Source organism: Streptomyces sp. NPDC038707, from assembly GCF_040636485.1.
GTDB lineage: Bacteria > Actinomycetota > Actinomycetes > Streptomycetales > Streptomycetaceae > Streptomyces.
This window is the reverse complement of record NZ_JBEZUP010000023.1, coordinates 54436-111894: the sequence shown is the minus strand read 5'-3', so window position 1 is coordinate 111894 and position 57459 is coordinate 54436. Positions and strand designations below refer to the sequence as shown.

The following is a 57459-nucleotide window of genomic DNA, read 5'->3' as shown; positions in this document are numbered from 1 at the left end:
CACGCTGCTCGCCGGGGTCGTCATCGCCGGGAGCGCGCACCTCGTGAACCTGCTCGACGTACGGCCGGGGCGGGCCGCCGGCGCCGCGCTGGGGGGCGCCCGGGCTGCCGCGCAAGGGACCCGGGGCGCGGCCGGCCGCCGGGGCGATGGGGGCCGCCGCGGCCGTGCTGCCCGACGACGCGGGGAGCGGGTGATGCTCGGGGACACGGGGACACGGGGACACGGGGACACGGGGACACGGGGGCGCACGCGCTCGGCGCCGCGTTGGGGGCGGCCGTGGTGGCGGGAAACCGGCGCGCGGGACTGCTCGCGCACGCCGTCGCGCTGGTCGCCGCCGCCCGGTACGGGGACCGGGTGAGTACCCTGGCCCGTGCCGGGCGCGGCTGACCTCGCCGTATGCCTGCGCGTACCGGTCGTCCAGAGCCGACGTTTCTTCACCCATGTGGGTGATGTGCTCCGGCGCATTGCCCCGGCCCGCCGCACGATGCGCCCTCCCGCGTGTTCCCTGAACGGCCGTATGCCCTGGCATGCTTGGCAGGGAAGGCGGGGCGGACAGCGGATCCGGACACCCCGCGGGGGAGGCGCGCGGGGTACGTCCTTCCGCCCCCGTGAGCCCCCGACCTTCTGTACGTTTTCCCGTGACCGCCCCACGCGCCTTCCCGGCACCGCCCCACGACCCAGGAGCCCCGGCCCCGTGACCCCGCTGAGCAGCAACGCACCGCACGGCCGGCCGCCGCTGCGCACCGTGCAGGTGCTCGGCGGAGGCAACGCCGCCAGCAGCGCGCACGTGCGCTCCCTGGCCGAGGGACTGGTCGCACGGGGCGTACGGGTCACCGTGTGCGCCCCCACCGAGGCCGACCGGGCCTATGACTTCGGCGGCACCGGCGCCGGCCACATCCACGTACCGCGCAGCAGCGACCCCGTCTCCGTGGCCGCCCTGCGCACCGCCTGCGCCCACGCCGACCTGGTGCACGCCCACGGGCTGCACGCCTCCTTCCGGTCCGTGCTCGCGCTCGGCGGGCGCACCACCCCGCTGGTGGTCACCTGGCACGACCGCGCCCACGCGGAGGGCCCGCGGGCCCATCTGCTGCGGATGCTGGAGCGGCGGGTGATGCGCACCGCGGCCGTCGTCCTCGGCACCAGCCCCGACCTCGTCGACCGGGCCCGCCGGAGCGGCGCGCGGGACGCCCGGCTGGCCCCGGTCGCCCTGCCCGGCCGGCGCCGTCCCGGCGGTCACGGCGACGCCGCGGACCGCGACGACCCCGACCGGCAGCGGTCCAAGGTCCGCGCCGAACTCGGCGCCATCGGACGCCCGTTGCTCCTCGCGGTCGGCTCCCTGGACCGCCACCGCGGCTACGACGTGCTGCTCGACGCGGCACGCCGGTGGCGGGAGCCGGACCCGGTGCCGCTGGTGGTCATCGCGGGGGAGGGGCCGCTGCGGCCGGTGCTCCAACAGCGGATCGAGGACGAGGAGTTGCCGGTGCGGCTCGTCGGGCGCCGCGACGACGTCGCCGACCTGCTCGCCGCCGCCGACCTCGCGCTGCTGACCAGCAGGTGGGAATCGCGGTCCGTGCTCGCCCAGGAGGCGCTGCACGCGCGCGTACCGCTCGTCGCCACCCGGGTCGGCGGCATCCCCGACCTCGTCGGCGACGCGGCCGAACTCGTCCCGTACGGCGATCCGGTGGCCCTCGCGGAGACGGTCCTGCGGCTGCTCGCCGACCCCGGGCGGCGCGCCCGGCTGCGCGAGCGCGCGGCCCGGCAGGCCGCGACCTGGCCCACCGAGGACGAGACCGTCGCCCAGGTCCTCAGCGTCTACGACGAACTGACCCAGCCCAGACCGCTGGCCTAGGGCCGGTCCGACGATTCCCGGCTGCGCGGACGCCTACGGCACGTGCCGGCGGGCCCGCAGGGCCAGGCTCAACGCCAGGACCGTCTGCGGGTCGTCCAGGTCGGTGCCCAGCAACTCGCCGATGCGGGCCAGGCGGTTGTAGAGCGTCTGGCGGTTGAGATGCAGCTCGCGGGCCGTCTCCGCCTTGCGGCCCGCGTGCGCCAGATAGGTCTCCAGCGTCGGCAGCAGCGGCGGCCGGGAGCGGCCGTCGTGCTCGCGCAGCGGGCCGATCGCCCGGTCCACGAACGCCGCCAGGTCCGGGTGGTCGCGCAGCCGCCACAGCAGCAGGTCGATGTCCAGGCGCCGGGCGTCGTACCAGGGCCGGTCGGTCAGGCCCTGGGCCGCCGTCGCCGTCTCCGCCGCGTGCCGCAGCCCCGCCGAGGCCGCCGCCCAGCCGCCGGCCACCCCGACCACCACCACCGGCGGCGGCGAGCCCGGCCGCCGCATCCCGGCCCGCTCCACCCCGGCCCGCAGCGCCGCCGCGACCCGGTCCGCGACCGCCGTCCGCTCCGACTCCGAGCGCAGCCCCAGCAGCACCAGGACCCGGCCCTCCACCGGCCGCACGCCCAGCAGCACCGGCACCCCCACCGCGGCCAGCTCCTCGGAGACCGCCCGGGCCAGCACCGCCCAGCCCCCGCCGGGCGTGAGGGTGTCGCCGATCCGCATCACCACCGGCAGCAGCGGGCTGTCACCCGGCTTGAAGCCGAGCACCCGGGCCTGCGCCGGGGCGTCGTCCGTCGCGATCCGGCCCTCGGCGAGATCGGTGAGGAAGTCCCCGCGCCCGCGCGCCGCCAGCTCCTCCTCCTGCCGGGCCTGCATCAGCACCACGGCCAGGATGCCCGCGGCCCGTTCGGCGGCGATCCGGTGCACCGGCGCCGGCGTCGCGCGGACCGGCAGCAGCACCAGCCGGGCGCGCACCGAGCCCGCCGTGCCGGGGCCGCCGCCGGGCACGTCCACCAGCACCGAGCCGGCCGGCGGCGGGGCCTCCTTGTGCGGGCCGCGCAGCCCCTCCCACACCTGAAGCGGATCGGCGCCCTCCGGCCCGGCCCCGGCGGCGTACAGCAGCCGCCCGTCGGCCGTCTCCAGGAACACCGGGTTGCCGCTGAAGTCGGCCAGGATGCACAGCACCTGCGGCACCCCGCCACCGCCCAGCAGCGCCTCGGTGCAGCGCCGGTGCACCTCCTCGGCGCGCTGGAGCAGCGCGTAGTGGCCGTTGACGATCTCGGTGTGGATCTCCTCGGTCACCGTCACGAACGGCACCTCGCGGTGCAGCTGGACCAGCGGCAGGCCGGCCGTCCGCGCCGTGTCCACCAGCGCCGCCGGCAGCCGGCCGAAGCGCGGGCCCAGCTCCACCACCAGGGCGGCGATGCCCCGCTCGGCCAGGGTCCGCACGAACGCCCGCTGCTCGGCCGGCCGGGTCCCGAGGCCGTAGCCCGTGGTGAGCAGCAGTTCGCCGCCCTTGAGCAGCGAGGCGATGTTGGGGACCTCGCCCGCGTGCACCCAGCGCACGGTGCGGCCGAGCCGGTCGGCGCCCGCCAGGATCTCCGGCAGTCCGCTGCGCAGTCCGGGCAGCTCCAGTGCCCGCTGCACGGTGATGCCGGCGCCCTGGGTGTCGAGTCGGTGGTCCGTACGGCTGTCCATGCAGCGGACGCTACCTGCGGGAACGTTCCGGTGACATCTCCGGCCCATTACGGCGGCGCTCATCGGGCCCGCGCGGGCGACACTGCGTCGCCCCCGGCGCGGAATTACCCGACCGCCTGCCTGTTGTGGTGTACGTCACTGTCCCGGGACACTGTCGCAACCGTACAGGAACCGCCGTTTGACCTTCGGATTTCGTTGCGCAGGCACCATATGAGGGGCGGGAATGACAGAGAAACCCACGCGAGAGGTACAGCGCCTCAAGGCGGACTCCGTAGGACTGGTGGGCGTGGTGTTCATGGCGGTGGCCACCGCCGCGCCGATCACCGCGATGACCGGCAACCTGCCGATCGCCGTCGGCTTCGGCAACGGCACCGGGGCGCCGGCCGGTTATCTCTTCGCGACGCTGGTGCTGGCGGTCTTCTCCGTCGGCTATGTCGCCATGGCCCGCCGCATCACCGCGGCCGGCGCCTTCTACGGCTACATCTCGCACGGCCTGGGGCGCATCGCGGGAATGGCCTCCGGCATGCTCGCCGTGCTCGCGTACGTCGTCTTCGAGGCTTCCATCGTCGGCGTCTTCTCCTACTTCGCGCAGACCACGGTCCGCGACCAGCTCGGCGCCGACCTGCCGTGGGCCGTCTACGCCGCCGCGATGCTGCTGGTGACGGCCGTGCTGTCGTACTTCGACATCAACCTGACGGCCAAGGCGCTCGGCGTGCTGCTCGTCGCCGAGATCGCGGTCCTGTTCGCGGTCGCCACCGCCGTACTGCTGCGCGGCGGCGGCCCGGACGGCATCCCGGCCGGGCCGGTCAACCCCGAGAACGCCTTCGCCGGCCCCTCCGCGGGGCTCGGGCTGTTCTTCGCCTTCTGGTCCTGGGTCGGCTTCGAATCGACGGCGATGTACGGCGAGGAGTCCCGTGACCCCAAGCGCGTCATCCCGCGCGCGACGCTGATCTCGGTCATCGGCGTCGGCCTGTTCTACATCTACGTCTCCTGGATGACCATCGCCGGCAACGGCCTCGACGGCGCGGTGCGGGTCTCCGCCGGGTCCAGCCCCCTCGACCTGTTCTTCGACCCGGCGCGCGGCTTCATCGGCGCGTGGGCCGTGGACGCCTTCCAGTGGCTGCTGATCACCGGCTCGTTCGCCTGCGGCATGGCCTTCCACCAGTGCGCGGCCCGCTATCTGTACGCCATCGGCCGCGAGGGCTTCCTGCACCCCGCGCTGGGCCGCACCCACCCGCGGCACGGCTCGCCCTACCTCGCCTCCTTCACCCAGTCCGTGATCGCCGTCGTCATCGTCGGCGCGTTCTGGGCGACCGGACAGGACCCGTACACCCACCTGTACACGCTGCTGGCGATCCTCGGCACGATGGCGATCCTCATCGTGCAGACCCTGTGCTCCTTCGCCGTCATCGGCTACTTCCGCCGCAACCACCCCGAGGACCGGCACTGGTTCCGCACCCTGACCGCGCCGCTGCTCGGCGGCCTCGGCATGACCGCGGTCGTGGTGCTGCTGGTGGTCAACATGGACACCGCGGCCGGTACGGCGGCCGGTTCGCTCTTCTTCGAGGCCATCCCGTGGATCGTCGGGCTGGTCTTCTTCGGCGGCCTCGGGCTCGGCCTGTACCTGCGGGCCCGCCGGCCGCAACGGTACGAGGTCATCGGCCGGATCGTCCTGGAGGACGCGGCCGAGCGCACGGACGACGACGTCGAGCAAGCCCCCGCCAACGCCTGAGGAGGCACCGTGTCCCGTACACGGCTCATGCACGTCCTTCGCACGCTCACCGCCGACCACGCCGCCGCAGAGCGGCTCGGTCTGCCGGTCGCCGAGGCACGCGCCGTGCGCCGGCGCACCGTCCTCAAGGGCGCAGCCGTCGGCACAGCCGCCCTGACGGCCGCCGCGACCGCCCCGACGACGCCGGCCGCCGCCGCGTCCGCGCCCCGCGTCGCCGTCGTCGGGGCGGGGATCGCCGGGCTGACCGCGGCCCTCACCCTGTACGACGCCGGGTACGCCTGCACGCTCTACGAGGCGCACCCCGACCGCGTCGGCGGCCGGATGTACACCCAGCGCGACCACTGGGCCTGGGGGCAGACCTCGGAGCTGGGCGGCGAGCTGATCGACACCGGCCACAAGAAGATGCTCCAGCTGTGCCGCCGCTTCTCCCTGCCCGTCGAGGACTTCCTCGGCGGCGGTCCCCGGGGCGCGGAGGAGGTCCTCTGGTTCGACGGCGCCTACTACCCGCGCGAGCGGGCCGACGAGGACTTCAAGGCCGTCTACCAGGCCCTGCGCGCGGATCTCCAGGCCGCAGGCGAGGTCAGGTGGGACCGGACCACCCCGGCCGGCACCGCCCTGGACAACCTGTCCCTGTACGACTGGATCGAGACCCGGGTGCCGGGCGGCCACGCCTCCCCGCTGGGCCGCTTCCTCGACGTCGCCTACACCGTCGAGTACGGCGCCGACACCACCGAGCAGTCCTCGCTCGCCCTCGTCCTGCTCATGGGCTACCAGACCAATCCGGGCCACTTCAACGTCTGGGGCCTGTCCGACGAGCGGTACCACATCACCGGCGGCAACGACCGGCTCCCGCACGCCATCGCCCGCGCCCTGCCCGACGGGACCCTCCGTCACGGCTGGTCCCTCCAGGCGGTGCGGGCCGGTGCCGACGGCACCCAGACCCTCACCTTCACCGAGGCGGGCAGCACCCGCACGGTCACCGCCGACCACACCGTCCTGTGCGTGCCCCTGCCGGTCCTGCAACGGCTGGACCTGAGCGGAGCCGGGTTCGACCCCCGTATGACCGCCCTGCTGCGCGATGCCCGCATGGGCTACTGCACCAAGCTCAACCTGCAGTTCTCCACCCGCCCCTGGCGCGGCACCGGCCCCTGGCCCGGGGTGTCCGCGGGCGACTGCTTCACCGACCTCGGGGTGCAGCAGACCTGGGACACCACCAAGGTCCAGCCGGGCACCGGCGGCATCCTCCTCCAGTACGGCGGCGGCAGCCGGGCCAGGTCGCTGACACCGGCGGGGCCGTTCCCGTACGCGAGCGACCCCTACGTCAAGGACCTCGCCACCCGGTACCTGAAGGACATCGACGCCTTCTTCCCCGGCACGTCGGCCGCCTGGACCGGCCGCGCCCAGCTGTCGGCCTGGCACCTCAACCCGTACGCCCTGGGCGCCTACTCGTACTGGCCGGTGGGCTATCTGCACCGGTACGCCGGTTACGAGGGCACGGCCCAGGGCAACGTCCACCTCGCCGGCGAGCACTGCTCCTACGACTTCCAGGGCTTCATGGAGGGCGGCGCGCGGGAGGGCGAGCGGGCGGCGCGGGAGGTGATCGCCGCCCTCGGCTGACCGTCCGGCCTCACACGGGCCGGATGTTGTGGTTGCGGCGGAAGACGTTGTCGGGGTCGTAGCGCCGCTTCACCTTCTCCAGCCGCAGCATGTTCCCGGCGCCCAGCCCCGCCCGGATCCGCTCCGGGCCCTCGTCGCCGATCAGGTTCAGGCAGCCGGCCCCGGTGCTCCACGGCTCCAGGGCGGCGCACGCGTCCCGTACCCAGCGGACCGCCCGCTCGTCGTCCGCCGGGTCCGTCCAGACCGCCCACGGGTGCGCGGCCCACGGGGCGTCCCGCCAGGCCACCGGATAGCCGGCCGGACCGGCGGCGACCGCACCGCCCTGCGGGAACAGCAGCTGGCGGGAGCGGGTCGCCGCCGGCAGGCCCTGACCGCCCGCGCAGAAGGCGGCGGCCGCCTCCTCGGGCAGGGCGGTCAGACACCGCGCCGACCCGTGGTGGCGCAGCCCGGGCGGGAGGTCGAGCAGGGACTGCGCCGCGGGGTACGGCACCTCGCCGGTCGGTCCCGCCTCGTGCGGCAGCGCGCGCAGCGGCCCGGCGAGGTCCCGCAGCCGGTCCGCGCGGCCGGCGTACGTCAGCACGGCCGCGCACCGCGGGCCGCCCGCCGGCGCGGACGGCCCGGCCAGGTACAGCACCGCGCCGCCCAGCTCGTCCGGTCCGGTGCGGAAGGTCTCCCGGAAGGCGCGGACCACCTCCGGCCCCAGCCCCGGCGGATACCGCAGCACGGCGAGGGAGAACTCCGGCAGCTCGCGCAGCCGCAGGGTGAGCGCGGTGACGACGCCGAAGTTGCCGCCCCCGCCGTGCAGCGCCCAGAACAGCTCGGGACGCTCGTCGGCGCTCGCGCGCACCCGCTCGGCGCCGGCGGTCACCAGCTCCACGCCGAGGAGGTTGTCGACCGCCGGTCCGCACAGGCGGTCCAGCCAGCCCGTGCCACCGCCGAGGACATGGCCGGCCACACCGGTGCCGCGGGCCCGCGCGCCGGTGGTCGCCAGCCCGTACGGCAGGGCCGCCCGGTCCAGGTCACGCGTCGTGGCCCCGCCCTCGACACGGGCCGCCCCGGCCACCGGGTCGACGGTCACCCGGCGCATCCGGCCCAGGTCCACCACCAGCGCGCCGTCGGCCGCCGCCGCACCGGCCGTGCCGTGGCCGCCGCCGCGCACCGCGATGCGCAGGTCCAGCTCCCGCCCGAAGCGGACGGCCCGCACCACGTCGGCCGTGCCCGCGCACCGGGCGATCACGGCCGGCCGCGGGTCGGCCCGCGCGTCGAAGAGCACGCGGGCCGCGTCGTAGCCGGGGTCCCACGGGGCGAACACCTCGCCCGCCAGATCCTCCCGGAGGGCGGCGAGCGCCGAGTGCGCCGTGGAGAAAGCCACGCTCTCAGCCTAGGCGTGCGCGCCGCGAAGGGCCGCGGGGAACCGTGCGACCGGCCACGACGCCCCCGCGGACGACCGGCGGCCGGTCACCCCCCGTAGGCGCCGGACGCGGTCAGCCGCAGGGCCGTGTCGATCAGCGGCACATGGCTGAACGCCTGCGGGAAGTTGCCCACCTGCCGCTTCAGCCGCGGGTCCCACTCCTCGGCGAGCAGCCCGAGGTCGTTGCGCAGGGCGAGGAGCTTCTCGAACAGCTTGCGGGCCTCGTCCACCCGGCCGATCATCGCGAGGTCGTCCGCCATCCAGAACGAGCAGGCCAGGAAGGCGCCCTCGTCACCGGGCAGGCCGTCGACGCCCGCGTCCGCGCCCTCCGTCGGGTAGCGCAGGATGAACCCGTCCGGGGTGGACAGCTCCCGCTGGATCGCCTCGATGGTGCCGATCACCCGCTTGTCGTCCGGCGGCAGGAAGCCCATCTGCGGGATCAGCAGCAGCGAGGCGTCCAGCTCCTTGGAGCCGTAGGACTGGGTGAAGGTGTTGCGCTCCTTGTCGTAGCCCTTCTCGCACACGTCCCGGTGGATGTCGTCGCGCAGTTCGCGCCAGCGCTCCAGCGGGCCGTCCGCGTCCCCGGACTCGATCAGCTTGATGGTGCGGTCCACCGCGACCCAGGCCATCACTTTGGAGTGCACGAAGTGCCGGCGCGGTCCGCGCACCTCCCAGATGCCCTCGTCCGGCTCCTGCCAGTGGTCCTCCAGGTAGCGGATCAGCTTCAGCTGGAGCAGGGAGGCGTAGTCGTTGCGGGCCAGACCGGTCATGTGGCCCAAATGCAGGGCCTCGGTGACCTCGCCGTACACGTCCAGCTGGAGCTGGTGCGCGGCGCCGTTGCCGACCCGGACCGGGGCGGACTTCTCGTAGCCCGGCAGCCAGTCCAGCTCGGCCTCGCCCAGCTCCCGCTCGCCCGCGATGCCGTACATGATCTGGAGGTTCTCCGGGTCGCCGGCGACCGCCCGCAGCAGCCACTCGCGCCAGGCGCGGGCCTCCTCGCGGTAGCCCGTGCGCAGCAGCGAGGACAGGGTGATCGCCGCGTCCCGCAGCCAGGTGTAGCGGTAGTCCCAGTTGCGCACGCCCCCGATGTCCTCGGGCAGGGAGGTCGTCGGGGCGGCGACGATGCCGCCGGTGGGGGCGTAGGTCAGCGCCTTCAGGGTGATCAGCGAGCGGATCACCGCCTCGCGGTACGGCCCGTGGTACGTACAGTGCTCGACCCACTCGCGCCAGAAGTCCTCCGTGGCCTCCAGCGACGCCTCCGGCTCCGGCAGTGGCGGCGGCTCCTTGTGCGAGGGCTGCCAGGAGATGGTGAAGGCGATGCGGTCGCCCGGGGCGACGGTGAAGTCGGCGTAGGTCGTCAGCGCCTTGCCGTAGGTCTCGGTCTCGGTGTCGAACCACACCGAGTCGGGGCCTGCGACGGCCACCGTGCGGCCCTCGTGCTTGTGCACCCACGGCACCACCCGGCCGTAGGAGAACCGCATCCGCAGGGCGGAGCGCATCGGCACCCGGCCGGTGACGCCCTCCACGATCCGGATCAGCTGCGGGGCACCGTCACGCGGGGGCATGAAATCGGTCACGCGTACGGTGCCGCGCGGGGTGTCCCACTCGGTCTCCAGGATCAGCGAGTCACCGCGGTAGCCGCGCCGGGCGGCCGTGGGCGGCTTGGCATCGGCCGCGTGCGCCGGGCCGAGCCGCCAGAAGCCGTGCTCCTCGGTGCCCAGCAGGCCGGCGAAGATGGCATGCGAGTCGAAGCGGGGCAGGCACAGCCAGTCCACCGTGCCGTCCCGGCAGACCAGTGCGGCGGTCTGCATGTCTCCGATGAGTGCGTAGTCTTCGATGCGCCCGGCCACGTGCAACTCCAGTCGAACGGCCACGTCACACCCCCGCGCAGGGGGCTGTCGCTAGTGCGGTCAAGGGTCGTTTTTGTGTGTCGTTGAGCGGTGAAGCAAAGCAGCCCGCCGAGCCCTGAGGCAACACGACAGTCCTTGCTCAACGAACTGCCGCGCTCTCGTTGTTCCGGATGGGTGCAGGCGGGGGTGTGCCGTTGTTACCGGCCGGGCTCGGCAGCTGAGTGTCCGAGCAGGATACGACGCATGCAGATGATCCGGGGGCCGCTCCGGACAACCTGCATGGGCCGAACGAGTGAGCGCCGGGTGATGACCGTGTGCCCGGACCGTTGCGGAAGTTGCATCCGTGACACCGGTGTACTCCCGCTGTGCCCGCACGGGCGCGGAGCGTGGCCGGAAGCCATCCCGCTCAGGCGCTGATACGCTGGTAGCCCGTGGACCGGTGGGAGAAAAACCCCCGAACCGCAGCGACGGCGCCTCCGGAACCCCCCGGAACGGCAGCCGCACCGCATCACCGCCAGCGACCACGGGAGCCCCCTCTTGGCCATGCCGCCCAAATCCACGACGACCAAGCACATCTTCGTCACCGGGGGTGTCGCCTCCTCGCTCGGCAAGGGTCTGACCGCCTCCAGCCTGGGCATGCTGCTCAAGGCCCGAGGCCTGCGTGTCGTGATGCAGAAGCTCGACCCGTACCTGAACGTCGACCCGGGCACGATGAACCCCTTCCAGCACGGTGAGGTGTTCGTCACCAACGACGGCGCCGAGACCGACCTGGACATCGGTCACTACGAGCGCTTCCTCGACCGCGACCTGGACGGCTCGGCCAACGTCACCACCGGCCAGGTGTACTCCACCGTGATCGCCAAGGAGCGGCGCGGCGAGTACCTGGGCGACACCGTGCAGGTCATCCCGCACATCACCAACGAGATCAAGCACCGCATCCGGCGCATGGCCACCGACGAGGTCGACGTGGTCATCACCGAGGTCGGCGGCACGGTCGGCGACATCGAGTCGCTGCCGTTCCTGGAGACCGTCCGCCAGGTCCGCCACGAGGTCGGCCGCGACAACGTCTTCGTGGTGCACATCTCGCTGCTGCCCTACATCGGCCCCTCCGGCGAGCTGAAGACCAAGCCCACCCAGCACTCGGTGGCCGCGCTGCGCAACATCGGCATCCAGCCCGACGCGATCGTGCTGCGCTGCGACCGGGAGGTCCCCACCGCGATCAAGCGGAAGATCTCCCTGATGTGCGACGTGGACGAGGCCGCCGTGGTGGCCTGCCCCGACGCCCGCTCGATCTACGACATCCCCAAGGTCGTGCACACCGAGGGCCTGGACGCCTACGTCGTGCGCAAGCTCGACCTGCCGTTCCGCGACGTCGACTGGACGACCTGGGACGACCTGCTCGACCGCGTCCACAACCCCGACCACGAGATCACCCTCGCCCTGGTCGGCAAGTACATCGACCTGCCCGACGCCTATCTGTCGGTCACCGAGGCGCTGCGCGCGGGCGGCTTCGCCAACCGCGCCCGGGTGAAGATCAAGTGGGTCACCTCGGACGACTGCAAGACCCCGGCCGGCGCCAAGGCCCAGCTCGCGGGCGTGGACGGCATCTGCATCCCCGGCGGCTTCGGCGACCGCGGTGTGCTGGGCAAGGTCGGCGCGATCCGCTACGCCCGGGAGAACAGGATCCCGCTGCTCGGCCTGTGCCTGGGCCTGCAGTGCATCGTGATCGAGGCCGCCCGCAACCTGGCCGGCATCCCCGACGCCAACTCCACCGAGTTCGACCCGGCCACCGCCCACCCGGTGATCTCCACGATGGCCGAGCAGATGGACATCGTCGCCGGCGAGGGCGACATGGGCGGCACGATGCGGCTCGGCATGTACCCGGCCAAGCTCGCCGAAGGCTCCATCGTGCGCGAGGTCTACGACGGCAAGGAGTACGTCGAGGAGCGCCACCGCCACCGCTACGAGGTCAACAACGCCTACCGCGCGGAACTGGAGAAGAAGGCCGGCATCCTCTTCTCCGGCACCTCCCCCGACGGCAAGCTCGTGGAGTACGTGGAGTACCCCCGGGACGTGCACCCCTACCTGGTCGCCACCCAGGCCCACCCGGAGCTGCGCTCCCGGCCGACCCGGCCGCACCCGCTGTTCGCCGGCCTGGTGAAGGCGGCCGTCGAGCGGAAGAACTCCAAGTAACACGCCGGTTGTACGGTGGCCGGGGTGCGTACCTTCGAAGGAGGTGGGCACCCCGGTTCCACTGTGCGTACGGAAGGACAGGGCATGACGATCAAGGACACCCGCGAGGAGTGGGAGATCCGGGCCACGGAGACCCCCTTCACGGGCAACAAGACCTCCGTCCGCACGGACGACGTGGTCATGCCCGACGGCTCGGTGGTCCGCCGGGACTACCAGGTCCATCCCGGCTCGGTCGCCGTCCTCGCCCTGGACGAGGAGGACCGGGTCCTGCTGATCAACCAGTACCGCCACCCGGTGCGGCACAAGCTGTGGGAGATCCCGGCCGGCCTGCTGGACGTGCCCGGCGAGAACCCGCTGCACGCCGCACAGCGGGAGCTGTACGAGGAGGCGCACGTCAAGGCCGAGGACTGGCGGGTGCTGACCGACGTCTACACCACCCCCGGCGGCTGCGACGAGGCCGTGCGGATCTTCCTCGCCCGCGAGCTGTCCGAGGCCGAGGGGGAGCGCTTCGCGGCGGAGCACGAGGAGACCGACATGGAGCACGCGCGCGTGCCGGTCGCGGAACTCGTGCGCCGGATCCTGGCCGGGGACGTGCACAACAACTGCCTCGTGGTCGGTGTGCTCTCCCTGGTCGCCGCCCGCGGCGGGGACGGGCTGGACGCGCTGCGCCCGGCCGACGCGCCCTGGCCCGCGCGCCCCTTCGAGAGCTGACCGGACCCGTCCGGCCCACTGGTGTGACCATCGCCTGATCCGATCGGGCGATGCGTTCGCCGCGCTCCTCCGGGTACGTCGCAGAGCGTGAACTAGGCTCTGCAAACGCCCGTACCGGAAGACACCGGCGGGCTTGCGCGTGCGGTGGGACGGGAGTGTGGCCCGTGACGGATCAGGCGGTGGACCCAGACGGTGCGGAGCTGTCCGCGCCCCCGGCCCCGAAGGACCGTTTCCTGGGCCGGGTACGGGAGTTGAAGGAACTGCGCGCCGACATCGAGCGGGCCGGCCTGGACACCCTCTCGGGCCGCAAGGCGCCCCGCGCGCGCGTCCTGCTCATCGCCGGCCGCCCCGGCTCCGGCCGCACCAGCCTCGCCGAGGAACTCGTCCGCCGGGTCGCCGGCCGTTACCCCGGCGGGGTGCTGCGGACCCGGCTCAGCGAGCCCGACGGCACCCCGGTGCCCGTCGAGCGGGCGGCCCGAGCCCTGCTGGACGCGCTGGAGCTGCCCGCCCCCGCCGGGGCCGCCGAGGACGACCTCGCCGCCGCCGTGCGGGCGGCCCTGGCCGGCCGGCGGGCGGTGCTGCTGCTGGACGACGCGGCCGGCGCCGACCAGGTCGACGCGCTGCTCCCCGAGGCCCCGGACTGCCTGGTCGTCGCCGTCTCCCGGGGCCCGCTCACCGGCATCGCCGACGTCCGCCCCTGCACGCTCGGCGGCCTCGACACCAAGTCCGCGGTGGACCTGCTCACCGGCTACGCCGGCGCCGTCCGCGTCACCGTCGACCCGCGCGCCGCGGAGAGCCTGGTGGAGGCCTGCCAGGGCCACCCGGGCGCGCTGGTGCTGGCCGGCGGCTGGCTCGCCGCCCGCCCCAAGACGGCCGTCTCCGACCTGGCCAAGCGGCTGCACGCGGCCGGCGAGGACGGCGCGGAAGGTGCCGAGCCGACCCCGCTGTCCCGCGTCTTCCGGCTCGTCTACGACCAGCTGCCCGGGCCGGCCGCCCGGCTGCTGCGGCTGCTCAGCCTCGCCCCGGCCGGGCTCGCCGACCCGCACACCGCCTCCGCCCTGGCCGGCTGCTCGGTCGACGCCGCCCGCACCACCCTGGACGACCTCGCCGTCCTCGGCCTGCTGCGCGCGGTGGACTCCCCGCTGCCCCAGTACGAGGTCCCCGGCCGGCTGCACCCGCTGCTGCGCGCCCTGGCCGAGGCCCAGGAGCGGCCCGCCGAGCTCCAGCTGGCCCGGGCCCGGATGCTGGAGCGGACGGTACGGCTGCTCCAGTCCTGCCGGGCGATCACCGAGACGGACAGCCCGCAGGCCCGGGAGAAGCTGAACGCGATGCCGCCCGCGCTGCGCTTCCCGAACCCGCGGGCCGCCGCCGACTGGCTGCGCATCCGGCGGCCCGCGCTGCTGGCCTCGGCGCGCCTCGCGGTGGCCGACGGCGAGCTGGACACCCTCGCCCGCCGGCTGATGTCCCAGCTGGTGCGGGCCATGGCGGCGCACGTCGGCACCCAGGCCGCCGCCCCCGACCTGTACGGCGTGCACGGCCTCGTGCTGGACGTCGCCGAGCGGCGCGGGCTGCCCCGGGAGAAGGCCGCGGCCCTGCTGAACCTGGGCGATCTGGACGCGCAGACCGGCCGCACCCGGGAGGCGCTGGCCCGCTACCGGGCCGCGCTGGACGCCGGACGCGAGGCGAACGACCCGTACGCGACCGGCCGCGCGATGGAATCCGTAGGCGGCGCCCACCAGGAGCTGGGCGATCACGACCGGGCCGCCGACTGGTTCGGCCGGGCGCTGGCCGAGCGGCTGGCCCGCGGCGAGGTCCCGGAGGCCGCCCGACTGTACGGCAGGATCGCCACCGCCCACACCTACGCCGGCCGCTACGGCGAGGCGCTCAGGAACTGGCGGGCCGCCCTGGCCGGCTACCGCAGGAGCGGCGATGTCGCCGCCAGCGCGCGGGCGTTGAGCGAGATCGCCCGGGTGCAGGAGTACGCGGGACGGCCCGAGGAATCGCTGCGCACCTGCCAGGAGGCGGTGGAGTGGGCCCGGCGGGCGAAGGACGCCCGGCTCCAGGCCGCAGTGCAGCTGCGGCTGGCCGACACCCTGGACCGCCTCGGCGACCCGGCGGCGGCCCGGCTGCACCGGGCGGCGGCGGAGCGCATGCTGGCCGAGGAGCGGTCCGAGGACGACGCAAGGCCGGAACACGACGCTAACGCCTGCGAAATCCGCACCGCATCCAGCGAAGATTGATGCAATGAAAGGCTAGACAGCCAGAACACCTTCATTAGACTGGCTCTGCCGCACTCTCCCGCGGCGTCTCCCGGTATGCCCCCGCATGTCTGGGTACGTCTTTATTGCACCCCCATACCCTCTGAGCCAAGGACCGTGATCGACGTGAAGGTCGGCATCCCCCGCGAGGTCAAGAACAACGAGTTCCGGGTGGCCATCACCCCCGCCGGTGTGCACGAGCTGGTGCGCAACGGCCACCAGGTCGTCATCGAGCGGGGCGCCGGCCTCGGCTCCTCGATCACGGACGAGGAGTACGTCTCCGCCGGTGCGGCCGTCCTGGACACCGCGGACGAGGTCTGGGCCGCTGCCGACCTGCTGCTGAAGGTCAAGGAGCCCATCGCGGAGGAGTACCACCGCCTCCGCAAGGACCAGACCCTCTTCACCTACCTGCACCTGGCCGCGTCCAAGGAGTGCACCGACGCGCTGCTGGCCTCCGGCACCACGGCCATCGCCTACGAGACCGTCGAGCTGCCGAACCGCGCGCTGCCGCTGCTCGCCCCGATGTCCGAGGTCGCGGGCCGGCTGGCCCCGCAGGTCGGCGCCTACCACCTGATGCGCGCGGCCGGCGGCCGCGGCGTGCTGCCGGGCGGCGTCCCGGGTGTGACCCCGGCGAAGGCCGTCGTCATCGGCGGCGGCGTCTCCGGCTGGAACGCGGCGCAGATCGCCATCGGCATGGGCTTCGACGTGACCCTGCTCGACCGCGACATCAACAAGCTGCGCGAGGCCGACAAGATCTTCGGTACGAAGGTCAAGGCCGTCATGTCCAACGCCTTCGAGCTGGAGAAGGCCGTCCTCGACGCCGATCTGGTCATCGGCGCGGTCCTCATCCCGGGTGCCAAGGCCCCGAAGCTGGTCACCAACGAGATGGTGTCCCGGATGAAGCCGGGAAGTGTCCTTGTCGACATCGCGATCGACCAGGGCGGCTGCTTCGAGGACTCCCGTCCCACCACGCACGCCGAGCCGACCTTCAAGGTGCACAACTCGGTCTTCTACTGCGTCGCCAACATGCCGGGCGGTGTGCCCAACACCTCCACCAACGCGCTCACCAACGCGACGCTGCCGTACATCGTCTCGCTCGCCAACAACGGCTGGGTGGAGGCGCTGCGCCGCGACGCCGCGCTCGCCAAGGGTCTCAACACCCATGACGGCAAGGTCGTTTACAAGGAGGTCGCCGAGGCGCACGGCCTGCCCCACGTCGAGCTGGACTCGCTGCTCGGCTGACCTGCGCGAGCAGGTCGCGACCGGGTGAGCCGTCAAGTCACCACCCGCCAAAAGGCGATTCGTCAACACGACTCGTCAATCACACACACCCGGCCGGACCTTGCCCGACAAGGTCCGGCCGGGTGTGTGTATGGTCACTTTGCGGCTCTCGGTCAACTCGCCTCGAACGTAACGCTTCGACCGATTCGTACACCCGGGAAACCTGCTGTGCGACGGCCGTACGCCCTTGACAGCGACATGTTTCATTGCCGACACATCCTGCCGGGTCCGGCGGATTGTGTTGCTGCGGACCGCCGACACGCCATAGAGTCGCCAACCGTCGGCATGGTGCCACGCTGACCTTGTCTAGAAGTTTCCTGGTCACCAAGGAGGTAAGACGACTTGTGAATGAGTCGACATTTTCTCCCGGGGGTGGTCAACCAGGAATGCCGGTCCGGGGCCAGGGCCCCGCGGGATTCGAGGCTGTCGGCTCCGTAGCTGTGCGCACCTTCGCAGCCCACCAGAGTTCCGGTCCGCACACGACCGGGACAGCACACCAGAGCATGGATGGCCATCACGTGAACGCCATGGCCGGCGACGGAAGTGGCGCGCCCCACAACCACTTCGCCGACTACGACGAACTGCCCGAGGGGCACTTCTACGACCCCGACGCCGAGTACGAGCCGGATCCGGAGTACGCGGCCACGCTCGCGCCCGACGCGGCCCGTCAGCGCCGTGAGCGCATCGGCCCGACCGGACGCCCGCTGCCCTACTTCCCGATCCCGGGCCCGCTGACCGACCACGGCCCCGCGAAGATCATCGCGATGTGCAACCAGAAGGGCGGCGTCGGCAAGACGACGTCGACCATCAACCTGGGCGCCGCGCTCGCGGAGTACGGCCGGCGCGTGCTGCTCGTGGACTTCGACCCGCAGGGCGCGCTGTCGGTGGGGCTCGGGGTCAACCCCATGGAGCTGGACCTCACCGTCTACAACCTGCTCATGGAGCGGGGCATGTCCGCGGACGAGGTCCTGCTGAAGACCGCGGTCCCCAACATGGACCTGCTGCCCTCCAACATCGACCTGTCGGCCGCCGAGGTCCAGCTGGTCTCCGAGGTCGCGCGCGAGTCCACGCTCCAGCGGGCCCTGAAGCCGCTGCTGCCCGACTACGACTACATCGTGATCGACTGTCAGCCCTCGCTCGGCCTGCTCACCGTCAACGCCCTGACGGCCGCGCACAAGGTCATCGTGCCGCTGGAGTGCGAGTTCTTCGCGCTGCGCGGTGTGGCCCTGCTGACCGAGACCATCGAGAAGGTCCAGGAGCGGCTCAACCCCGAGCTGGAGCTCGACGGCATCCTCGCCACGATGTACGACTCGCGCACCGTGCACAGCCGCGAGGTGCTGGCCCGCGTGGTCGAGGCCTTCGACGACCACGTCTACCACACGGTCATCGGCCGCACGGTCCGCTTCCCGGAGACCACGGTCGCCGGTGAGCCGATCACCACGTACGCCTCCAACTCCGTCGGTGCCGCCGCCTACCGCCAGCTCGCCAGGGAGGTGCTCGCCCGGTGTCACGCCGAGTGAGTCTGCCGGGGGCCGACGAACTCTTCCGCACCACAGGGGGGACGGCGCTCCAGCCGTCCACTCCCCGGCGCGCGGCGGGCGGCGAGGCCCGGGTGCCGGCTCCCGCCGGGGAGAGCGACGAGACGGCCGCCGGGGAGGACGTACCGCCGTCGGTACCCGTCCGCGACGGTGACGGCGAGGGCGCGGAGCACGTGGCGGCGGACGCCGAGCCCGCCGGGACCGGCGAGTCCCGCAGCCGCCCGGTGCGCCGCCAGGCGGCGCAGGAGACACCGGCCGCCGCGCAGCCGCAGCCGCGCAAGCGCGGGCGGACGGCGACCCGGCGGCCCAGCGGGCGCGAACGGCACGACGAGAAGATCACCGTCTACGTCTCGGCCGAGGAACTGATGGACCTGGAGCACGCCCGGCTGGTGCTCCGCGGCGAGCACGGGCTCGCCGTGGACCGCGGCCGGATCGTCCGCGAGGCGGTGGCCGTGGTCCTGGCCGACCTGGAGTCCCGCGGGGACGCGAGCATCCTCGTACGCCGGCTGCGCGGGCGGTAGCGATAGCCTGCGGGGGCCATGACCTCGAACGACACCCCCGCCCCCGGCGCACCGGCCGGCCGTCGGCGTGCGCTGGGGCGGGGTCCGGGCGCGGACCGGGCCGAGCCGGCCGCCGTACCCGCCGAGGCCCCCGGAGCGGAGCCGCCCGAGCCCGGCCCTGCCGCGCCGGAGCCCGGGCCGGCTGAGTCCGGGTCCGCTGCCGACGGTGTCTTCACGGTCCGCCTCGCCAACTTCGAGGGCCCCTTCGACCTGCTGCTCCAGCTGATCTCCAAGCACAAGCTGGACGTCACCGAGGTCGCCCTGTCCAAGGTCACCGACGAGTTCATGGCGCACATCCGGGCCATGGGACCGGACTGGGACCTGGACCGGACCACGGAGTTCCTCGTCGTCGCGGCCACCCTGCTCGACCTCAAGGCCGCCCGGCTGCTGCCCGCCGCCGAAGTGGAGGACGAGGCCGACCTCGCCCTGCTGGAGGCCCGGGACCTGCTGTTCGCGCGGCTGCTCCAGTACCGCGCCTACAAGCAGATCGCCGGCATCCTCGACCAGCGGCTCGGCGAGGAGGCCCGGCGGCACCCCCGTACCGTCGGCCTGGAGCCCGGGCACGCCGAGCTGCTGCCCGAGGTCGTCATCAGCATCGGCCCCGAGGGCTTCGCCCGGCTGGCGGTCAAGGCGATGCAGCCCAGGCCCAGGCCGCAGGTCTACGTCGACCACATCCACGCCCCGCTGGTCAGCGTGCGGGAACAGGCACGGCTCGTGGTCGCGCGCCTCAGGGAACTCGGCGAGGCGAGCTTCCGGGCACTGGTCGAGGACACCGACGACACCCTCACCGTCGTGGCACGGTTCCTGGCGCTGCTGGAGCTGTACCGGGAGAAGGCCGTCGCGCTGGAGCAGGAGACCGCCCTCGGTGAGCTGCTGGTGCGCTGGACCGGCGGGGACGGGGACGGGACGCCGCTGGTCACGGACGAGTTCGACCGGCCCCCCGAGCGGCCCGAGGAGGAGAGGAAGACATGAGCGCGCCCGCCGATCTCGATCTCAAGCCCGCCCTGGAGGCGATGCTCATGGTCGTGGACGAACCCGCGACCGAGGAGCACCTGGCGCGGCTCCTGGAGCGGCCCCGGCGGCAGATCGCGGACGCGCTGCGCGAGCTGGCCGACGAGTACACCGCGCAGGGCCGCGGCTTCGAGCTGCGGTTCGTCGCGGGCGGCTGGCGCTTCTACACCCGCGCCGCCTACGCGCCCGCCGTCGAGCGGCTGGTCCTGGACGGCCAGACCGCCCGCCTCACCCAGGCGGCGCTGGAGACGCTGGCCGTCGTCGCCTACCGCCAGCCGGTCAGCCGCAGCCGGGTCTCCGCGGTGCGCGGGGTGAACTGCGACGGCGTGATGCGCACCCTGCTCCAGCGCGGTCTGGTCGAGGAGGCGGGCACGGAACCCGAAACAGGTGCGATCCTGTACAGGACGACGAACTACTTCCTGGAGCGGATGGGCCTGCGCGGCCTGGACGAGCTACCGGAGCTCGCGCCCTTCCTCCCCGAGGCGGAGGCGATCGAGGCCGAGACCCAGGAGGGAGTCCCGTCGTTCGACCCGGACGCGCCCGACGCGCCCGGCGGTCAGGACGCAGACGACTAAGACGGAAACCTTGATGCGAAGCAGCGGCAGCGGCAAGAGCGGCGGGCGCGGTAACTACCGCGGTGCCGGCAACGACAGGGACCAGAAGCAGGGGCAGGGCCGGCCCCGCAAGCCCCGCCCCGAGGAGCGCCGCTACGACGTGGGCCCCGGGGCCACCAAGGACGGTCCCAAGGCAGGTCGTGGCGGTGCCGCGCGCGGCGGCGCCAAGGGCGGTCCGAAGCGGCCCCAGCAGGGCAGCCGCACGGCCCCGGCGCGCTCGCGCGAGTACGAGACGCGGGTCGAGGAGCGCAACCGGGAGCGGTACGCGGGCAAGAAGGACATCAAGCTGCCCAAGACCTTCCCGGGCGCCGAGCAGGAGGGCGAGCGGCTGCAGAAGGTCCTCGCGCGCGCCGGCTACGGCTCCCGGCGGGCCTGCGAGGAGCTGATCGACCAGGCCAGGGTCGAGGTGAACGGCGAGATCGTCACCGAGCAGGGCAAGCGGGTCGACCCGGAGAAGGACGAGGTCAAGGTCGACGGCCTGACCGTGGCGACCCAGTCGTACCAGTTCTTCTCGCTGAACAAGCCCGCCGGCGTGGTCTCCACCATGGAGGACCCCGAGGGCCGGCAGTGCCTCGGCGACTACGTCACCAACCGCGAGACCCGACTCTTCCACGTCGGCCGGCTGGACACCGAGACCGAGGGCGTCATCCTGCTCACCAACCACGGCGAGCTGGCCCACCGTCTCACCCACCCGCGCTACGGCGTGAAGAAGACCTACCTCGCGGCCATCGTCGGCCCGATCCCGCGTGACCTGGGCAAGCGGCTGAAGGACGGCATCCAGCTCGAGGACGGCTACGCCCGCGCGGACCACTTCCGGGTGGTCGAGCAGACCGGCAAGAACTACCTGGTCGAGGTGACCCTGCACGAGGGCCGCAAGCACATCGTGCGCCGCATGCTCGCGGAGGCCGGCTTCCCGGTCGAGCGGCTGGTGCGCACCGCCTTCGGCCCGATCACCCTCGGCGACCAGAAGTCGGGCTGGCTGCGCCGCCTGTCGAACACCGAGGTCGGCATGCTGATGAAGGAAGTCGATCTCTAAAGCGCCTTGCCATGATCACCGTCCCCCTTTATTGTCATGATGACGATAAAGGGGGACGGTGCATATGCCCAAGCAGCCGGCGACCGGAGCGCTTCTCGGACTCGCCCTCGGGGACGCCCTCGGCTACCCGACCGAGTTCAAGACCGTGCCGCTGATCGAGTCGACGTTCGGGCCGTGGCGCGAACGGGACCTGCCGCGGCCCGCGCTCGTCTCCGACGACACCCAGATGACCCTCGCCGTCGGCCGCGCCCTGCACGCCGCGCTGGACCTCGGCGAGCTGACGCCGAAGGGGCTGGAGGAGCCCCTGCGCACGGAGTTCACGGACTGGTACCGGTCGCCGGAGAACAACCGCGCCCCCGGCAACACCTGCCTCAGGGCCTGCGAGCTGCTCCAGGCGGAGGGCCGCGCCTGGCAGGACGCGAGCCAGCTCGGCTCCAAGGGCTGCGGTGCCAACATGCGGGTCGCCCCGATCGGCCTCGCCCCCCGCCTGAGCGAGGAACAGCGCGCCGGCGCCGCCCAGTTGCAGGCCGCGCTCACCCACGGCCACCCCACCGCGCTGGCCGCCTCCGACCTCACCGCCCACGCCGTCCACCTGCTCGCCCGGGGCGCCGACCCCGCCGGACTCGTCGGACGGCTGCGCTCCTACGCCCTGGAGCACCGCACGCACTACGACCACGGCTGGCTCGGCGACCTGTGGACCCGCTCCCAGGACCCCGGCCCCGAGCACTTCATCGCGCGCGGCTGGGACGAGTGCCTGGAGATCCTCGGCCGGCTCCAGGCGGCCGTGCGGACCGTCTCCCCGGAGACCGACCCGTGCCTGGCCACCGGCGAGGGCTGGATCGCCGAGGAGGCCCTCGCCACCGGGCTGCTGTGCTTCCTGCTCTTCCCCGACGAGCCCGTCACCGCCCTGCGCCGGGCCGCCTGCACCGCCGGCGACTCCGACTCCGTCGCCTGCCTCACCGGCGCCTTCGCGGGCGCCTGGCTGGGGGCGGACGCCTGGCCCGCCGACTGGGCCGAGCGGATCGAGTACCGACGCGACCTGTCGGCCCTGGGCACGCTCTGGGACGCTTAGGCCCATGCTCGACGATCTCGACATAGACCTGGCTCCGGTGATCGCGGAACAGCCCGACCCGCTGCTGTTCGCCACCGTCTCCGGAGCCCACCTGTACGGCTTCCCCTCGCGGGACTCCGACGTGGACCTGCGGGGCGCCCATCTGCTCCCCGCCGCGGACCTCGTCGGCCTGCGCGAGCCGGAGGAGACCCGCTCGCGGGCCTGGGTCCGCTACGGCGTCGAGCTGGACCTCGTCACCCACGACCTGCGCAAGTTCGCCCGCCTGATGCTGCGCCGCAACGGCTATGTGCTGGAGCAGCTGCTCTCCCCGCTGGTCGTGCACACCTCGGAGGCCCACCGGGAGCTGACCGCGCTCGTCCCCGTCGTCCTCACCAGCCACCACGCCCACCACTACCGCGGGTTCGCCGCGACCCAGTGGCGGCTGTTCGAGAAGACCGGCGAACTCAAGCCGCTGCTCTACACGTTCCGGGTGCTGCTCACCGGCATCCACCTCATGCGTGCCGGCGAGGTCCAGGCGCATCTGCCCACGCTGCTCGCGCAGGCGGGCGGGCCCGGCTATCTGCCCGAGCTGATCGCCGCCAAGCGGGAGCGGGAGAAGGCCCGCGCCGACATCGACCGGGAACGCGTGGCGAGGGACGTGGAGCGGCTGCACTCCGCGCTGGACGAGGCGCAGGCCGATTCACCCCTGCCCGACACCGCCACCGCCCACGACGCCCTCCATGACTTCGTGGTCCGCCTCCGCCTGGAGGGCTGAGCGGAAACCGAACTCCCCAGAAAATTCACACCAGTCGTACAACCTTTCACATCCGTCCCGGGTCAGATCAGCGGAGTCACCCGACTCTCTGAATTCGATCGTGGGGAAACACATGCGCATCCGTGCCTCTGTCGCCGTCGTGGGCGGCGCTCTGGCCCTGTCCGCCCTCGCCGTACCGGCCGCGCAGGCCGACGGCAGCCAGGGCGACACCAAGATCACCAAGGTGGTCGTGGACGGCGACAACAAGGTGCAGATCGGCACCTCCAGCGCGGTGACCGTCAAGATCAGCGTCACCGCGACGGACAACTCGGGCATCAAGGGCGCCGACGAGTTCGACATCTACGGTCCGGACAACGGCTACGCGTCGACCACCAAGCCCACCTGCACCAAGGTCAACGCCACCACCTCCACCTGCACCGCCTCGGTGAAGATCGACCCGAAGACGGACTACCTCACCAACAAGAGCGCCGGCACCTGGTACGTGGACGCGTGGATCGACGCCAACGACGACGACTACATCTGGAAGGAGAAGGCCGGCTCCTTCTCCTTCCGGCGCGCCGCCAAGCTCACCGCCAACGCCACCCCGGAGCCGGTGAAGAAGGGCAACACGATCACCGTCACCGGTGCCCTCACCCGCGCCAACTGGGAGTCGCTGAAGTACGGCGGCTACGGCGCGCAGTCCGTGAAGCTCCAGTACAGCAAGAAGAGCACCACCGGTTACACCACGGTCAAGACCATCAAGGCCGACGCCAAGGGCAACCTGAAGACGACGGTCAAGGCCACGGCCGACGGTTACTACCGCTTCTCCTACGCGGGCAGCTCCACCACCGGCGCGGTCAACTCCGCGGCCGACTTCATCGACGTGAAGTAAGCCCCGCACCCCCGGCCGGCCGGGCCGCGCGACGCACCGTCGCGCACCCCCGGCCGGCCCGTTCTCCTCGGGCTCCACCTGCCGGTGGCCGTCAGGAGCCGAGCGGGAGCGGGCCGTCGTCCGCGGTGTTCCGCACGGTCCGGTGGTCCGGTTCCGCCTGGAGGGCCGAGGCGCGGCGCACCCGGTACAGGAAGGCCGCGACGCGTGCGTGGTCCGGCTCGGGCGGGAGCGGGCTGCCGGGCAGGGCCTCCTCCGTCTCGGCCGCCAGCCGGACCATCCACGCCTCCACCCGCGCCCACGGCACCTCGCCCCGCTTGACCGCCAGCAGGGGCTCGCGCAGTTCGCCCACGTCCAGTCGCAGCCCGCCGGTGCGCAGCAGGTCCCGGGCGGCCGCCAGCAGGCGCAGCAGATGCATCGCGTGCTTCCAGCGCGGGGCGCCCGTGGTGCGCACATCGGCGTCCAGGCGCTTGCGCTGGCCGAGGGCGTACCGGGTGAAGGTGTCGTAGGCCCGCCGGGACAGGAAGGCGCCGCGCAGGGACAGCAGCTCGCGGCCGGTGTCGTCCGCGTGCTCCACCAGCGGGGAGTGCAGACACTCCAGGATGTTCGGGTTGCCGCGCAGCGCCAGCTCGCAGAACCGCTCCAGCTCCCAGGAGAAGCGCTCCTCGCCCGGCCCCTCCACATGCGTCGGCGGCTTCTCGAACCGCCAGAACAGCGGGGTCGGGGCGAGGAACACGCCGCGCCGGTCGGTGTCGGAGCCCTCCGTCGCCAGCCCGAAGGCGCGGGAGCCCATGACACAGGCGTAGACGGTGTGGTCGCGTACCAGGTCCTGCGGCTGCATCCCCGGAGCGTACGCGCACGCCTCAGGCCAGGTAGACGGAATTTCCCCGCACCGTGACCGGCTCCTCGGCCAGCGGCCGGTTCGCCGGGCCGTCGGCCACCGAGCCGTCGGCGATGCGGAACCGGCTGCCGTGACACGGGCACAGGATGGTGCCGTCCGTCACCTGGCTGACCGTGCAGCCCTGGTGGGTGCAGACCGCCGAGAACGCCTTGAAACGGCCCTTCTCCGGCTGGGTGACCACGATCTTCCGGTCCGCGAACACCTTGCCGCCGCCCTCGGGGATGTCGCCGGTCCGGGCCAGTGCCTCCCCGGCCGGGACCGCCTCCCGGGCGGCGGGGGACGTCTCCCCGGCGCCGCCCTCGGCCTCGGGGGAGGGCGCCGCCGGTGCCGTGGGCGGCAGCGGGGCCGTGGAGCCGCCGTTCCCGTCGCCGCCGCACCCCGCGCAGCCCAGGGCGAGCGCGCCGGCGCCCGTGGCGAGAACTGTGCGCCGTGTCGCTGGCTGGGGCATGTCAGACCTCCGTACAGACGTACCTATCGGTGGATACCGGACGTTCCGTATCGTCTCAGCGCGCGGGCGACGCACGTCCGTACCGCGCGGGCTGACTACGCTGGACGGACCAAGAACGAAACACGCACGTCAGCGAGGAGCAGCGCCGTGGCGGTACGAGCGGTCCGGGGAGCCGTCCAACTGGAGCGGGACGACGCCGGTCACATGGCGGAGCAGGTCGGCGCGCTGCTCACCGCGGTCCTCGAACGGAACGGGCTGAGCGCCGACGACCTGATCAGCATCTGGTTCACCGCCACCCCCGACCTGCACAGCGACTTCCCGGCCGTCGCCGCCCGCCGGCTCGGCATCGTCGACGTCCCCCTCATCTGCGCCCAGGAACTCGACATCGCCGGCGCCATGCCCCGGGTCGTCCGCATCCTCGCCCACATCGAGTCGGACAAGCCCCGTGCCGACATCGCCCACGTCTACCTCGGCGCCGCCGCGGCCCTGCGCAAGGACATCGCCCAGTGAGAACCGCACTCGTCATCGGAACCGGTCTGATCGGCACCTCGGCCGCCCTGGCCCTGGCCCGGCGCGGAGTCGTCGTCCACCTCGCCGACCACGACCCCGGCCAGGCCCGCACGGCCGCCGCGCTCGGCGCCGGCACCGACGAGGCGCCCGACGGCCCGGTCGACCTGGCCGTCGTCGCCGCCCCGCCCGCCCACGTCGCCAAGGTGCTCGCCGACGCGATGCGCCGCGGCCTGGCCCGCGGTTACCTGGACGTCGCCAGCGTCAAGGGCGGCCCGCGCCGCGAACTGGAGGCGCTCGGCCTGGACCTCACGCCGTACCTCGGCACCCACCCGATGTCCGGCCGGGAGAAGTCCGGCCCGCTGGCCGCCACCGCCGACCTCTTCGAGGGACGCCCCTGGGTGCTCACCCCGACCCGGGACACCGACACCGAGGTGCTGAACCTCGCCCTGGAACTGGTCTCGCACTGCCGGGCCGTCCCGGTCGTCATGGACGCCGACGCCCACGACCGCGCCGTCGCCCTCGTCTCGCACATGCCCCACCTGGTGTCCAGCATGGTCGCCGCGCGCCTGGAGCACGCCGAGGAGTCCGCCGTACGGCTGTGCGGGCAGGGCATCCGGGACGTGACCCGGATCGCCGCCTCCGACCCGCGCATGTGGATCGACATCCTGTCCGCGAACCCGGGGCCGGTCGCCGACCTGCTCTCCGACGTCGCCGCCGACCTGACCGAGACGGTCCGGGCGCTGCGCGACCTGGAGTCCGCCGACGAGGTCAGGCGCACCGAGGGCAGCGCGGGCATCGAGGACCTGCTGCGCCGCGGGAACGCCGGCCAGGTGCGGGTACCCGGCAAACACGGGTCCGCGCCGCGGGCCTACGAGACCGTGGTCGTGCTCATCGACGACCAGCCCGGCCAGCTCGCCCGGATCTTCGCGGACGCAGGCCGGGCCGGCGTCAACATCGAGGACGTCCGCATCGAGCACGCCACCGGACAGCAGGCCGGCCTGGTGCAGCTCATGGTCGAGCCGAAGGCCCAGGCGGCGCTGAGGGAGGCGCTGCTGGAGCGGGGCTGGGCGCTGCGCCAGTAGCGCCGGCGCCCCGGGGCCCGCCCGGCTCCGCCCCCCGCGGCCCGCGTACGCTCGTCCGGCCCGGGCCCTGCGGCCCGCGTACGCTCGTCCGGCCCGGGCCCTGCGGCCCGCGTACGTCCGGACGAGTGACCCGCACCCAGTAACCTTGTGCGGGGCGCTCTCGCTCCCCGCACCCCGCCCGCACCGCACCAGGAAGGTGTCCCCCCGTGGAAAACGGCGCCGCCCCGACCGCCAGGCCCGTGATCGTCGCGATCGACGGTCCCTCCGGCACGGGCAAGTCGAGCACGTCGAAGGCCGTCGCCGCGCAGCTCGGCCTCAGCTACCTGGACACCGGCGCCCAGTACCGGGCGATCACCTGGTGGATGGTGACCAACGGCATCGACCTGGAGGACCCGACCGCCATCGCCGCCGTGGCCGGCAAGCCGGAGATCGTCTCCGGCACCGACCCGGCCGCCCCGGCCATCACGGTCGACGGCGTGGACGTCTCCGGCCCGATCCGCACCCAGGAGGTCACCTCCAAGGTCAGCGCGGTGAGCGCGGTGCCCGAGGTGCGCACCCGGATCACCGAGCTGCAGCGCTCGCTGGCCGCCGCCGCGGAGCACGGCATCGTCGTCGAGGGCCGGGACATCGGCACGACCGTCCTCCCCGACGCCGACCTGAAGATCTTCCTCACCGCCTCCCCGGAGGCCCGGGCGGCCCGCCGCAGCGGCGAGCTGAAGGGCGCCGACGTGCACGCCACCCGCGAGGCCCTGATCAAGCGGGACGCGGCCGACTCCAGCCGCAAGACCTCGCCGCTCGCCAAGGCCGACGACGCCGTCGAGGTGGACACCACCGAGCTGACCCTCGCCCAGGTCATCGAGTGCGTCGTCACTCTGGTCGAGGAGAAGCGGGCCGGGAAGTGACCGCTGCGCCGGTGCCCTCGGAGCGGGGGGCGGAGGTCGGCCGCCGCATCGGCGTCGGGCTGATGTACGGCCTGTGGCGGCCGCGGGTGCTCGGCGCCTGGCGGGTGCCGGCCACCGGCCCGGTGATCCTCGCGGTGAACCACTCCCACAACATCGACGGACCGATGGTGATGGGCGTGGCGCCCCGCCCCACGCACTTCCTGATCAAGAAGGAGGCCTTCGTCGGCCCGCTGGGCGCCTTCCTGACCGGCATCGGCCAGCTGAAGGTGGACCGTGCCACGGCCGACCGGGGCGCCATCTCCCAGGCCCTGGGCGTGCTGGCGGACGGGGGAGTGCTGGGCATCTTCCCGGAGGGCACCCGGGGCGAGGGCGACTTCGCCGCGCTGCGCGCCGGGCTGGCCTACTTCGCGGTCCGCAGCGGGGCGCCGATCGTCCCGGTGGCCGTCCTGGGAAGCACCGAGCGCCCCGGACGGCTGGCCAAGGCGCTGCCCCCGCTTCGCTCCCGTGTCGACGTGGTCTTCGGTGACCCGTTCGACGCGGGCGACGGCAGCGGGCGGCGGACGCGTGCCGCGCTGGACACGGCCACCGAGCGGATTCGCAGACAGCTCACCAGCCACCTGGAAAACGCCAGGCGCCTGACCGGGCGCTAGGTGACACTTGAGTAGTGGATCAGCCTCACGGGGCCGGTCCACCGATCACCACCAATGAACGACGAGGTACGGACTTCATGAACGACGACATCCAGCCCGACGGCTCGGCCGAGCACGAGTACGAGCACGGGGCTCTCGGCGACGCCGAGTACGCGCAGTTCATGGAGCTCGCCGCGGAAGAGGGCTTCGACATCGAGGACGTCGAGGGCGCCATCGAGGCGGCGGGCCACGGTCCGCTGCCCGTGCTCGCCGTCGTCGGCCGCCCCAATGTCGGCAAGTCGACTCTGGTCAACCGGATGATCGGCCGCCGTGAGGCGGTCGTGGAGGACCGGCCGGGCGTCACCCGCGACCGCGTCACCTACGAGGCCGAGTGGGCCGGCCGCCGCTTCAAGGTCGTCGACACCGGCGGCTGGGAGCAGGACGTCCTCGGCATCGACGCCTCCGTGGCCGCCCAGGCCGAGTACGCGATCGAGGCGGCCGACGCGGTCGTCTTCGTCGTGGACGCCAAGGTCGGCGCGACCGACACCGACGAGGCGGTCGTCCGGCTGCTGCGCAAGGCCGGCAAGCCGGTCGTGCTGTGCGCCAACAAGGTCGACGGCCCGAGCGGCGAGGCCGACGCCGCCTACCTGTGGAACCTCGGCCTCGGCGAGCCCCACCCGGTCTCGGCGCTGCACGGCCGCGGCACCGGTGACATGCTCGACGCCGTCCTGGAGGTGCTGCCGGACGCGCCCGAGCAGTCCTTCGGCACCGCGATCGGCGGCCCCCGCCGGATCGCCCTGATCGGCCGCCCGAACGTCGGCAAGTCCTCGCTGCTGAACAAGGTGGCCGGCGAGGAGCGCGTCGTCGTCAACGAGCTGGCGGGCACCACCCGCGACCCGGTGGACGAGATCATCGAACTCGGCGGCAAGACCTGGAAGTTCGTGGACACCGCCGGTATCCGCAAGCGGGTCCACCTCCAGCAGGGCGCCGACTACTACGCCTCCCTGCGCACGGCGGCGGCCGTGGAGAAGGCCGAGGTGGCGGTCATCCTGATCGACGCCTCCGAGAACATCTCCGTGCAGGACCAGCGGATCGTCACCATGGCGGTCGAGGCGGGCCGGGCGATCGTCGTCGCCTTCAACAAGTGGGACACCCTGGACGAGGAGCGCCGCTACTACCTGGAGCGGGAGATCGAGACCGAGCTGGGCCAGGTCGCCTGGGCGCCCCGGGTGAACGTCTCGGCGCGCACCGGCCGCCACATGGAGAAGCTGGTCCCGGCGATCGAGACCGCCCTCGCCGGCTGGGAGACCCGGGTCCCCACCGGCCGCCTGAACGCCTTCCTCGGCGAGCTGGTCTCGGCCCACCCGCACCCGATCCGGGGCGGCAAGCAGCCGCGCATCCTGTTCGGCACCCAGGCCGGCACCAAGCCGCCGCGGTTCGTGCTGTTCGCCTCCGGCTTCATCGAGGCGGGCTACCGGCGCTTCATCGAGCGGCGGCTGCGCGAGGAGTTCGGTTTCGAGGGCACCCCGATCCACATCTCGGTGCGGGTGCGCGAGAAGCGCGGCGCCAAGAAGAAGTAACCGCCGTACGGCAGGACGGGCGGCCCCTGGTTCTCCGGGGGCCGCCCGTCCTGTGCGGGGGGTGCCGTCACGCGCCGCGGCGCTGTCCCGGCGGCAGGGCGGCGGCCGGGGTGTACGGCGCCCCGGAGTCCTGCGGCCGGCCGAGCGTGCCGACCCGCTGCCACTGCGACTGCTGCCGGGCGCTGTAGGCCCCGGCGCTGTAGGCGCTGTAGGAGCTGCTGAACGTCCCCGTCCGGTGGCCGCCGTATCTGCTGCTGCCGTCCGGGAAGTCCCCGAAGGCGCTGAAGCCCAGCTCCTCCTCACCGCTGCGGTCGCCCGGCAGCGTGCGGAAGGTCTTGACCCACTCCGCGTAGAGCGTGTCGTAGATCGGCGTGGCCGACGGTCCACCGGAAGGCTCCTGCGCCGCCCGGGCGGACGGCACGGAGGAGAAGGACCGCCGGGGCGGTGTGTCATATGCGTGCACGTAGGTCCAAACGACCGGAGCCGCAAAGGGATGCGGCCGGCCGCCGGAGCGCGGGCACCTCGCGGGCGTATCTCACGTACCGGCGAGGGGGAGCGCCGCGGCGACCAGCTTCCCGTCGGCCGCGGCCTTGTCCAGCGCCTCCCGCAGCAGATCCTCCCGCGGCTGCCGCCCGATGGACCCCACCGGGGCCGCGAACATCAGCACCTGCTGGTGCTTGTTCGCGGCGGCCCGCCAGCCGTCCGTCACCTGGAGCGGCTGATGTGCCTGCCACCAGGCCACCGGCCGGCCGCCGTCGCCGCCCGGCTGGAGCACCGCGTGCAGCCGGCCCACGGCCAGCAGCACCGACCAGCCGTGCAGCACCGCCGGGACGGAGGTCAGCTCGGACACCGGGGTGAAGCCCTGCTCGACGAGGAGCGTGAGGAACTCGTCGCCGGGTCCGTCCGTGCCCGGCCGGACGATCGCGGAAGTGGGCTCGACCACGAGCGCGGGATGCAGCTCGCCGTCGACCAGGACCAGTCCGCTGGTCACGCCGAGCACCGCCTGCCCGGGCGCGGCCCGTGGCGGCTCGCTGTTGCCCGCCGGTTCGTCCTCGACGGCGCCGATGGACCGGACGGCACCCCGCAACTGCTCCTCCGTGACCTGGACGACCTGCGAGGGCAGGCAGCCGGCGTGGGCGAAGGCGAGGACGGCGGTCTCTTCGCCGACGAACAGGACGGTGCTGGTGCGCTCCTGCTCGGAGTCGCCCGGGGTGCGACAGGACGTGCAGTCGTAACTGCCCGGGGCGTTCTCTCCGGCGAGCAGCCGTTCGGCTTCTTCGTCGCCGATCTCGGCGCGTACGGCGTCACTGACGTCGAGCATGCGCGGCACGGGTGGCTCCCTCGGGATGCGGTGCTGGTGTCGGCCGGGTGGCTCCCGGCCGATGAGCCCCTGGGGTCGCGGGCTCATGAAGAAGACAACGGACGTCCTGTGGTGGGAGTCACGCCTTGGAACGGACCGGTTCACACCTTCCTCCGCGCAGGGTCACCCTGGGTGCCGGACGAGCCACACATCGTCAACTCCGTGCATCATGAAGGAACTTGAACGAGTGAGGTGGCTCACAGATCGTCGCGGAAGGCGATGGGAATATCCGGAAATCGCCGCATGTAGTGGGTGGCCGAAAATCGCCGCTACCTCTGGTAACCGGCAACTGGCCTGGCCCGACGGCGAGTTGGTTGATTCCCGCCGCCCGTCCTCCCTAGATTCCTCCGCCGTGTGCAACGAGCACCGCTCGGGTACGTCCGCCGGCCGGCGTCAGGCAAGCATGACCGCCGACACCGGCCGCGGCGGACGGGGCGGGCGCGAGGGACCGCGGTCGTGCGGGGTCCCGGCGCGTTCCGCCCGGGGGAGCCCGGGTCCGTGGAAAGGGATGTCTATGTCCGAGTGTGCCGATACCACCCGTCACCCCGCCCGTTCCGAGGGCACCCGCAAGGGCCGCGCCGCGGCCACCGTCGCGGGAGCCGCCCTGCTGGCCCCGCTGGGCCTGCTGGCCGCGACCGGCAACGCCGCCGCGGCGGACAACGGGGTGTGGGACCGCATCGCCCGGTGCGAGAGCGGCGGCAACTGGCACATCAACACCGGCAACGGCTACTACGGCGGGCTCCAGTTCTCCGCCGGCACCTGGCGCGCGTACGGCGGCACCGCCTACGCCCCGACGGCCGACCAGGCCTCCAGAAGCGCGCAGATCGCCGTCGCCACCCGGGTCCAGCAGGCCCAGGGCTGGGGCGCCTGGCCGGTCTGCTCCGCCCGGGCCGGGGCCTCGGGCACGGCCCCGGCGGCCGCCCGCACCGGCTCCTCCGGTACGGCGGCCCACCACAGCGGCGCGACGACGAGGTCCGCCGCACCCCAGCGGCAGACCCCCGAGAGGCAGGCCCCCACGCGGTCCGCCCCGGCGCGGGCGCCGGAACGCGCGGCGGCCGGCACCGGTGACTACACGGTCCGCGAGGGCGACACCCTGAGCACCATCGCCGCCCGGCACGGCACCACCTGGCAGCGGATCTTCGCCGCCAACCGGGCCGTCATCGGCGACGACCCCGACGTGATCGTGCCCGGCCAGCGCCTCGCGCTCTGAGCGCCGGACACGCTGTGCCGCACGGCCGCCGCCCCGCCCGGGGACGGCGGCCGTCCGGCCTCACGACCGCGCCTGATGCCCCTTCGGCTCCGGCTGCGGAGCCTCGGCCGCGTACTTCGGGTGGTGCAGGTCGAAGGCGGGGGACTCCGAGCGGATCCGGGGCAGGGTGACGAAGTTGTGCCGGGGCGGCGGGCAGGAGGTCGCCCACTCCAGCGAGCGCCCGTAGCCCCACGGGTCGTCGGCCCGGACCTTCTCGCCGTACATGGCGGTCCGCCAGACGTTGTACAGGAACGGCAGTGTGGACAGGCCGAGCAGGAACGAGCCGACCGAGGAGACCGTGTTCAGCGCGGTGAAGCCGTCGGCGGCCAGGTAGTCGGCGTACCGGCGGGGCATGCCCCCGGCGCCCAGCCAGTGCTGCACCAGGAACGTGGCGTGGAAGCCGGGGAAGAGGGTCCAGAACTGGATCTTCCCCAGCCGCTCGTCCAGCATCTTGCCGGTGAACTTCGGCCACCAGAAGAAGAAGCCGCCGAAGACCGCGAAGACGACCGTGCCGAAGACGACGTAGTGGAAGTGGGCGACGACGAAGTACGAGTCGGTGACGTGGAAGTCCAGCGGCGGGGAGGCCAGGATCACCCCCGTCAGACCGCCGAGCAGGAACGTCACGAGGAAACCCATCGCCCACAGCATCGGCGTCTCGAAGGACAGCGAGCCCTTGACCATCGTGCCGGTCCAGTTGAAGAACTTCACCCCGGTCGGCACCGCGATCAGGAACGACATCAGGGAGAAGAACGGCAGCAGCACCGAGCCGGTGGCGAACATGTGGTGCGCCCACACCACCATGGACAGCCCGGTGATCGCCATGGTGGCGCCGACCAGCGTCAGATAGCCGAAGACCGGCTTGCGGCTGAACACCGGGATGATCTCCGTGATGATCCCGAAGAACGGCAGCGCGATGATGTAGACCTCGGGATGCCCGAAGAACCAGAACAGGTGCTGCCACAGCAGCGCTCCGCCGTTCGCCGCCTGGAACACCTGCGAGCCGAACCGCCGGTCCGACTCCAGCACCAGCAGCGCCGCCGCCAGCACCGGGAACGCCATCAGGATCAGGATCGACGTGAACAGCGTGTTCCACGTGAAGATCGGCATCCGGAACATCGTCATGCCCGGCGCGCGCATCCCGATGATCGTGGCGATGAAGTTGACCGCGCCCAGGATCGTCCCGAAGCCGGACAGCGCCAGGCCCATGATCCACAGGTCCGGGCCGGCTCCGGGGGAGTGGTGGGCGTCGTTCAGCGGCGCGTAGGCGAACCAGCCGAAGGCGGCCGGCCCGTCCGGCACCAGCAGCGAGCCCAGCACGATCAGCCCGCCGAAGGTGAACAGCCAGTACGACAGCATGTTCAGCCGGGGGAAGGCCACATCCGGGGCGCCGATCTGCAACGGCATCAGCTCGTTGGCGAAACCCGCGAAGCTCGGGGTCGCGAACAGCAGCAGCATGATCGTGCCGTGCAGCGTGAACAACTGGTTGAACTGGTTGTTGTCCATCAGCTGGAGCCCGGGCCGGGCGAGTTCGGCGCGCATCAGCAGCGCCATGACCCCGCCGGCCAGGAAGAACCCGAACGCGGTGATCAGATACAGATGGCCGATCTTCTTGTGGTCGGTGGTGGAGAGCCAGTCCACCATCACCCGGCCGGCCCGGTGGCGCCCCGCCGGGCGCGCCGTCACCCCTGCGGTCTCGGTCCCCATCGCTCGCTCGCCCCTTCGCATCGTCGCGCCCGGGCCCGCCCGCCGGCCGTCCCCGGCCCGCGGACGCGCGGCCGCGAGCGGACGTCGTGATGCCCACCGGGCCGTGCACCGGGGCGGGGCGGCGGCCGGCGGTCGCGCTGGATCCGTGAATTTCCCATGCGGCGTCAGTTGCCTTGGCACCGCGCCGGATTGCGCGGGGAATCGCGCCCCGGGTCCGCCCCGATCCCCACTGCGGCACTTTCCGCCGGGGAATTCGAAGGCGCCGTCCGACACGCGTGAATTCTGTTCGATTACCCCGGTAAGGCGAACGGAAACCCCCGCGCGGGTGATGGACTTCGGGGAAAACCCGGATCGGGAAGCTGTGACGCAGATGTGACCGGGAGCGGTCCCTTCTCCTGTCCGGCCGGGCCCGGCTAGCGTGGCCGTATGGCACAGATTCCCACTCCGCCGGCGGAGCCCCAGGACAGCCCGGACGGGTACGTCGGCCTGGACGCCGCCCACGCCGAACGGCTCGCCCGGCAGCGCGGCTGGACCACGGTACGGGCGCTGCCGCCGGGCGCGGTCATCACCATGGAGTACCGGACCGGACGGCTGAACTTCGAGGTACGGGACGGCCGGGTGCGCCGGGCCTGGAAGGGGTGACCCGACGCCGGTACGGCGAAGGCCCCGCTCCTGTTCCCGGAGCGGGGCCTTCGCCGTCGGCGCGGGCAGGTGGTGCGTACCGGACCCGTCGCCCGACCCTCCGTCAGCCGCCCGTCACGGGCGGGCGGGCTGGGTCGTGCCGCGGGGGAGGCGGTCGGCGCCCGGCGGGCGGCGGCTGCCGGCCGGGGTGACCGGGGTGCGCTCCGCGCGGGTGGTGTGCGGTCCGGGCGCCAGGTGCGCCAGCCCCCGGGAGGCCCGGGTCGGGGAGACCGGCTCACGGGCCGGGGCCGGCTGCTCCGCCGGGGTGCCGAGCGGCCTGAGCACGACCGGCGCGACCGGGACGGCGGGCTCGGGCGCGGGCCGGCCGCGCCGGGTGCGCCAGCGGTCGCGCAGGTCGAACAGCCACAGTTCGGACTTGGCGATCAGCGGCTCGAACCAGGGCAGGGCGAGCAGGATCAGCAGACCGGCGGCCCAGCCCAGCAGTACGTCGCTCAGCCAGTGCGTACCGAGGTAGACGGTGGTGAGGCCGACGCCGAGCGAGGTGACCGCGGAGAGGGCCGACAGCCAGCGGCGCGCCCTCGGGGTGGAGGCCAGATAGGCCAGGATGCCCCAGGTGACGACCGCGTTGGCGGTGTGGCCGCTGGGGAATATATCGCCGCCCAGGCCCATCTCGTTCGAGCCGATCACGGTGGCGTAGTGCGGGCCGAGCCGTCCCATGCCGATCTTGGCGGCGCCGACGGTGGCGTTCAGCAGCAGCAGCGTGGTGGCGAGGGTGAGCAGCGGGCGCAGGGTGTGCTGGCGCCAGGAGCGCCAGCCGAGCCAGGCCGCGACCATCACGGCGGTGGGGCCGCGCTGGCCCAGCACCACGTAGTAGTCGAGGAAGGCGTGGATCTGAGGCCACTGCTGGTACGGCCGGAAGAACATGACCTGCCAGTCCAGCCGGACGAGCCAGGAGGTGGTCACGACGGCCCACACGATCGCCAGGTAGAAGGCCAGGGTCGCGGAGAACAGCACGACCCGGTGCCGGCTCATCCGCGGCATATCGATGTGGGCCGGTCGTTCCGGCTCCCGGTCCAGTCTGGCGAACACCCGGTCCAGACGCCGGGTGAGGTTTCGTTCGGTACGCACCCAATCGACGTTACAGCGAGTGAGCGGTGTTCCCGGACGAAACTGCGGCTTTGTGATGACGATGTGATGTGGGAAACCTCTCAAGGGCGCCCAGAATTCCCGAGATTCCGCAATCCGGTGAGTCCGTTCGAGCCAATTCCTTTGATCACTCCGGGTGTTGTTTATATGGTGCTTATGAATGCGTTAACCGGAGCCTGGTGCGGAATTCTCCCGGACGTCACCGGACCGCCGGAGCGGATCATGGAGCCCCGGGGCCGGTCGGCCGAACGCCCCGCGGGCCGCCCGTCACGCCCGCCGGACCGGCCGTGACCTGGGCCGCTCGGAAGGGGCGCGACCGGACGAGCACGGCGTCCGTGTGCACCGGCGGCGCGGTCGGAATCGGCGCCCCGGGTGACGCACGGCCACCTCGGCAGGGCCGCGCCCGTGATCAGGACCGGCGAGGGCGGCCGGGAAGCGGACGGAGGCGCAGCCGCCGCCGAAACCGCCGCGCCGCCCGGACCGGATGTCCCAGGCGGCCCACCGGGCCCGCACCGGTGGGCCGCCCCGCCGACACGTCCGGCGGCCCCGGGCGCAGCGAGCGGCATGCCGAGAGCGCGACGCCGGGGCGTGGAGGCGCGCACCGTGTCACGGCCGGTGCGCCGGGGGCGTGTGCTTCGGGGTGCGTGCCCGGCGCGCGCTTCGCGCCGCGCTCTCGCACGAACGAGACCACGCCCGCGGCGCGGACACGCTGCCGGTCCCGCCCCGTGCGGGAGAGGGGTGGGGGACGGAGGCGCGCGGTTCAAGATCGTTCACGGGCTCGATTATCGACCGGCCGGGTACCGGACCGGCGGCCGGGGCACGGTCGAGGGACGGTCACGTGCGGTACGCCACACGGGTTGCCTCGTGCGTGTGAGAGGTCCGCCACGTGCCCCCACGGCCGGTTCGCGTACGCTGACGAGTCACTCGCGTGGGTCCGCGCGGGCCGGAGACACCGCTCGCTCCGGCCGTACGACAGGGAGTCCCCGTCCCGTCGGTCCGCCCCGCGCGAGGGATCATCTGGGAGGTACGTACATGTCCGGCACGACGACGGCCGCCATGGGGCGGCAGCGGCGGGCGGCCGGGGCCGGTGCCGACCGGTGGGTGGTCCTCGTCGTCCTGTGCGCCAGCCTGCTGCTCGTCGCCCTCGACGCCACCGTGCTGCACGTGGCGGTGCCCGCCGTCACCGAGGACCTCCGGCCCGGCGCCGAGGAACTGCTGTGGATCGTCGACGTCTATCCGCTGGTCTGCGCCTCGCTGCTGATCCTCTTCGGGACCCTGGGCGACCGGATCGGCCGCAGACGGGTGCTGTTGCTCGGGTACGGCCTCTTCGGCATCGCCTCGGCCATGGCCGCGTTCGCCTGGAGCGCGCCGATGCTCATCCTCGCCCGCGCGCTGCTCGGCGCCGGCGGCGCGATGATCATGCCGGCGACCCTGTCGATCCTCCGCCAGGTCTTTCCCGACCGGCGCGAACGGGCCCTCGCCATCGGCGTGTGGAGCGCGGTGGCGGCGGTCGGCGCGGCGGTCGGACCGCTGCTCGGCGGGTTCCTGCTGGAGCACTTCTGGTGGGGCTCGGTCTTCCTGGTCAACATACCGTTGATGCTGGTCAGCCTTCCGGTGGGCCGGATGCTGCTGCCGGAGTCCCGGGACACGGCCGGCGGCTCCTGGGACGTGACCGGCGCGCTGTTCGCGGCGGGCGGGCTGTTCGGCGCCGTCCTCGGGGTGAAGCGGCTCGGCGGCGGGGAGGCGGTGGCGAGCCCGGTCACCGTGCTGCCCCTGCTGGCCGGCGCGGCCCTCCTCTTCCTCTTCGTACGGCGCCAGCGGCGGCATCCGCATCCGCTGGTGGAGCTGCGGATGTTCGCCCGGCCCGCGTTCGGCACCTCGGTGGGCTGCATCGTGCTGGCCATGCTCGCGCTGGTCGGCCTGGAACTGGTCGCCGCCCAGTACCTGCAACTCGTGCTCGGCCTGTCCCCGCTCGAGACCGGGCTCAGGCTGCTGCCGCTGACCGTCGCGGCGATGGCGGCGGGCCTGGCGGGCGCGCGGGTGCTGCGCCGCTTCGGGCCGCGCCGGATGGTGTGCGCGGGGTTCTGCCTGACGGCCGCCGCGGTGCTGGTGCTGACCGCGATGGGCGGCACCGACGATCCGCCGCTGCTGCTGGCCGGGTTCGTGCTGCTCGGCCTGGGGCTGGAGACCACCCTCTTCGGCGCGTACGAGTCGATGCTGAGCGAGGCCCCGGCCGGCCAGGCCGGCGGGGTGGCGGCGATCGGCGAGACGTCGTACCAGCTCGGCGCTGGCATCGGCATCGCGCTGCTGGGCAGCGTGATGAACGCGGCCTACGCCCCGGGACTCCGCTCGGTGCCGGGTGTGCCCCGGCCCGCGTCCGACGCGGCGGGCCACTCGCTCGGCGAGGCGTACGAGGTGGCCGGCCGGCTCGGCGGGGGCGCCGGTGCCGCGCTGCGCCGGGCGGCGCGGGACTCCTTCGTGCACGGGCTGCATGTGACGCTGCTGGTGAGCGCGGGTCTGTTGCTGCTGGGCGCGCTGCTTTCGCTGCGTCTGCCGCGGGTCATGCAGTGTGGCGAGGAACCGGCAGGCGGCGAGGTCGGACTGCCGGCCCCCCGGGAGGCGGAACGGACGGCCGACAAGCCCCGGGTCAGGGCCTGACCCGGGCCCCGACCGCCCGGGACCCGGCGGGTTGCGCACGGCACCCCATGCCGCTCTCTGCCCCGGGCGTCGGGCAGTGAGGGGTGGCCGTGCCGGTGCTGTCCCGGGGTGGGAGGGTCGCGGAGGTGATGCGGCTTCTGCCGTGCGGGTCGTTCCGTGCCGGCCCGGGTACCCCGGTCATCACGTCGGCCCGGGCTCTGGCCGTGTGGCGGCCGGTGGTGGCCGGCTCCGGTTGGGGCGTCGTGTCCGTCTCTGCCTCGGGCGTCGGGCCGTGAGGGGTGGCACGGGCCATCAGCTCCGCGTAGGCGGGGTGGTAGGGCTTGTAGAGGTCACTGTCGATGTCCGCGAGGCCACCGTGCTGGTTGAGCAGGGCGGCCACCATCTCGGTGACCCGGCTCTTGCCCGCGCCGGGCTGCCCAACGAGGAACACGACGGTCGGTGTCTCCCGAGAGTCCCGACCCGCGAGGAGGTCAGGCACGATCCGCTCGCGGAAGATCCGCTGGTTCTCTGCTTCGGGCAGCCGGTACCGCTCGACCTCTGCCGGGTCTATCACGCGATCCTCCCCAGCACCTCGCGGGCGAGCTGCGCGTAGCCGGCGCGGGCCTCGGCAATCTGCTCGCGGTTGGTGGAGCGCAGGCCCTCGCGCTCGTGGGCGAGCCGGGCCTGAGCCGTCCGGGCTTCGGCGATGACCGCCTGGTCCGGCTCGGGCTTGGCCTCCTCGGAGGCGATGAGCGCGCTGTAGGCGCCGACCGCCCCGTTGACCGCCTCGATCGCTGCCTCGTACGCGGCCGTCTCCTCGTTCGACCACTCGTACGGGTCCAGCTGGTCGGTGATGCTGACTCCGCTGTTCGGCATGTTGATCCCCCTTCGTTTCTCAGTAACATCTTGCTGTACTGCCGTGCCGGGCCGCAGGTAGGTTTCCCGCCCGCAGCCCGGACGCCTATCGGCCGGCACCGCGCAGGGCGCCCGCGGTGATCCGGAACGGCTCCTTCTGCCCCACCTCCTCGGTGACCAGGCGCTCCAGATAGTCGCGTACGGCGGACGGCCGCTCATCGAACGTCTGAAGGTGGTCGCGGTCGGGGTGGTCCAGGACCACGAAGGCCAGAGCCCTGGCGAACGTGACGGGACCGGTGCCGTCATAGCCCCACGGGACGTCGGTAAGGGTGGAGCGAGGGTCGGAGGGCAGGATGTCGCAGCGGCCGTCCGGCAGGCGCACGAACACCGTCATCGACCCAGGGGTCCCCAGCAGCTCCGCGTCGTCGGGGTAGGGATCCACCGGCAGGGCACGGGGCCGCTCCACCACAAGGGCACCGGACTCCGTGTTGTGCAGCACCAGCCAATGCCGAACTCCATCGCCGTCGCCGCGGCGGCGGGCAGCTGCGCGCGGGCCCCGGGCCCGGCCGCTCTGGACGTGCGGCAGACTCCGCCGTAACGTCGGCCCGAGAGTCGTAACTAGCGGTGCTAGTTTTGTCGCGTTTCCGTCCCGGAGGGTGTCTCATGTCCGCGTCCGCGAAGCTGCCCCCGTTCGATGCCGCCGACCCGCTCGGCATCGACGACCTGCTCGAACCGGAGGACCTGGCGGTCCGGGACACGGTCCGCGGCTGGGCGGCCGACCGCATCCTGCCGTACGTCGCCGACTGGTACGAGAAGGGCGAGCTGCCCGGCATCCGGGACCTCGCCCGCGAACTCGGCTCCCTCGGCGCGCTCGGCATGTCGCTCACCGGTTACGGCTGCGCGGGCGCGAGCGCCGTGCAGTACGGCCTGGCCTGCCTGGAGCTGGAGGCGGCCGACTCGGGCATCCGGTCGCTGGTCTCCGTGCAGGGCTCCCTCGCGATGTACGCCATCCACCGGTTCGGCAGCGAGGAGCAGAAGCGGGAGTGGCTGCCGCGCATGGCGGCCGGCGAGGTGATCGGCTGCTTCGGGCTGACCGAGCCCGACCACGGCTCCGACCCCGCCTCCATGCGCACCCACGCCAAGCGCGACGGCGACGACTGGGTGCTCAACGGCCGCAAGATGTGGATCACCAACGGCTCGGTCGCCGGGGTGGCCGTGGTCTGGGCGCGGACCGAGGAGGGCGTGCGCGGCTTCGTCGTCCCCACCGACAGCCCCGGCTTCTCGGCGCCGGAGATCAAGCACAAGTGGTCCCTGCGCGCCTCCGTCACCAGCGAACTGGTCCTGGACGACGTACGGCTGCCCGGCACCGCCGTGCTGCCGGAGGTCACCGGGCTGCGCGGACCGCTCAGCTGTCTGTCGCACGCCCGCTACGGCATCGTGTGGGGCGCGATGGGCGCCGCGCGCAGCAGCTTCGAGGCGGCCCTGGACTATGCGAGGTCACGGGAGCAGTTCGGGCGGCCCATCGGCGGCTTCCAGCTCACCCAGGCCAAGCTCGCCGACATGGCGGTGGAACTGCACAAGGGGATCCTGCTCGCCCACCATCTGGGGCGGCGGATGGACGCCGGCCGGCTGCGTCCGGAACAGGTCAGTTTCGGCAAGCTGAACAACGTCCGCGAGGCCATCGAGATCTGCCGTACGGCGCGGACGATCCTCGGTGCCAACGGGATCTCCCTGGAGTACCCGGTGATGCGGCACGCGACCAATCTGGAGTCGGTGCTCACCTACGAGGGCACCGTCGAGATGCACCAGCTGGTGCTGGGCAAGGCGCTCACCGGGCTGGACGCCTTCCGGTGAGCCCCCTGGCAGGGCGGGGCCGTCAGCGGCCCTGCCTCAGCTCTGGTTGAAGAAGCCGTCGGAGCGGTGCGCGGACGCCTCGCCGCTGATGATCTCCGTATCGGCCGGGGTGAGCAGGAACACGCGGTTGGACACGCGGTCGATCGAGCCGCGCAGCCCGAAGATGAGCCCGGCCGCGAAGTCCACGACCCGCTTGGCGTCGCCGGGCTCCATGTTGGTGAGGTTCATGATGACCGGGACTCCGTCCCGGAACAGCTCGCCGATGGCGCGGGCGTCCCGGAAGCTGTCCGGGGTCACCGTGCCGATCCGGCGGCCCTTCTCCTCGGCGGTGTCCGTGGCCACCCGCACGCGCGGGTCGGTGACCCAGGCGTCCCCGGACTCGGTGCCCTCGGAGTAGTCGTCGTCGTAGTAGCGCTCGTCATCGTTGTCGTCGACGAGGCCGAGCCATGCACTCGCCTTGCGTACCGATCCCATGGACGCCTCCTCTCACAGCGGTCTTTCTTGCTTTCCGCATCCCTATCGTCATCCATGATGCGGACGGCGCGCCAAGTGGATAGACGCCGCGCGGGGGGTTTGTGACGGTACTGGTGCACAGCAGATCCGTCGAGAGTCCTTGTGCCCCAAGGGTCGTGACTCATACCGCTGCTGACTGAGAGTGAAATATGATTGTTCCCGGCGGACGGGTGAGAAGGGGTGCGTCCGGGTGATCCTGACAGGGGCTCAGGCGGGCTCCGGCCGGTCGCCGGAGCCCGCCCGCTCCGTCAGTTGCGCTGTTCCGGCGGGCTGATGCGGGACTCCTCGATCGCCGAGCCGGTCGTCCCCCACTTCTTGAGAATCCGCTCGTAGGAGCCGTCGGAGAGCAGCTTGTTGACGGCCGCCTGGAAGGCCGGCGCCAGCTTCGAGCCCTTCTTGAAGGCGAAGCCCACATCCAGGCGGTGGTACTCGTTGAGGAACTTGAGACCCCCCTGATGGGCGACGGCATAGCGCAGCCCGTTGATCGTCGACATCACCACATCGCTGCGGCCCTGCTGGAGCGAGGACCACACGGCGCTCGGCTCGCCGTACGTCTGCACCGAGTACGCCTTCTTGCCGGCGTCCGAGCACACGTGCTTGTTCTGCTCCAGCGTGGCCTCGAAGGTGGTGCCGGCGCCGGTCGCCACGTTCAGGCCGCACAGCTGCTTCAGGTCGGTGACCTTCGCCAGCTCGCTGTCCTTGCGGGTGGCGAAGCCCTGGCCGTCGTTGATGTAGGTGACGAAGTCGACGGTCTTGCGGCGCTCGTCGGTGACGCCGAAGTTGCTCGCCCCGAAGTCGTACTTGCCGCTGTCCAGCGCGGGCAGGATCGCGTCGAAGCTCGCCTGTTCCACCTTCAGCTTGATGCCGAGCACCCGGGCCACCGCCTGGGTGAAATCGACGTCCTGGCCGGTCAGGGTCTTGCCGTCGCTGAGGTAGGCGGTGCCGGGCGGGGTGCCGCCGACGCTGACCGCGACGGTGAGGCGCGTGGTTCCGGCGGGCAGCAGCTTCGCCGCGGCCGGGTCCTTCCGGATGGCGGACACGACATCGGTGGTGGGCACCTCGGCGTTCTTGGCCGCCACTTGCGAGGCGTCCGTGCCGTCCGTGCCGCCGGAGCCGGAACCGCAGGCGGTGAGCAGCAGGGCGGCCGAGGTAATGGCGGTAAAGGGCATGACGTACCGAAAAATGGGCGTACGCATCGGTCAGCGGTCTCCTGGGAGCAGACGGGTGTGCGACAGCGCGAGGGGAGGGGGCGCGTGTGAAGGCAGGGGGGAGAGGCAAGAGAACGCGAGGAGGCCCGCCGGAACGGCGGGCGCGCGCAGGGGGTCAGCTCAACAGGAAGAGGACCACACGCGACCGAAGTCGATGTGGGAGCGGGTGACCAGCCACTGCTGTGGATGCATGGGCCAAGTGGAACAGGCATCCGGTGCGGCGTCAACTGACTTGAGATGTACGGCTCACAGTATGGACAGCCTTGACAGCGGACCGAAACGCCCCCGTACTCTCGGCGTACGGCCCTGCTGAGGGGCTCGGCCGTATCCGCGCCGCGCGGCGCCCCCGTGTGAAGGCACCACCTTCGTTCCGACGATTCACGCGTCACGGAGCCTTCGCATGTCATCCGACACCCTCGCCAAAGTCCCCGCCCCGGCCCAGACCCCCGAACCCGCCGACGCCCCGCGGATCGTCCCGCAGCGCCGCTACGGCCAGTGGGCGGCGGCCGCCGTCGTCCTCGCGCTGCTCGGGTTCGCCGTCAACTCCGTCCTGCGCAACAAGGCGTTCCAGTGGGACGTCGTCGCCGACTACTTCACCTCGGACGCCATCCTGCGCGGACTGTGGCTCACCCTGTGGCTGACCGCCGTGGTGATGGTCCTCGGCTTCGCCCTCGGCACCCTGCTCGCCGCGTTCCGGCTGTCCGCCAATCCCGTGCTGCGGGCGGTCAGCTGGGGCTACGTCTGGCTGTTCCGGTCCATCCCGATCCTGGTGCAGCTGCTGCTGTGGTTCAACATCGGGGCGCTGTACCCGCAGGTGTTCGGCGTGAAGACCGTCAACCTGCTCACCCCGGTCGCCGTCGCCATCGTCGGCCTCACCCTGCACGAGGCCGCCTTCGCCGCCGAGGTCGTCCGCGGCGGCATCCTCTCCGTCGACCGCGGGCAGATCGAGGCCGCCCAGGCGCTCGGCCTCGGCCGCGGCCGGCGCTGGTGGCGGATCGTGCTGCCGCAGGCCATGCGCTCCATCGTGCCGCCCGCCGCCAACATGCTGGTCGGCACCCTCAAGGGCACCTCGATCGTCAGCATCATCGCCGTCAACGACCTGCTGTTCTCCGCCCAGTTGGTCTACCACCGCACCTACCAGGTGATCCCGCTGCTGATGGTCGCCACCCTCTGGTACGCCGTGGTCACCTCGCTGCTCGGCATCGGCCAGTACTACGTCGAGAAGCGCTACGCGCGCGGCACGGAGCGGACCCGATGAGGCAGCAGCTGGTGATCGTCGGGGCCGGGCCGCGGGGGACCGGCGTCCTCGAACGCCTCGCCGCCAACGCGCCCGCCCTGTACCCGGGCGAGGGCCTGGACATCCACCTGGTCGACCCCCACCCGCCGGGCGGCGGACGCATATGGCGCCAGGAGCAGTCCCCGCTGCTGTGGATGAACTCGCACGCCGAGGACGTCACCATGTTCACCGACGACACGGTGGCCATGGACGGCCCGGTACGCCCGGGCCCCACCCTGCACGAGTGGGCCGGGCTGGACGGCCGCGTCTTCCCCGACCGGCGGCTCCAGGGCCGCTACCTGCGCTGGGTCTACGAACGGGCCCGGGACGCCCTGCCCCCGAACGTCACCGTCCACCATCACCCCCGGCGCGCCCTCAGGATCAGCGGGCCCCGCGAGGGCCGCCAGCAGGTGTGGCTGGACGGCCTCCCGCGCCCGCTCCCGGCCGACCTGGTGATCCTCGCCCTGGGCCACCTGGACGCCGAACTCGACGGCGAGCAGGCCGCGCTGGCCGCCTACGCCCGGGAACACGGCCTGGCGCACCTGCCGCCCGACTTCACCGCCGACAGCGACCTGTCCGCGCTGGGGGCCGGCGAACCCGTCCTCGTGCGCGGCTTCGGACTGGCCTTCGTCGACCTGATGGTGCTGCTCACCGAGGGCCGCGGCGGACGGTACGAAGGGGAAACGTATCTGCCCTCGGGACGCGAGCCGGTGCTCTACGTCGGCTCCCGGCGCGGAGTGCCGTACCACTCGAAGATCGGCTACGACCTCACCGGCGACCGGCCGCCGCTGCCCCGCTTCCTCGGTCCCGCCGAGGTGGACGCCCTGCTGGCCCTCCCGGGCGGCCCGGACTTCCGGCGCGATGTGTGGCCGCTGGTCGAGAAGGAGCTGGGCTTCGCCCACTACCACCGGCTGTTCACCGCCCACCCCGGGCGCACGGCGATGGCCTGGCGGGACTTCGAGGAGAAGTACGCGGCGGCCGACGGCCCCGCCGAGCTGCGGGCGCTGGCCGCCGCCGCCGTGCCCGACCCGGCCGACAGGCTCGACCTCGCCGCGCTCGACCACCCGCTGGACGGCGTGCGCTACGCCTCCCACGACGCCTTCCAGGACGGGCTGCGGGACTACATCGACGCGGACCTGCGGCGCCGTCACGACCCCGCCCACAGCCCCGACCTGGCCGTCTTCCTCGGACTGCTCTCCGTCTACGGGCAACTGGTGCGGCTCGGCGACATCGGCCCCTGGTGGCACGGCTTCTTCAGCTACCTGGCGTCCGGGCCGCCCGGACCCCGGCTGCGGCAGATGCTCGCGCTGTCCCGGGCCGGGCTGCTCCGGTTCGTCGGCGCGGGCATGACCGTCACCGCCGAGGACGGGGTGTTCCGGGCCGCCAGCCCCACCGTGCCCGGCTTCTCCGTCACCGCCCGGGCGCTGGTGGAGGCCCGGCTGCCCGAGCCCGCCGTCGGCCGGGCCCGCGACGGCCTGCTGCGGGATCTGCGCGCCGACGGCGCCGCCGAGACCCCCGACGGGCTGCTCCGGGTCGACCCCGGCGACGGCCGGATCCTGGACACCGCCGGGCGTCCGCACCCGCGGCGGTTCGCGCTCGGCCCCTACACCGACGTCCGCGCCCCCGGCGCGTTCACCCGGCCGCGCACCGGCGGCCCCGCGTTCCGGCAGAACGACGCGACCGCCCGGGCGGCGCTGTCCTTCCTCACCTCCCAGGCGGCCCCGGGCGCGGCCTCACCAGCGAAGGAACTCACACGATGAGCGTCATGGTCGACATCCGGTCGGTGTACAAGAGCTTCGGCTCGCTCGATGTGCTCAAGGGCATCGACCTCACGGTGCGCGCCGGTGAGGTCACCGTCGTGCTCGGCCCCTCCGGCTCCGGCAAGTCCACCCTGCTGCGCACCATCAACCACCTGGAGAAGGTGGACCGGGGCGAGATCAGCGTGGACGGCGCGCTGGTGGGCTACCGGCGGGCCGGGAACAAGCTGCACGAGCTGCCCGAGCGCGAGGTGCTGCGGCAGCGCACCCGGATCGGCTTCGTCTTCCAGAACTTCAACCTCTTCCCCCATCTCACCGTCCTGGAGAACATCGTCGAGGCACCGGTGTCCGCGCTGAAGCGGCCCCGGAAGGCGGCCGAGGAGAGCGCGCACCGGCTGCTGGAGCGGGTGGGGCTCGGGGACAAGGCCGGTTCCTATCCGCGGCAGCTGTCCGGCGGGCAGCAGCAGCGGGTGGCCATCGCGCGGGCGCTCGCGCTGGAGCCGAAGCTGCTCCTGTTCGACGAGCCGACGTCCGCGCTCGACCCCGAGCTGGTGGGAGAGGTGCTGGACGTCATCCGGGACCTGGCGGCCCAGGGCACCACGATGATCGTCGTCACCCATGAGATCGCGTTCGCCCGCGAGGTCGCCGACACGGTGGTGTTCATGGCCGACGGCCGGATCGTGGAACAGGGCACCCCGGAACAGGTGCTGGGCGCCCCGCGCGAGGAGCGGACCCGGACGTTCCTGGCGAAGGTGCTGTGAGCGTGGGGGCCGAGGGGATGGGGCGCGGGTGCCGCTCCGGCAGGGGGCGCGGTCCCGGCGGAGCGCGGAAAGCGCGGGCACGGCAAGAGGTGAGGCGGGGACAGGGCGCGCGGAGGCGGCCCGCGGCGGGGAAGGGGCCGGCATGAGGGGGCTGCTGCATCTCGCCGCCGCGCTCGATCTGCCCGGGGTGTGCGACGGCGGGGCGTACACCGCGCTGGCGGGGCTCGCCGAGCGCGGCGGGCTGGACTTCGTGACGCTGGACGACTCCCTCGCCCGGCCCGGGCCCGACGCGCTCGGCGTGCTGTGCCGGGTGGCGCCCGCGACCCGGCGGATCGGGCTGGTGCCGACGGTCACCACCACCCACACCGAGCCCTTCCGGGTACAGGCCGCCGTGGCCACCCTGGACTGGGTCAGCCGGGGCCGGGCCGGCTGGCGGATCGACGTGTCCGCCACCGAGGGGGAGGCCCGGCTGTTCGGCCGGGGGCACCCGGCGTCCGCCGACGCCCTGTGGCGGGAGGCGGGCGAGGTCGCCGACGTGGCCGCGCGGCTGTGGGACAGCTGGGAGGACGGCGCCGAGATCCGGGACGCGGCCACCGGCCGCTTCCTCGACGGGGACCGGGTGCACCGCGTGGACTTCACCGGCACCGCCTTCTCGGTCCGGGGCCCCTCGACCGTGCCCCGGCCGCCCCAGGGCCACCCCGTGCGCGTGGTCGACGCCACCGATGCCCACGCCCATGCCGTCGCCGCCCGCCACGCCGACGTGGCCCTGGTCCGGGCGGCCTCCCCGGCCCAGGCCGCGGCGGTGCGGGAGCGGCTGCGGGAGCAGGCCGGCGCCTTCGGACGGGACCCGGACACGCTGCGGGTGCTGGTGAGCCTGCTGGTGGACCTCGGCGAGGGCGAGTACGCGGCCGAGCCAGGATGGGGGTCCCCCCTGTTCGAGCGAAGCCGAGAACTCGGGGGCGGCGGCGGGCCGCGGCCCACCGTGCGCGGCCCGCTGTACCGGGGCGGGCCGGTCGACCTGGCGGAGCTGGTGGCCTCCTGGCACGCCGAAGGCGTCACCGACGGCTTCCACTTCGTGCCGGTCGAACCGCGCCGCGATCTGGAGCGGCTGGTCAACGGCACGGTGGCGCTGCTCCAGCACCGCGGCCTGTTCCGCACCTTCTATCCCGGCGGCACCCTGCGCGAGCACCTGGGCCTGGCCCGGCCCGCCAACCGGTACGCCGCCCCGGGGGCGCCGGCCGTGGCCCGGGAGGCGTCATGACCGTACGACGACAGCTGCACCTGGCGGCCGCGCCGCCGGGCGGGGGCCGGGCCGACGCGGGCACCGACGACCCGGCCGGCCTGGGACCCGACGCCGTGTGGGCCGGCGCGCGCGCCGCTTCCCGGACCGCGTTCGCCTCCTACGAACGGCTGGCCGGCACCGCGGAGCGCGGCCTGTTCGACTTCCTCCTGCTGGACGAGGAACCGCCGCTGCCCGAGCACCGGGGACGGCCGCACGAGCCGGCCCCGGCCGGCGGGCCGGAGCCGGTCGCCGTACTGCACGCGCTCGCCGGGGTCACCACCCGGCTCGGCCTCGCCGCCGGCGTGAACGCCGCCTACGCGGAGCCGTACGGACTCGCCCGCGGGCTGGCCACCCTGGACCACCTGAGCGCGGGCCGGGCGGGCTGGCGGGTGAGGGCCTTCGCGGACCTGCGCTCCGGCGCCGACCACCGCTTCGCGAGCCCTTGTGACCCGTACGGCCGGGCGAGCGAACTCGTCCTGGCCGCACGGACGTTATGGGAGTCCTGGACCCCCGAGGGGACGCCCCGGCCGTTCGCCTACCGGGGCCGGCACTTCGACATCGCGGGCGAGTTCGGCCTGCCCCGCTCGCCGCAGGGCCGCCCCGTGGTGATCCGGTCCGGCGAGTCCGAGCGGGCCCGGGAACTGGCCGCGGCCTCGGCCGACGTCCTCCTCGTCCGGCACGCCCCGCCCCGGCGGGCCCGGGCCCGCCGCGCCGACGTCCGGCGGCGGCTCGCGGCGTACGGCCGTGGCCCCGGGGACCTGAGGGTGATGTCCCGGATCACCGTCGTCCTCGGGGACACCGCGGCCGAGGCGCAGGAGCGGGCCGCCGGGATCCGGCGGCGGCTGATCACCCCGCGCCAGGCGCTGTACGCGGTGGAGCGGCTCTGGGGGACGGACCTGTCCGGGTACGACCCCGACGGCCCGCTGCCCCGGACGGCGCCCCGCGGCCGGGACCGGCGTACGCTCGCGCTCGCCGCGCGCTGGCGGGCGCTGGCCGACGAGAAGGGGCTCTCCCTGCGGGAGACCGTGATCGAGGCGAGCGGCCGGCAGTCCTTCGTCGGCACGCCCGGCTCGGTCGCCGCCGAGCTGCACCGGTACGCCGAGGAGGGGGCCGCCGACGGCTTCCTGCTGGCCCCGCAACTCCCGGACGGACTGGAGGAGTTCGTGGACCAGGTGGTGCCGCTGCTCCAGGAGCGCTCCGCGTTCCGCACGGAATACCGGGGCGAGACGTTCCGCTCCCATCTCGGGGTGCCGGGAGGGACGACGGATGACGACGGATGACACTGAGGAAAGGAACGAGGGGATGACGACGGACGCGTCCGACGCGTGGAAGCAGTGGCACGAGGACCGGGTGGAGAGTGTCTCGGGGCCTTACGGCCCGCTCGCGCTGACCGCGACGCACTGGGCCGAGGACTATCCGGACGGTCGACTTCCGGACATTCCCGGGAAGTGGGTGGCGGAGGAGGACGGGATCGTGCTGACCGCCACCGAGGCCGACGGCCTGACCGTGGCCGGCCGGCCCTTCGCGGGCGAGACCCGGCTGGCCGCCGACAGCGGCCCGGAGGCCGGGGCGCGGGTCGCGCTGGGGGAGAAGCGGCTGGTCGTCCTGGTGCGCGAGGGCGTGTGGGGGGTACGCGTGTACGACCCCGACTCCGCCGCCCGGCGGGCCTTCCGGGGCATCGAGGCGAGCCCCTACGACCCGCGCTGGTCGGTGCCGGGCCGGTTCACGCCGTACGACTCCACCCGCACCATCCGGCTCGGCAATGCCGACGGCCGTGAGCGCGGCTTCGACCTCGCGGGTGAGCTGGCCTTTCCGCTGGCCGGCCGGGAGCGGACGCTGAAGGTCGCGCGGCGGGCGGACGGCGGCCTGTGGGCGGTGTTCGCCGACGCCACCAGCGGCGACACCAGTTTCCGGTTCCGCTTCCTCTTCCCGGCGGCTCCGGATGCCGAGGGACGCACGACCGTCGACTTCAACCGCGCACAGCTCCCGCCGTGCGCCTTCGCCGCGCACTTCATCTGCCCGCTGCCGGCCCCCGGCAACACGCTGGACGTGGCGGTTCGGGCGGGGGAGCGCCGGCTGAGCTGAGCCGCGGCGGGCCCGGCCGGTCCCGCCCGGTGGGCGTGGGGCCGGTCCGGTGCCGCCGTGGGGCGTTCGGGTGGTTCCGGGCCGACGGCCGAAAGGCACCCTTGTGCCGACCGGCCGTTCGGCCGAATACTCCCCCCAGCGCTTGTCAGGGGCATGCACATCGCAACCCGGTCGGGCTCCTGGCTGCGCCTCACGGGCCCCGACCCCACGCGGGCCCCCGACTTCCCTTGGAGGGAACGACAAGTGAGGATCAAGCGCACCACTCCCCGCGGCGGCATCGCGAGACGGACCCGGCTGACGGCCGTGGCCACCGGTTTCCTGGCCGCGGCGGCGTTCGCCGTCCCCACCGCGAACGCCAGTGACGCCCCCACCTTCAGTGCCACCCAGCTCACCCGGGCGAGCGACTCCGTCCTCCAGGCCGACGTACCCGGCACGGCCTGGGCGGTGGACGCCAAGACCAACCGGGTCGTCGTCACCGTCGACAGCACGGTGTCCCCGGCGGAGATCGCCAAGATCAAGAAGCAGGCCGGGGCCGGCGCGGACGCCCTGGTGATCAAGCACACGCCGGGCAGGTTCAACAAGCTGATCTCCGGCGGCGACGCCATCTACGCCAGCAGCTGGCGCTGCTCGCTGGGCTTCAACGTCCAGGACTCCAGCGGCGCCTACTACTTCCTGACCGCCGGGCACTGCACCGACGGCGCGAGCACCTGGTGGTCGAACTCCTCCCACACCACCACGCTCGGCACCACGGCCGGCTCCAGCTTCCCCGGCAACGACTACGGCCTCGTGCGCTACACCAACAGCTCGGTGACCAAGTCGGGCGCCGTGGGCAGCCAGGACATCACCAGCGCGGCCACGCCGTCGGTGGGCACGACCGTCTACCGGCGCGGGTCCACGACCGGTACGCACAGCGGCCGGGTCACCGCGCTCAACGCCACGGTCAACTACGGCGGCGGCGACATCGTCTCCGGCCTGATCCAGACCACCGTGTGCGCCGAGCCCGGCGACTCCGGCGGCCCGCTGTACGGCGGCACCACCGCCTACGGTCTGACCTCGGGCGGCAGCGGCGACTGCACCTCCGGCGGCACGACGTTCTTCCAGCCGGTCACCGAGGCGCTGAGCGCCTACGGGGTGCACGTCTTCTGACGCCCTCCCCGTACCGGCCCGGCCCCCGCATGCCCTGGCGTGCGGGGGCTTCGTCGTGTGGTCGCGGCACGTTTGCGCAGGTCGGAGGCGGTCGAACGGGTGTCGTACACATGTTCGGGAATGGAGGTATGGTGGGGAGAGCAGTAGGGAACTGATGTTCGAGAGTCGTTTCGGGGCTCACATGTGCGGGAGGTGGGTGTGCCGGGCTTCGCGCATCTGCACACCGTCTCCGGGTTCTCCCTGAGGTACGGGGCGTCCCACCCGGAGCGGCTGGCCGAGCGCGCCGCGGAGCGGGGCATGGACGCCCTCGCCCTGACCGACCGCGACACCCTCGCCGGCACCGTCCGCTTCGCCAAGGCCTGCGCCGAGGCGGGCGTCCGCCCGCTGTTCGGGGTGGACCTGGCGGTGGCGGCACGGGAGCCCGTACGCCGGGACAAGCGGCGCAGCCCGGTGCGCGGCGGAGCCTTCGTGGACGAGTCGGACCCCCGGGTGACCTTCCTCGCCGCGGGCGGCGCCCGCGGCTGGGCCGAGCTGTGCCGGCTGGTCACCGAGGCGCACGCGGGCGAGGGGACCCCGCTGCTGCCGTGGGCCGGGCACCGGGGCGACGGACTGGTGGTGCTGCTCGGGCCCGGTTCGGACGTGGGCCGGGCGCTCGCCGCCGGCCGGCCCGACCGGGCGGCGGACCTGCTCGTCCCCTGGCGCGAGGTGTACGGCGACGCGCTGCGGCTGGAGGCCGTCTGGCACGGCCGTACCGGCACCGGCCCCGGCTCGCTGCGGCTGGCCGCCCGTACCGTCGGGTTCGCCGCCGAGCAGGGGCTGCGGCCGGTGCTCAGCAACGCCGTCCGGTACGCCGACCCCGGGCAGGGACCGGTGGCCGACGTGCTGGACGCCGCCCGGCGCCTGGTGCCCATCGACCCCCGGAGGGAGCTGGACTCCGGCGAGGCCTGGCTGAAGGACGGTCCGGCCATGCTGGACGCCGCCGAGCGGATCGTGGAGGCGGCCGGATACGGCCGCCGGACCGCCCACCGGCTGCTGGACCAGACCCTCGCCACCGCCGCCGAGTGCCGGGTCGACCCCGAGGACGACCTGGGCATGGGCAGCGTGCACTTCCCCGAACCGCACCTCGTCGGCGCCGGCCGGCGCACCGCCCAGCGGGCCCTCGCCTCGCGGGCGGCGGCGGGCATGCTGCGGCTCGGCTACGGCGGGCGGCGCGCGTACTGGGAACGCGTGCACCACGAGCTGGACATCATCGCCCACCACGGCTTCGCCTCCTACTTCCTGACGGTCGCCCAGGTGGTCGACGACGTCCGCGCGATGGGCATCCGGGTGGCCGCCCGCGGCTCCGGGGCCGGGTCGCTCGTCAACCACCTGCTCGGGATCGCGCACGCCGACCCGGTCGAGCACGGGCTGCTGATGGAACGCTTCCTGTCCAAGGAGCGGGTGGTGCTGCCGGACATCGACATCGACGTGGAGTCCGCACGGCGGCTGGAGGTCTACCGGGCGATCATCGGCCGGTTCGGCGCCGAGCGGGTCGCGACCGTCGCCATGCCGGAGACCTACCGGGTCCGGCACGCCATCCGGGACGTGGGCGCCGCGCTGTCCATGGACCCGGCCGAGATCGACCGGATCGCCAAGTCCTTCCCGCACATCCGGGCGCGCGACGCCCGCGCGGCCCTGGCGGAACTGCCCGAACTGCGGCGGCTCGCGGGGGAGGAGGAGAGGTACGGCAGGCTGTGGGAGCTGGTCGAGGCGCTGGACGCGCTGCCGCGCGGGGTCGCCATGCACCCGTGCGGGGTCCTGCTGTCCGACGCCTCCCTGCGTGCCCGTACGCCGGTGGTGCCGACCAGCGGCGAGGGGCTGCCCATGGCCCAGTTCGACAAGGAGGACGTGGAGGACCTCGGGCTGCTCAAGCTGGACGTCCTGGGCGTGCGGATGCAGTCGGCGATGGCGCACGCGGTCGCCGAGGTGGAGCGGGCGACCGGGGAGCGGATCGACCTGGACGCGGTGGAGCCGGGCGACCCGGAGACCTACCGGCTGATCCGGTCCGCCGAGACGCTGGGCTGCTTCCAGATCGAGTCGCCCGGCCAGCGGGACCTGGTGGGGCGGCTCCAGCCGAGCACCTTCCACGACCTGGTCGTCGACATCTCGCTGTTCCGGCCCGGTCCCGTCGCCGCCGACATGGTCCGGCCGTTCATCGAGGCCCGGCACGGACGGGCGCCGGTGCGCTACCCGCACCCGGACCTGGAGGAGCCGCTGAGGGGGACGTACGGGGTCGTGGTCTTCCACGAGCAGGTCATCGACATCGTCGCCGTCATGACCGGCTGCGGGCGGGGCGAGGCCGACCGGGTGCGGCGCGGGCTGTCCGATCCCGAGTCGCAGGGCCGGATCCGGGTGTGGTTCGCCCAGCGGGCGGCGGCCCGGGGGTACGACGCGGAGACGATCGGGCGGACCTGGGAGATCGTGGAGGCCTTCGGGTCGTACGGCTTCTGCAAGGCGCACGCCGTCGCCTTCGCCGTGCCCACCTACCAGTCGGCGTGGCTGAAGGCCCATCACCCGGCCGCCTTCTACGCCGGGCTGCTCACCCACGACCCCGGGATGTACCCGAAGCGGCTGCTGCTGGCCGACGCCCGGCGGCGCGGGGTGCCGATCCTGCCGCTGGACGTGAACGTCTCCGGGGTCGCCCATCGGATCGAACTGATGTCCGAGTCAAAGGTGTGGGGGCTGCGGCTCGCGCTGGGCGACGTCCACGGCATCGGCGAGGCCGAGGCGCGGCGGATCGCGGACGGACAGCCGTACTCCTCGCTGGTCGACTTCTGGGAACGGGCCCGGCCCAGCCGCCCGCTGGCCCAGCGGCTCGCGCAGGTGGGCGCGCTGGACGCCTTCGGCGCCAACCGGCGTGATCTGCAACTGCACCTGTCCGAGCTGCACCGGGGCGCCCGGGGCGGCGGCGGTGCCCAGCTCCCGCTGGCCGGCGGCCGGAAGACCGCGCCGGCCGGGCTGCCGGACCTGACCCCGGCGGAGAAGCTCAGCGCCGAGCTGGGCGTGCTGTCCATGGACGCCTCGCGCAATCTCATGGACGACCACCGGGAGTTCCTCACGGAGCTGGGCGTGCTCTCCGCGCGCCGGCTGCGTGCGGCCCGGCACGGGGAGACCGTGCTGGTCGCGGGCGCCAAGGCGGCCACCCAGACCCCGCCGGTCCGCTCCGGCAAGCGGGTCATCTTCTCCACCCTGGACGACGGCACCGGGCTGGTGGACCTGGCTTTCTTCGACGACTCCCACGACGCCTGCGCCCACACCGTCTTCCACTCCTGGCTGCTGCTGGTGCGCGGGGTGGTGCAGCGGCGCGGCCCGCGCAGCCTCAGCGTGGTCGGCTCCGCCGCCTGGAACCTCGCCGACCTGGTGGAGGTGCGGCGCGCGGAGGGGCTCGACGGGGTCGCGGCCCGGCTGGCCGCACCGTCCGGCACGCACGGCCCCGCGACGGGAGACGGGGACGGTCCGTCCCGGGCCGACGGTCCGTCCCGGGCCCGGCTCGCCGGATCCGACGGGCTGCCCGCGCCGGCCGGCTCCGCGGCCCCCGACCCGATGGCGGACCGGACGATCCGCATGCCCACGGGGTACGAGATGCACCCCTGGGCCGATCTGCGGCCCGCGGGCGAGGACGCCGCGCGCGGTCCCGCGACGGTACGGAAGTTGTGGCACCAGAGCCCGGGGAGTGCGGGATGACCATCCTCTGCGTACGTTTCCAGCTGCCGCCGATGTACGAGGCGGCCCTGCCGGGGCTGCTCGGGCTGCTGGAGGAGTTCACCCCCGTCGTGGAGGCCCTGCCGCCGGACGGCGCGCTGGCCGATCTGCGCGGCGCCGAGCGGTACTTCGGGCGCGACGCGGTCGAGCTGGCCGCGGTGATCCGGGTACGGGCCCTCGCCCGGTACGGCGTCGACTGCGCGATCGGCGCGGGGCCGGGCCCGATGCTGGCCCGGGTGGCGCTGCGCGAGGCCCGGCCCGGGGTGACCCGCGCGGTGCCGGCGGACGCCGCCGAGTTCCTCGCCGGCAAGCCCGTCACCGCGCTGCCCGGCGTCGGCGCGGCGACCGCCCGCACCCTGGACGAGTACGGCCTGGACACCCTGGGCCGGGTCGCCGCCGCGCCGCTGTCCACGCTCCAGCGGCTGATCGGCGCGCGGGCGGGCCGGGAACTGCGGGAGAAGGCGAGTGGCATCGACCGCGGCCGGGTCGTCCCGAACGCCGTCTCGCGCTCGCTGATGACGGAACGGACGTTCCCCATCGACGAGTTGGACCCCGGCCGGCACCGCGCGGCGCTGCTGTCGGCCGCCGAGGAGATCGGCGCCCGGCTGCGCGCGGTGGAGCAGGTCTGCCGCACCCTGACCCTCACCGTGCGCTACGCCGACAGGTCCGCCACCACCCGCAGCCGCGCCCTGAAGGAGCCGACCGCGCACTCGGCGGCCCTGACCCGGACGGCCTACGGCATGTACGAGGCGCTGGGCCTGCAACGCGCCAGGGTCCGCGCGCTCGCCCTGCGCGCCGAGGACCTCACCCCCGCCGGCCAGGCCGCCCACCAGCTCACCTTCGACCCTGTGGACGAGAAGCTCCGCCGCATCGAGGAGGCAGCGGACCGCGCCCGCGCAAGGTTCGGCCCCCGCGCGGCGTTCCCGGGCACCTTGGCGGCATGACCCCACCGAACCCGCGTCAGTTGGCCCACGGCGGGGTCAGCAGCGTGCCGTCGGCCAGCTCCGCGGTGAGGCCGACGGAGGTGGTGACCCAGGTGAGCGCGGTGTGATCGGCGGGATTCTCGATGGTCAGGGTCGCGCCGGGGTGCACGATCACCGTGTCACCGGCCTCGATCCGCTCGGTGTCCCCGTCGAGGGTGATCAGGAGTTCGCCGACGAGCAGGTGGAGGATCTCCTCCCGGCTGACGGTGTGGGCGGGCGCCCTCGTCCCGGCCGGGATCTCCCCGCGCCAGGCGCACAGTTCCGTGCTGCCGGTGCGCGGAGAGGCGTGCGAGACGAAGCGGGCGCCGTGGATCTCGTGTGTGACGGCTGCCGAGGGGCGGACGACGGGCATGACGCGGATCTCCGTTCAATCGGGCAAGTGGTCAAGTAACTTGACCATATGGTCAAGCCGCTTGACCAAGATGTCAATGATGTTTGAATGCCTCCGTGCAGAACTCCGACGCCCTGGCCCTTGCCGCCGTCCTGCTCGCCGCGGCGGGCGGTCTCGCCCAGCGCATCCACGAGGGAGTGGCCGCCCGCGGCTTCGCCGATCTGCGGCCGGCGCACGGCTTCGCCTTCGCCCGCCTCGCCCCCGGCGGCGCCACCGTGACCGACCTGGCCGAGCACCTGGGCGTGACCAAGCAGGCGGCGAGTCAGCTGGTGGACGAGATCGTGCGCAAGGGGTACGCCGAGCGCAGGCCGCATCCCGGGGACGCCCGGGCCCGGCTGATCGTGCTGACCGAGCGGGGCCGGGCCTGCACCCGGGCCGCGGAGGAGGCGGCCGGTGAGGTGATCGGGAAGTGGGCCGAGGTGCTGGGGGAGGCCGACGTGCGCGCCCTGCGGGACCGCTTGGCGCGGATCGCCCCCCGTGGACCGGTCCGGCCCGCCTGGTGACCTCCCCGCGGGTCCCGGCCCCGTCTGGTTAGCGCTGCAAGTTTTTACTGACGCGTAACTTCACAGGGGCGCTACTCGCCCGTAACTTGACGGGTGAACAGCATCCCGTGATCCGGATCACAGGGTCAGGCCGTGCACCTCCCCTTGAGCCGCAAGGAGATCACACGATGCTGCCCTGGAAGCGAGCGCTCAGACCGCTCGCCGCGCTCCTGCTCGCCGTCGCCGCCGTCGTCGTACCCGCCGGCGCCTCCGGCGCCGCCGCGACCAGCAGCGGCTGGA

50 protein-coding genes and 1 pseudogene (2 of these 51 cut by a window edge) are annotated in these 57459 nt (G+C 73.2%); 36 read left to right on the top strand and 15 right to left on the bottom strand.

Translation table 11 applies throughout. The features are described from left to right. A pseudogene (locus AB0E62_RS27200) lies at positions 1-387 on the top strand (hypothetical protein) (it extends 368 nt beyond the left edge of the window). Between the two features lie 307 nt (positions 388-694). Then, complete coding sequence (locus AB0E62_RS27195) at positions 695-1849, top strand: glycosyltransferase family 4 protein (RefSeq protein ID WP_362199077.1); 1155 nt, start codon at positions 695-697, stop codon at positions 1847-1849. 33 nt (positions 1850-1882) lie between these two features. Here the strand turns inward: AB0E62_RS27195 and AB0E62_RS27190 are convergent, their stop codons facing one another. Then, a complete protein-coding gene (locus AB0E62_RS27190; RefSeq protein WP_362199074.1) occupies positions 1883-3529 on the bottom strand; it encodes a PucR family transcriptional regulator in 1647 nt (548 codons plus the stop codon). A gap of 223 nt (positions 3530-3752) precedes the next feature. On the opposite strand from AB0E62_RS27190, the gene AB0E62_RS27185 reads away from it, so the two are divergent. After that, positions 3753-5261, top strand: a complete 1509-nt coding sequence (locus tag AB0E62_RS27185) for an APC family permease (RefSeq protein ID WP_362199071.1) — start codon at positions 3753-3755, stop codon at positions 5259-5261. A gap of 9 nt (positions 5262-5270) precedes the next feature. Continuing rightward, positions 5271-6878 (top strand): NAD(P)/FAD-dependent oxidoreductase, encoded by a 1608-nt coding sequence (locus tag AB0E62_RS27180; RefSeq protein ID WP_362199068.1) that lies wholly within the window; start codon positions 5271-5273, stop codon positions 6876-6878. A gap of 10 nt (positions 6879-6888) precedes the next feature. On the opposite strand, the gene AB0E62_RS27175 is transcribed toward AB0E62_RS27180, so the two are convergent. Then, the gene (locus AB0E62_RS27175) at positions 6889-8250 is read right to left on the bottom strand and encodes an FAD-binding oxidoreductase (RefSeq protein WP_362199065.1); all 1362 of its coding nucleotides are present in this window, start codon (positions 8248-8250) and stop codon (positions 6889-6891) included. Between the two features lie 86 nt (positions 8251-8336). Then, positions 8337-10139, bottom strand: a complete 1803-nt coding sequence (locus AB0E62_RS27170) for a glycoside hydrolase family 15 protein (RefSeq protein ID WP_362199112.1) — start codon at positions 10137-10139, stop codon at positions 8337-8339. A 543-nt stretch (positions 10140-10682) separates the two neighbouring features. On the opposite strand from AB0E62_RS27170, the gene AB0E62_RS27165 reads away from it, so the two are divergent. The 12 genes from AB0E62_RS27165 (at position 10683) to AB0E62_RS27110 (ending at position 24038) form a co-directional block, all read left to right on the top strand. Next, positions 10683-12332 carry a CTP synthase gene (locus AB0E62_RS27165; protein ID WP_362199062.1) on the top strand — a complete coding sequence of 550 codons (1650 nt, stop codon included), beginning with the start codon at positions 10683-10685 and terminating at the stop codon, positions 12330-12332. 84 nt (positions 12333-12416) lie between these two features. Continuing rightward, on the top strand, positions 12417-13043 hold the full coding sequence (locus tag AB0E62_RS27160) for an NUDIX hydrolase (protein WP_362199059.1): 627 nt from the start codon (positions 12417-12419) through the stop codon (positions 13041-13043). A gap of 164 nt (positions 13044-13207) precedes the next feature. After that, complete coding sequence (locus tag AB0E62_RS27155) at positions 13208-15283, top strand: tetratricopeptide repeat protein (protein WP_362199056.1); 2076 nt, start codon at positions 13208-13210, stop codon at positions 15281-15283. Positions 15284-15418: 135 nt separating this feature from the next. Next, complete coding sequence (gene ald / locus AB0E62_RS27150) at positions 15419-16543, top strand: alanine dehydrogenase (RefSeq protein WP_362199054.1); 1125 nt, start codon at positions 15419-15421, stop codon at positions 16541-16543. Between the two features lie 425 nt (positions 16544-16968). Further along, positions 16969-18102, top strand: a complete 1134-nt coding sequence (locus AB0E62_RS27145; protein WP_362199052.1) for a ParA family protein — start codon at positions 16969-16971, stop codon at positions 18100-18102. Continuing rightward, the gene (locus tag AB0E62_RS27140) at positions 18087-18641 is read left to right on the top strand and encodes a hypothetical protein (RefSeq protein ID WP_362199050.1); all 555 of its coding nucleotides are present in this window, start codon (positions 18087-18089) and stop codon (positions 18639-18641) included. Before AB0E62_RS27145 ends, AB0E62_RS27140 begins: the two co-directional genes overlap by 16 nt. Before the next feature lie 18 nt (positions 18642-18659). Further along, positions 18660-19652 carry a ScpA family protein gene (locus AB0E62_RS27135; protein ID WP_362199048.1) on the top strand — a complete coding sequence of 331 codons (993 nt, stop codon included), beginning with the start codon at positions 18660-18662 and terminating at the stop codon, positions 19650-19652. Next, complete coding sequence (gene scpB, locus AB0E62_RS27130; protein ID WP_362199046.1) at positions 19649-20266, top strand: SMC-Scp complex subunit ScpB; 618 nt, start codon at positions 19649-19651, stop codon at positions 20264-20266. Before AB0E62_RS27135 ends, scpB begins: the two co-directional genes overlap by 4 nt. A gap of 13 nt (positions 20267-20279) precedes the next feature. After that, positions 20280-21341, top strand: coding sequence for a pseudouridine synthase (locus AB0E62_RS27125; RefSeq protein WP_362199044.1), 1062 nt, complete (start codon positions 20280-20282; stop codon positions 21339-21341). Between the two features lie 64 nt (positions 21342-21405). Continuing rightward, on the top strand, positions 21406-22413 hold the full coding sequence (locus AB0E62_RS27120) for an ADP-ribosylglycohydrolase family protein (RefSeq protein WP_362199041.1): 1008 nt from the start codon (positions 21406-21408) through the stop codon (positions 22411-22413). Between the two features lie 4 nt (positions 22414-22417). Beyond that, positions 22418-23167 carry a nucleotidyltransferase domain-containing protein gene (locus tag AB0E62_RS27115; protein ID WP_362199038.1) on the top strand — a complete coding sequence of 250 codons (750 nt, stop codon included), beginning with the start codon at positions 22418-22420 and terminating at the stop codon, positions 23165-23167. A gap of 112 nt (positions 23168-23279) precedes the next feature. Then, on the top strand, positions 23280-24038 hold the full coding sequence (locus AB0E62_RS27110) for a calcium-binding protein (RefSeq protein ID WP_362199035.1): 759 nt from the start codon (positions 23280-23282) through the stop codon (positions 24036-24038). A 91-nt stretch (positions 24039-24129) separates the two neighbouring features. On the opposite strand, the gene AB0E62_RS27105 is transcribed toward AB0E62_RS27110, so the two are convergent. Next, on the bottom strand, positions 24130-24876 hold the full coding sequence (locus tag AB0E62_RS27105; RefSeq protein WP_362199032.1) for a nucleotidyltransferase domain-containing protein: 747 nt from the start codon (positions 24874-24876) through the stop codon (positions 24130-24132). Positions 24877-24898: 22 nt separating this feature from the next. After that, positions 24899-25384 (bottom strand): Rieske (2Fe-2S) protein, encoded by a 486-nt coding sequence (locus AB0E62_RS27100; RefSeq protein ID WP_362199029.1) that lies wholly within the window; start codon positions 25382-25384, stop codon positions 24899-24901. A 147-nt stretch (positions 25385-25531) separates the two neighbouring features. Between AB0E62_RS27100 and aroH the strand changes: the two genes are divergently transcribed. From aroH to der, 5 genes are all read left to right on the top strand, one after another. Continuing rightward, positions 25532-25894: a chorismate mutase gene (aroH, locus tag AB0E62_RS27095; RefSeq protein ID WP_362199026.1), complete on the top strand. Its 363-nt coding sequence runs from the start codon at positions 25532-25534 to the stop codon at positions 25892-25894. Next, positions 25891-26976, top strand: coding sequence for a prephenate dehydrogenase (locus tag AB0E62_RS27090; RefSeq protein ID WP_362199023.1), 1086 nt, complete (start codon positions 25891-25893; stop codon positions 26974-26976). The genes aroH and AB0E62_RS27090 overlap by 4 nt, the downstream gene beginning before the upstream one ends. A 206-nt stretch (positions 26977-27182) precedes the next feature. Then, positions 27183-27878 (top strand): (d)CMP kinase, encoded by a 696-nt coding sequence (gene cmk, locus AB0E62_RS27085; protein WP_362199020.1) that lies wholly within the window; start codon positions 27183-27185, stop codon positions 27876-27878. After that, the gene (locus AB0E62_RS27080) at positions 27875-28528 is read left to right on the top strand and encodes a lysophospholipid acyltransferase family protein (protein ID WP_362199017.1); all 654 of its coding nucleotides are present in this window, start codon (positions 27875-27877) and stop codon (positions 28526-28528) included. Before cmk ends, AB0E62_RS27080 begins: the two co-directional genes overlap by 4 nt. A 77-nt stretch (positions 28529-28605) precedes the next feature. Further along, positions 28606-30087, top strand: coding sequence for a ribosome biogenesis GTPase Der (der, locus tag AB0E62_RS27075; protein WP_362199014.1), 1482 nt, complete (start codon positions 28606-28608; stop codon positions 30085-30087). Positions 30088-30154: 67 nt separating this feature from the next. On the opposite strand, the gene AB0E62_RS27070 is transcribed toward der, so the two are convergent. Next, entirely contained in the window at positions 30155-30550 is a 396-nt protein-coding gene (locus AB0E62_RS27070) for a hypothetical protein (protein WP_362199011.1), read from the bottom strand. 72 nt (positions 30551-30622) lie between these two features. Next, positions 30623-31417, bottom strand: coding sequence for a hypothetical protein (locus tag AB0E62_RS27065; RefSeq protein ID WP_362199008.1), 795 nt, complete (start codon positions 31415-31417; stop codon positions 30623-30625). A gap of 544 nt (positions 31418-31961) precedes the next feature. Between AB0E62_RS27065 and AB0E62_RS27060 the strand changes: the two genes are divergently transcribed. Then, positions 31962-32657, top strand: coding sequence for a transglycosylase family protein (locus AB0E62_RS27060; RefSeq protein WP_362199005.1), 696 nt, complete (start codon positions 31962-31964; stop codon positions 32655-32657). A 60-nt stretch (positions 32658-32717) separates the two neighbouring features. Here AB0E62_RS27060 and ctaD read toward each other — a convergent pair whose 3' ends face one another. Further along, complete coding sequence (gene ctaD, locus AB0E62_RS27055; protein ID WP_362199002.1) at positions 32718-34400, bottom strand: cytochrome c oxidase subunit I; 1683 nt, start codon at positions 34398-34400, stop codon at positions 32718-32720. A gap of 426 nt (positions 34401-34826) precedes the next feature. Between ctaD and AB0E62_RS27050 the strand changes: the two genes are divergently transcribed. Next, a complete protein-coding gene (locus tag AB0E62_RS27050) occupies positions 34827-35042 on the top strand; it encodes an I78 family peptidase inhibitor (protein ID WP_362198999.1) in 216 nt (71 codons plus the stop codon). Positions 35043-35156: 114 nt separating this feature from the next. Here the strand turns inward: AB0E62_RS27050 and AB0E62_RS27045 are convergent, their stop codons facing one another. Next, a complete protein-coding gene (locus AB0E62_RS27045; protein ID WP_362198996.1) occupies positions 35157-36170 on the bottom strand; it encodes a phosphatase PAP2 family protein in 1014 nt (337 codons plus the stop codon). 1050 nt (positions 36171-37220) lie between these two features. On the opposite strand from AB0E62_RS27045, the gene AB0E62_RS27040 reads away from it, so the two are divergent. Then, positions 37221-38846, top strand: a complete 1626-nt coding sequence (locus tag AB0E62_RS27040) for an MFS transporter (RefSeq protein ID WP_362198993.1) — start codon at positions 37221-37223, stop codon at positions 38844-38846. On the opposite strand, the gene AB0E62_RS27035 is transcribed toward AB0E62_RS27040, so the two are convergent. The 3 genes from AB0E62_RS27035 to AB0E62_RS27025 all read right to left on the bottom strand — a co-directional run bounded on the left by AB0E62_RS27035 (position 38836) and on the right by AB0E62_RS27025 (position 40179). After that, positions 38836-39399, bottom strand: a complete 564-nt coding sequence (locus tag AB0E62_RS27035; protein WP_362198990.1) for a zeta toxin family protein — start codon at positions 39397-39399, stop codon at positions 38836-38838. The two genes, AB0E62_RS27040 and AB0E62_RS27035, sit on opposite strands and share 11 nt — an antisense overlap. After that, entirely contained in the window at positions 39396-39701 is a 306-nt protein-coding gene (locus AB0E62_RS27030) for a hypothetical protein (RefSeq protein ID WP_362198987.1), read from the bottom strand. Before AB0E62_RS27030 ends, AB0E62_RS27035 begins: the two co-directional genes overlap by 4 nt. 85 nt (positions 39702-39786) lie before the next feature. Next, positions 39787-40179 carry a hypothetical protein gene (locus AB0E62_RS27025; protein ID WP_362198984.1) on the bottom strand — a complete coding sequence of 131 codons (393 nt, stop codon included), beginning with the start codon at positions 40177-40179 and terminating at the stop codon, positions 39787-39789. Positions 40180-40343: 164 nt separating this feature from the next. Between AB0E62_RS27025 and AB0E62_RS27020 the strand changes: the two genes are divergently transcribed. Further along, the gene (locus tag AB0E62_RS27020) at positions 40344-41534 is read left to right on the top strand and encodes an acyl-CoA dehydrogenase family protein (RefSeq protein ID WP_362198981.1); all 1191 of its coding nucleotides are present in this window, start codon (positions 40344-40346) and stop codon (positions 41532-41534) included. Positions 41535-41570: 36 nt separating this feature from the next. Here the strand turns inward: AB0E62_RS27020 and AB0E62_RS27015 are convergent, their stop codons facing one another. Together AB0E62_RS27015 and AB0E62_RS27010 are read right to left on the bottom strand one after the other, a co-directional pair. Continuing rightward, entirely contained in the window at positions 41571-42008 is a 438-nt protein-coding gene (locus tag AB0E62_RS27015; protein ID WP_030790534.1) for a cell division protein SepF, read from the bottom strand. A gap of 287 nt (positions 42009-42295) precedes the next feature. Continuing rightward, positions 42296-43216, bottom strand: coding sequence for an ABC transporter substrate-binding protein (locus tag AB0E62_RS27010; RefSeq protein ID WP_362198978.1), 921 nt, complete (start codon positions 43214-43216; stop codon positions 42296-42298). A gap of 439 nt (positions 43217-43655) precedes the next feature. Here AB0E62_RS27010 and AB0E62_RS27005 point away from each other — a divergent pair, with 439 nt between their 5' ends. The 9 genes from AB0E62_RS27005 to AB0E62_RS26965 all read left to right on the top strand — a co-directional run bounded on the left by AB0E62_RS27005 (position 43656) and on the right by AB0E62_RS26965 (position 56247). Then, positions 43656-44513, top strand: a complete 858-nt coding sequence (locus tag AB0E62_RS27005) for an amino acid ABC transporter permease (protein WP_362198975.1) — start codon at positions 43656-43658, stop codon at positions 44511-44513. Beyond that, on the top strand, positions 44510-46291 hold the full coding sequence (locus tag AB0E62_RS27000; protein ID WP_362198972.1) for an FAD/NAD(P)-binding protein: 1782 nt from the start codon (positions 44510-44512) through the stop codon (positions 46289-46291). Before AB0E62_RS27005 ends, AB0E62_RS27000 begins: the two co-directional genes overlap by 4 nt. After that, the gene (locus AB0E62_RS26995; protein WP_362198969.1) at positions 46288-47049 is read left to right on the top strand and encodes an amino acid ABC transporter ATP-binding protein; all 762 of its coding nucleotides are present in this window, start codon (positions 46288-46290) and stop codon (positions 47047-47049) included. Before AB0E62_RS27000 ends, AB0E62_RS26995 begins: the two co-directional genes overlap by 4 nt. Before the next feature lie 142 nt (positions 47050-47191). Further along, positions 47192-48310 (top strand): LLM class flavin-dependent oxidoreductase, encoded by a 1119-nt coding sequence (locus AB0E62_RS26990; RefSeq protein WP_362198966.1) that lies wholly within the window; start codon positions 47192-47194, stop codon positions 48308-48310. Continuing rightward, positions 48307-49611, top strand: a complete 1305-nt coding sequence (locus tag AB0E62_RS26985) for an NtaA/DmoA family FMN-dependent monooxygenase (RefSeq protein ID WP_362198963.1) — start codon at positions 48307-48309, stop codon at positions 49609-49611. The genes AB0E62_RS26990 and AB0E62_RS26985 overlap by 4 nt, the downstream gene beginning before the upstream one ends. Positions 49612-49633: 22 nt before the next feature. Then, positions 49634-50416 (top strand): DUF1684 domain-containing protein, encoded by a 783-nt coding sequence (locus tag AB0E62_RS26980; RefSeq protein ID WP_362198956.1) that lies wholly within the window; start codon positions 49634-49636, stop codon positions 50414-50416. A gap of 243 nt (positions 50417-50659) precedes the next feature. Next, positions 50660-51562, top strand: a complete 903-nt coding sequence (locus tag AB0E62_RS26975) for a S1 family peptidase (protein ID WP_362198953.1) — start codon at positions 50660-50662, stop codon at positions 51560-51562. Positions 51563-51760: 198 nt separating this feature from the next. Then, positions 51761-55285, top strand: coding sequence for a DNA polymerase III subunit alpha (locus AB0E62_RS26970; RefSeq protein ID WP_362198950.1), 3525 nt, complete (start codon positions 51761-51763; stop codon positions 55283-55285). After that, positions 55282-56247: a hypothetical protein gene (locus AB0E62_RS26965; protein WP_362198947.1), complete on the top strand. Its 966-nt coding sequence runs from the start codon at positions 55282-55284 to the stop codon at positions 56245-56247. Before AB0E62_RS26970 ends, AB0E62_RS26965 begins: the two co-directional genes overlap by 4 nt. 16 nt (positions 56248-56263) lie before the next feature. On the opposite strand, the gene AB0E62_RS26960 is transcribed toward AB0E62_RS26965, so the two are convergent. Further along, a complete protein-coding gene (locus AB0E62_RS26960) occupies positions 56264-56638 on the bottom strand; it encodes a cupin domain-containing protein (RefSeq protein ID WP_362198944.1) in 375 nt (124 codons plus the stop codon). 95 nt (positions 56639-56733) lie between these two features. On the opposite strand from AB0E62_RS26960, the gene AB0E62_RS26955 reads away from it, so the two are divergent. Continuing rightward, the gene (locus tag AB0E62_RS26955; RefSeq protein WP_362198941.1) at positions 56734-57180 is read left to right on the top strand and encodes a MarR family winged helix-turn-helix transcriptional regulator; all 447 of its coding nucleotides are present in this window, start codon (positions 56734-56736) and stop codon (positions 57178-57180) included. 167 nt (positions 57181-57347) lie between these two features. After that, on the top strand, positions 57348-57459 hold the 5' end (the start) of the coding sequence (locus AB0E62_RS26950; RefSeq protein WP_362198938.1) for an alpha/beta fold hydrolase. 746 nt of this gene lie beyond the right edge of the window; 112 of the gene's 858 nt are visible here — the first part of the coding sequence; it begins with the start codon at positions 57348-57350; its stop codon lies off the right edge, out of view.

Bases quoted from the DNA above. Each gene is read 5' to 3' on its own strand.
- AB0E62_RS27190 (WP_362199074.1), bottom strand. From the start codon at position 3,529: ATGGACAGCCGTACGGACCACCGACTCGACACCCAGGGCGCCGGCATC.
- AB0E62_RS27185 (WP_362199071.1), top strand. From the start codon at position 3,753: ATGACAGAGAAACCCACGCGAGAGGTACAGCGCCTCAAGGCGGACTCC.
- AB0E62_RS27165 (WP_362199062.1), top strand. From the start codon at position 10,683: ATGCCGCCCAAATCCACGACGACCAAGCACATCTTCGTCACCGGGGGT.
- AB0E62_RS27160 (WP_362199059.1), top strand. From the start codon at position 12,417: ATGACGATCAAGGACACCCGCGAGGAGTGGGAGATCCGGGCCACGGAG.
- AB0E62_RS27145 (WP_362199052.1), top strand. From the start codon at position 16,969: ATGCCGGTCCGGGGCCAGGGCCCCGCGGGATTCGAGGCTGTCGGCTCC.
- AB0E62_RS27135 (WP_362199048.1), top strand. From the start codon at position 18,660: ATGACCTCGAACGACACCCCCGCCCCCGGCGCACCGGCCGGCCGTCGG.
- scpB (WP_362199046.1), top strand. From the start codon at position 19,649: ATGAGCGCGCCCGCCGATCTCGATCTCAAGCCCGCCCTGGAGGCGATG.
- AB0E62_RS27125 (WP_362199044.1), top strand. From the start codon at position 20,280: ATGCGAAGCAGCGGCAGCGGCAAGAGCGGCGGGCGCGGTAACTACCGC.
- AB0E62_RS27120 (WP_362199041.1), top strand. From the start codon at position 21,406: ATGCCCAAGCAGCCGGCGACCGGAGCGCTTCTCGGACTCGCCCTCGGG.
- AB0E62_RS27115 (WP_362199038.1), top strand. From the start codon at position 22,418: ATGCTCGACGATCTCGACATAGACCTGGCTCCGGTGATCGCGGAACAG.
- AB0E62_RS27110 (WP_362199035.1), top strand. From the start codon at position 23,280: ATGCGCATCCGTGCCTCTGTCGCCGTCGTGGGCGGCGCTCTGGCCCTG.
- AB0E62_RS27105 (WP_362199032.1), bottom strand. From the start codon at position 24,876: ATGCAGCCGCAGGACCTGGTACGCGACCACACCGTCTACGCCTGTGTC.
- AB0E62_RS27100 (WP_362199029.1), bottom strand. From the start codon at position 25,384: ATGCCCCAGCCAGCGACACGGCGCACAGTTCTCGCCACGGGCGCCGGC.
- der (WP_362199014.1), top strand. From the start codon at position 28,606: ATGAACGACGACATCCAGCCCGACGGCTCGGCCGAGCACGAGTACGAG.
- AB0E62_RS27060 (WP_362199005.1), top strand. From the start codon at position 31,962: ATGTCCGAGTGTGCCGATACCACCCGTCACCCCGCCCGTTCCGAGGGC.
- ctaD (WP_362199002.1), bottom strand. From the start codon at position 34,400: ATGGGGACCGAGACCGCAGGGGTGACGGCGCGCCCGGCGGGGCGCCAC.
- AB0E62_RS27050 (WP_362198999.1), top strand. From the start codon at position 34,827: ATGGCACAGATTCCCACTCCGCCGGCGGAGCCCCAGGACAGCCCGGAC.
- AB0E62_RS27040 (WP_362198993.1), top strand. From the start codon at position 37,221: ATGTCCGGCACGACGACGGCCGCCATGGGGCGGCAGCGGCGGGCGGCC.
- AB0E62_RS27030 (WP_362198987.1), bottom strand. From the start codon at position 39,701: ATGCCGAACAGCGGAGTCAGCATCACCGACCAGCTGGACCCGTACGAG.
- AB0E62_RS27020 (WP_362198981.1), top strand. From the start codon at position 40,344: ATGTCCGCGTCCGCGAAGCTGCCCCCGTTCGATGCCGCCGACCCGCTC.
- AB0E62_RS27015 (WP_030790534.1), bottom strand. From the start codon at position 42,008: ATGGGATCGGTACGCAAGGCGAGTGCATGGCTCGGCCTCGTCGACGAC.
- AB0E62_RS27010 (WP_362198978.1), bottom strand. From the start codon at position 43,216: ATGCCCTTTACCGCCATTACCTCGGCCGCCCTGCTGCTCACCGCCTGC.
- AB0E62_RS27005 (WP_362198975.1), top strand. From the start codon at position 43,656: ATGTCATCCGACACCCTCGCCAAAGTCCCCGCCCCGGCCCAGACCCCC.
- AB0E62_RS27000 (WP_362198972.1), top strand. From the start codon at position 44,510: ATGAGGCAGCAGCTGGTGATCGTCGGGGCCGGGCCGCGGGGGACCGGC.
- AB0E62_RS26995 (WP_362198969.1), top strand. From the start codon at position 46,288: ATGAGCGTCATGGTCGACATCCGGTCGGTGTACAAGAGCTTCGGCTCG.
- AB0E62_RS26990 (WP_362198966.1), top strand. From the start codon at position 47,192: ATGAGGGGGCTGCTGCATCTCGCCGCCGCGCTCGATCTGCCCGGGGTG.
- AB0E62_RS26985 (WP_362198963.1), top strand. From the start codon at position 48,307: ATGACCGTACGACGACAGCTGCACCTGGCGGCCGCGCCGCCGGGCGGG.
- AB0E62_RS26980 (WP_362198956.1), top strand. From the start codon at position 49,634: ATGACGACGGACGCGTCCGACGCGTGGAAGCAGTGGCACGAGGACCGG.
- AB0E62_RS26965 (WP_362198947.1), top strand. From the start codon at position 55,282: ATGACCATCCTCTGCGTACGTTTCCAGCTGCCGCCGATGTACGAGGCG.
- AB0E62_RS26960 (WP_362198944.1), bottom strand. From the start codon at position 56,638: ATGCCCGTCGTCCGCCCCTCGGCAGCCGTCACACACGAGATCCACGGC.